Source organism: Pelobium manganitolerans, assembly GCF_003609575.1.
GTDB classification, from domain to species: domain Bacteria; phylum Bacteroidota; class Bacteroidia; order Sphingobacteriales; family Sphingobacteriaceae; genus Pseudopedobacter; species Pseudopedobacter manganitolerans.
On sequence record NZ_MBTA01000001.1, the window covers coordinates 346,030 to 403,700 of the forward strand.

The window sequence follows — 57,671 nt, forward strand, 5'->3', positions numbered from 1 at the left end:
CAGATCGGTAAGTAAACACTTTCCATTGCAAAATTTCGATGCCACCACCTACGCACACGTTTATAGCTACTATTTTAACGATAGTGAGTAAACGGTATTCGAAGCTGTTTTGTTGCTTAATTTTTCCGTAAAACAACAATACGGTAAGCACAAAGAAAAATCCTAGGTGCACCATTTTGTCAAAACCTTCAAAAAAATGCGAACTTCCGGGCACATCGCTCATCGGGATATCGCACAAAATAAGCACCAGTAAAGCCCACAATATAGCGGGCCACTGAAACTTTAAGGTTCTCAACATAGTAGATTATGCGCCTATTAAAGCTTGGTAGTCATCGGCAGATAAAAGGCCTTCTACACCGCCGCTCAATTGCACTTTCACCATCCAACCGTCGCCGTAAGGATCTTGGTTAACCAACTCTGGACTTGCATCCAGCTGTGGGTTAATTTCTAAAATGGTGCCGGTTAAAGGCATAAATAAATCAGAAACCGTTTTTACAGCTTCCACGGTTCCAAAAACCTCGCCTTCTTTCACTTCTTGGCCCACGGTGTTAATATCCACATAAACAATGTCGCCCAACTCTCTTTGTGCAAAAGATGTGATGCCTACAATTGCATGGTCGCCTTCAATTTTTACCCACTCGTGGTCTTTGGTGTATTTTAATTCAGCCGGAAAATTCATTTTGTAATTTTTTGCTAAAATAAGGCTAAATATTTAGAGCCCGTTTAAAATTTATCTAATAATTTGTTTATGCTTCTTTTCGGCTACAACTTTGTTGTGTTTTTTTGAGGTAGAAGCCCCGCTATCTCTGCAAAAACACGTCTTGTTTCGCTCAAAAATAAGTGATAAACATTTTTACAATATAAATTTAAACAGGCTCTAAGAGCATAAAAATGATTTGCCAAACAAAAGCGCATAAAAAACGCTCCACGTTCCGGAGCGTCTTTCACTGCATTAACACATTACTAAAAAATTTTTCAATTGCAGCGGATTGTGGCTGGCGCCATTTCAAAAACTTTTAGATAAGACGCCGTTTAGCCTGCTTGTGTTACAGCATATTTGCTTTTTTTAATTTTATAGGCGGTAATTTTTATGCAAAACCAAAAAGCTTGCGCGTTCCTCTTTCTTAAACGGAACGTTCCAATTGCCTTGGTAGCTTACTTTTGTAGGTAAAAGCTCTTCATTAAAATAGCTCATTTCAATGTTCATTTGCACATCAAAATCAAAAGCTAAGTTGTTCAATTTCATGTCTATATAACGGCCTAAAATCTGGAAATTCCGCTGGTCAAATATGGTTGTCAACTCTTTAATCATAATGCCATCCTCTGTCCAAGAGCCTAAATCGGGTTTTACGGTTACTTTAAAGCGATAAACCGGAATCGAGTCTAAATACATCCCTTTCGCGAAAGCGTAATCGTAATATTGGCGCATGTTTGGTGTAAAAATTTCTGTTTTGCCAGAAATTAGCGGTATCCCTTTCACTGGCCGCCCCGGAGAAAAAATTAAGGTTTTCAACTTTTCTTTGTAACCATCATTTTTACTTTCGGGCTTTGCGCCGGTATTGGTGTTAGGTGAATAGCCCGACTGATAAGCGCCCATGAATAAATGATCAAACAGGTCCAGGGTTTTAAGCTGATAATCGCCGTTTTTTTTGCGCAGGTTACCGCTGCTGCGCTCTTCTAAAATTTTAAGATGTTGCCCAGCGGGCGAGTGTTGCAGCTTACGCTTGATGCTTCCTGTAATCTTGTTTTTTTTGTTATAGGTGTAAATCTGATTTTCTGCGGTAAAGTGATACTTTTTCATCAGGCGGAAAGCCTCGTAAAAACTGGTATCTGTTACAATCTGATGGATAAAATCTTCTACATCCAAACCGGCTTTACCTACCTTTACCACGGCATCTTGCTCTAGTTTAAAGGTAAGTACCGTATCCGGATTAAACCTTGGGATTTGCTGGGCGTAAGGTTTTTGCACAGCGCCCAACATCGCGAAAGCGAATACCACAAAAGCCACGGCGCAGAAAACTGTTTTTTTCATCTGCCACGAAGGTAAGTATTTAGCTTAAATCAACGCTATCGCTTCGGTGCTGGGTTTCTACTTGGCGGATAGCCACCGCGTGTTTGGAAGGTTGGATGTAGTCGCCGCGTATTTTTGCGTGTGCCCAGGTAAACTCGGCACCAAAAAACAATATGGCGGCCGAATAATAGACCCAAACCGCGATGACCACAACAGTACCGGCAGCGCCGTAAATATCGCCCACGGCGGCGTATTGGATGTACAGGCCAATTAAATATTTGCCCAGCATAAACAGCAAAGCGGTAAAAAATGCACCTGATCTTATCTGGCGCCAGCTAATCTCTACATCCGGCAGTACTTTGTAAATGATGCCGAAAAGCACCATCAATACAATAAAGGTGATCCCCAGGTTAATCACATCGATGAAAATCAAAGTAAAATCGGGCAGGTATTTAGACAGCATATCGCTAAAAACCAACACCAAGCTGTTGATAAGCAGAGAGACGATGAGGATAAAGCCAAGGCTGGCAATCATGGACAAGGATAACACGCGGTTAATGAGCAGTTTAACCCACCCTTTTTTGGGTACGGCTTTTACGCGCCAAATGGTATTAATGGAATCTTGTATCTCAACAAAAATACCCGATGCTCCTATAACCAAAGTGACAATACCGGTAACAATAGCCACGGTTCCTTTACCAGAAAGCTCGAGTTTTTGCAACGTATTTTGGATGAAAATTGCTGCATCATTGCCAACAAAATCGTTTATTTGCGAAAATACCTTTCCCTGCAAAGCCTCTTGTCCATAAAAAAGCCCACCTACGGATAGCAGCACAATCAACATCGGCGCAAGCGAAAAAATAGTATAATAAGCTAAGGAAGCGCTTAGTTTTAAACCCTTATCGTCCATAAAGGCGCTAAAAGTTTCTTTTAAAATTTTTGGATAATCTCTGAAGGTAAGTTTCTTGTTCTGCATAGTTCCTGATTTTCGAAATGCCGTTGTGAGGCTCTTGTCGGGTATAAAACCTGCATTTAATGTGCCATTATTGGGAGCGTTTACTTTAATATTTAAAACGGCGGACGGCAGAAACAAAAAAGTCCCGCGGTGTATTATCCGCAGGACTTTTAGTGATAGTTTGTATTGTTGCTTCTTAAGAACAGCCCATAGACGTTCCGCAGTTAAGGCATTTATAGCAAGTGCCAGAGCGGATGGTGGTATGCCCACAACTGCTACAAGCCGGCGCATCTGACTGTGCCCCCATAGATAAATCTACCGATTGGCCTTTTATAGTTGCCTGTACGCTAAGCGCCTCTTTTACCGGTTTAGGTGCATAAACATTTGTGGCATCGGTATTTACATCTGTATCTTGCATGCTGGGGTTTTCGGTAACTACATTTTGCTCTGTAATTACATGAACCAAATCTGTGCGGTTCAAATAATCGTAACCTAACATCCGGAAAATATAATCGATGATGGAGGTTGCCGATTTGATATTGGCATGGCCAGATACCATTCCGGCAGGTTCAAAACGGGTGAAAGTGAATTTCTCCACATACTCTTCAAGCGGCACGCCGTACTGTAAACCAACAGAAACCGCAATGGCAAAACAGTTCATCAGAGAGCGGAAGGTTGCGCCTTCCTTGTGCATGTCCACAAAAATTTCGCCTAAAGTTCCGTCGGCATATTCGCCTGTGCGCACAAAAACGGTTTGTCCATCGATACTCGCTTTTTGGGTAAAGCCTCTGCGTTTTGCAGGCATTACTTTTTTCTGCACCACGCGGGATAACTGGCGCATAAAGTGTGTATCGTCCGATTTTTGTAATATCGCGGTAGCGGCTTCTAACACCTGTTCTGGCGTTAAGTCGCTCAATTTAAGTTCTGCGGCCTTGCCTAAAACCTCGTCAACCGTATCTAATTTATCTTCTTTTTGGTCAGATTTGGTAGATAAAGGCTGAGACAGTTTACAACCATCGCGGTAAAGCGCGTTTGCTTTTAAGCCCAGCTTCCAAGATAGCTCGTAGCTTTCTTTAATTTCTTCCACCTTAGCCTCGTTTGGCAGGTTAATGGTTTTAGAAATTGCACCCGATAAAAACGGCTGTGCTGCCGCCATCATTTTGATGTGGCCGTGCGCGTGGATGTAACGTACGCCTTTTGCACCGTTTTTATTTGCGCAGTCAAATATCGGGTAGTGCTCTTCTTTAAGGTACGGAGCGCCCTCAATGGTCATGGTGCCGCAAACATATTCGTTAGCTTCGGCAATTTGCGTACGGCTAAAGCCTAAAGCACGTAACACGTTAAAATCTGGCGCATTGTATTGCTCGGCTTTAAAGCCTAAGCGTTTTAAACAATCTTCGCCCAAAGTCCACACGTTAAAAGCGAAGCCAATTTCAAAAGCAGAAACAATGGCTTTGTCCAGTTTTTCCAGATCCGCTTCCGTAAAACCCTTTGCCCTTAAGCTGTCTGGGTTAATGTGAGGAGCGTTTTTAATAGAAGCCGCACCTTTTGCATAGTTTACAATAGCCTCAATTTCTTCTTCGTTGTATTTCAAGTTTCTTAAGGCCGCGGGTACAGCTTGGTTAATAATTTTGAAATAACCGCCACCAGATAACTTTTTGAATTTCACCAAAGCAAAATCAGGTTCAATACCGGTTGTGTCGCAATCCATCACTAAACCGATAGTGCCTGTTGGGGCGATAACGGTGGTTTGCGCATTGCGATAACCGTGTTTTTCGCCCATTTCCACTGCTTTATCCCACGCGTTACATGCGGCAGAAAGCAAATAATCCGGACACACTTTTTGGTCAATTCCCGGAGGCAAAATCTCTATACCTTCATAATTATCTGTTGCGTTGTAGGCCGCGTAACGGTGGTTGCGCATTACCCGTAACATACTGTCTTTGTTATCTTGGTAACGGCTAAAGGTACCCAACTCGCGCGCCATCTCTGCTGACGTTGCATAAGCGGTACCCGTCATAATCGCGGTAATGGCGCCACCTATTGCGCGTGCTTTTTCGCTATCATAAGGGATGCCGGCCACCATTAACATGGAGCCTAGGTTGGCATAGCCTAAACCTAAAGTACGGTAGTCATAAGAAAGTTGTGCTACTTCTTTTGACGGGAACTGCGCCATTAACACAGAAATCTCCAACACGGTTGTCCATAAACGGCAGGTATGTTCAAAACCTTTAACATCAAAAATTAAAGTTTCTAAATCAAAGAAGTGGCGCAGGTTAATGGATGCTAGGTTGCAAGCGGTATTGTCCAAAAACATATACTCGCTACATGGGTTAGAGGCGTTAATTCTGCCGCCAGCCGGGCAGGTGTGCCACTCGTTAATGGTGGTGTCAAACTGTACGCCAGGGTCAGCGCAAGCCCAAGCTGCAAAAGCGATATCGTCCCAAAGTTTATTGGCGCTGATGGTTTTCATCCGGCGGCCATCGCTACGGGCGGTTAAATCCCAGCCGCTACCGTCTTCTAATGCTTTGAAAAACGTGTTTGGAATGCGTACAGAGTTATTAGAGTTTTGGCCCGATACCGTGCGGTAAGCTTCACCTTCGTAGTCAGAAGCGTAACCCGCAGCAATTAAAGCAGCTACTTTCTTCTCTTCCTCCACTTTCCAGTTTACAAAACTTTCTATTTCGGGGTGGTCCAGATCCAGGCAAACCATTTTAGCTGCACGGCGGGTAGTACCGCCAGATTTGATTGCGCCAGCGGCGCGGTCGCCAATTTTTAGAAAGGACATTAAGCCCGAGGAGTAACCGCCACCACTCAATTTTTCGTTTTCGCCACGTATGCGCGAGAAGTTGGTGCCCACGCCCGAGCCATATTTAAAAATACGTGCTTCGCGCACCCATAAATCCATAATACCGCCTTCATTTACCAAATCATCTTCTACAGACAAAATGAAACAAGCGTGCGGTTGTGGCCTTTCGTATGCGGAGGTTGATTTCTCGAGTTTTTCTGTTGTTGGATCAACATAATAGTGCCCCTGCGGACCGCCGGTAATTCCGTAAGAAGAGTGTAGGCCGGTATTAAACCATTGAGGCGAGTTAGGCGCGGCCAATTGGCCAATAATTGTGTACACCAGCTCATCGTAAAAAACTTGGGCGTCTTTTGCGCTGGCGAAATAGCCGTAACGCTCGCCCCACAGCTTCCAGCAATTTGCCAAACGGTGGGCAACTTGTTTAATGCTTTTTTCCGATCCGGTGCTTCCGTCGGCCTGCGGTACACCCGCTTTTCTAAAGTATTTTTGTGCTAAAATGTCTGTAGCCACTTGGGACCAGCTGTGCGGCACTTCTACATCGTTCATCTCAAAAACCGCATCGCCCGATGGGTTCCTGATTACCGACGATCGTTTATCATAATCAAAAAGGTCGTAAACGCTTTTGCCGTCTTTGCTAAAATAGCGTTCAAATTTTAGGCCTTTAGCCGTTTTGGTTGTAGAAGCTTTTGCCATAGCTATGTCTATTTTATGTTGATGGATGATTAATTCCGAAAATTAAAAGGGTTTTTCATCAAATTTATCATCCTTAATAAAATTTAAGAAGTGCAGTTTTCCACAGCTGATTTATAAACGTTGACTCAGCAAAGGGAAACGCAACTATCAAGCTGTTAAGCAGGGTTTTAAGGTGTGGATAAGTAAAAATTTATAGCTGTTTCTGCAAATTTTCATTACAAGCCGGCTTTTTTAATTTAAAACAGAATGGAGCGCCCCAAAAGGCTAAAGGCAGAAATTATATCCGATTTTAGGAAATTAAATTCCGTTTCGGAGGGTGGAACCGCGGATAATCAGTTTTGGACGGATGGACACGATTTTGTTGGTCTCGCTACTTGCTGTCTTAGAAAGCTTCTGGAAATAGAGGTTGGCCACGTTTTTTCCAATTTCTTTACTAAACTGATCAATGGTGGTTATAGATGGCTGCGTAATTTCTGTGAAAGCCTCGTTAGAAAAACCGATGATGCCCAGCTCTTGTGGCACTTTTAATCCCCGGGCTTGCGCAACATCTAATACGCCCAAAGCCGCAAAGTCAGATGTAGAGGCAAAAATAGCGTCTGGCGGTTGCGGTAAAGCCAATAGTTTTTCTGTAGCGGCGGCGCCCAGTTCGCGGGTCCAGGCGTTTTCAACAATAAGCTCGGGTAATAAAGAAAGGCCATGTTTGGCTAGGGCGCTTAAATAGCCTTTTTTCCGTTGCCTAAAGATATTGAGGTTTTGCGGACCTTCTAGTAAAGCAATGCGCCTGTAGCCTTGCGTCAACAGGTGCTCAACAGCTTCAAAAGAGGCTTCTTCATTGCCACAAAGCACTTTAAAAGTGTCTAACTCATCGTCTACACGGTCAAACTGGATTAATTTTATCTGATGTTCTCCAACTGATTTTAGATGTTCATTGTCTTCAAAATCGGCGCTTATGGATAAAAATATAGCGCTAACATGCTGGTTAATTAAAGTATCCACGCATTTTATTTCGCGCTGGTACGATTCATTGGATTGGCAAATGATCAGGTTATAGCCTTTTTGATAAGTAACCTCTTCAATACCGGCAATTACATTAGAAAAAAAGTTTTGATTAATACGCGGAACCACCACGCCAATGGTGCGGTTTTCACCTTTGCGCAGGTTAGATGCTATACTGTTTTGGCGATAGTTGAGCTCTTTAGCTGTTTTTAAAATCAGCTCCTTGGTTTTTTCGCTCACATTGCTGCTGCCATTTAAGGCTCTGGAAACCGATGAGGCATTGAGGTTTAGCTTTTTAGCAATGTCGTAAATCGTGGTTCTTTTCTGGTTTTCCATACCGGATGCAATATGTAAAAAAGAATTTTAAGCAATCGATTGCAAGTTCTGAAAAAATAATTACATTTGATTTTTTATTGCCCGATATAGTATAAATCTTAAATTTTATATATGCTTTTATTAGGGATTGATGTTGGGACATCGTCTATCAAAGTTTCTGTGGTTGATGCGCAAAACGGCCAAAACGTAGCCAGCGCAAGCTATCCTGATAAAGAAACAGAAATTATTGCCAAAAAAGCCGGTTGGGCCGAGCAGTCGCCAGACCTATGGTGGCACAACGTGCAACAGGCTATTTTAAAGTGCAATGCCAGCGGTAAATATAAGCCCAAAGACATTGCCGCAATTGGTATTGCTTATCAAATGCACGGTTTGGTGTTGGTAAACCAGCAGGCGCAAAGCGTAAGAAATAGCATCATTTGGTGCGATAGCCGCGCGGTTGATATTGGCAACAAGGCTTTTGAAGATTTAGGAAAAGAGTTTTGTTTGGCGCACTACCTCAACTCTCCAGGAAACTTCACCGCCTCTAAATTAGCTTGGGTAAAACAAAACGAGCCCGAAGTGTTTGAAACGGTGCAACAGATGATGTTGCCCGGAGATTTTATAGCTTTGAAGTTAACCGGCGAAGCCACTACTTCGGTTTCCGCATTATCTGAAGGGGTTTTGTGGGATTTTGAAGAAGGGACAGTTTCTTACGAATTGCTAAAATATTACGGCATCCCAGAAAGTTTCATCCCTAAGATAAAGCCTGTTTTTGCTACACACGGTTTGTTGGATAAAGAAGTTGCGCAAAAACTTGGCCTGCAAGAAGGCGTTGCGGTGAGTTATAAAGCCGGTGACCAGCCCAACAATGCACTATCTTTAAACGTTACCGAACCGGGCGAAGTAGCATCTACTGCAGGTACGTCGGGCGTAATTTACGGCGTTACCGATCAGCTGCTGTACGATCCGCAATCTCGTGTAAACACTTTTGCGCATGTTAGTCACTCGGCGCAAGCGAAAAGATTAGGCGTTTTATTGTGCATTAATGGGACCGGAAGTTTAAACCGCTGGACAAAAAGTATTGCCGGCGACGCGCTTTCCTATACAGAAATTAACCAATTGGCCGCGGGCGTGGCCGAAGGAAGTGAAGGCTTAAGCATTTTACCTTTTGGCAACGGTGCCGAGCGGATGCTGAATAATAAATTGATAGGCGCGCAATTCAGCAATATCGATTTTAACATCCACACGCAAGCGCATCTTTTCCGCGCGGCGCAAGAAGGCATCGCTTTCGCTTTCCGCTACGGCTTTGATATCCTTAAAGAAAATGGGATGCAGGCATCGGTGATTAAAGCGGGCAAGGCCAACCTTTTTTTAAGTGATGTTTTTGCACAAAGTTTTGTCAACATCACCGGCGTACCGGTGGAGCTTTACAATAACGACGGTAGCCACGGCGCGGCTATAGGCGCGGGAATTGGCGCAGGCATTTTTGCTTCTGCCGCCGATGCTTTTGCAAGCACCAAGCCTTTACAGCTGATTGAACCTCAAAAAAACAACTTGGAAGAGGCTTACGAAAGCTGGAAAAACTTATTGAAAAAACAACTTTCTTAAACATACAGCATACAACAATTTAAAAAATACATTATGGCAGAATTCTTTAAAGGAATAGAGAAAATCAAATTTGAAGGCTTGGAGAGCGATAATCCCTTGGCTTTTAGATGGTACGATGAAAACCGCGTGGTTGCCGGCAAAACCATGAAAGAGCATTTCCGCTTTGCGGGAGCTTATTGGCACTCTTTCAACGGTAATGGCGCCGATCCGTTTGGCGGGCCTACGCATATTTTTCCTTGGGATGCAAAAAGCGACGTGATTGAGCGCGCGAAAGACAAAATGGACGCGGCATTTGAGTTTTTAACCAAAATGAATTTGCCTTTTTACTGTTTCCACGATGTGGACGTGGTAGATTATGGCGATAACGTGGCCGAAAATGAGCGTCGTTTGCAAACTTTGGTAGAATATGCCAAGCAAAAGCAAGCAGAAACAGGCATTAAACTGTTATGGGGAACGGCAAACTTGTTTTCGCACAAGCGTTACATGAACGGTGCATCCACCAATCCGGATTTCCACGTTTTGGCACACGGAGCGGCGCAGGTTAAAGCAGCTTTAGATGCAACCATCGCTTTGGGCGGAGAAAATTATGTGTTTTGGGGCGGCAGAGAGGGCTACATGTCTTTGTTGAATACCGATATGAAGCGCGAGCAAGAGCATTTTGCGAAGTTTTTACATGCTGCCAAAGATTATGCACGTAAAAATGGTTTTAAAGGGAGTTTCTTTATCGAGCCTAAGCCTTGCGAGCCATCTAAACATCAGTATGATTATGATGCGGCAACTGTGTTAGGTTTCTTGCAGAAATTTGATTTGTTGGATGATTTTCAGCTGAATTTAGAGGTTAACCACGCTACCTTGGCGGGGCATACTTTCCAACACGAATTACAGGTAGCCGTAGATGCCGGAAAATTGGGTTCTATTGACGCTAACCGCGGCGATTACCAAAACGGCTGGGATACAGACCAATTCCCTAACGACATTAACGAACTTACCGAAGCCATGCTAATTATTTTAGAGGGTGGCGGTTTGCAAGGCGGTGGCGTTAACTTTGATGCAAAAATCAGAAGAAACTCTACAGATCAAGCAGATTTATTTTACGCGCATGTTGGCGGTATGGATTTATTTGCCCGTGCTTTAATTACGGCAGACAACATCTTGCAAAAATCTGACTACAAAAAAATCAGAGCGGAGCGCTATGCTTCTTTTGATAGCGGAAAAGGTAAAGAATTTGAAAACGGAAAATTGAGTTTAGAAGACTTAAGAAACTATGCTGCAGAAAATGGTGAACCTAAAACCATTAGTGGCAGACAAGAGTTCTTAGAGAACTTGGTGAATAGGTATATTTAATCTCTAGATATCTTTAATGTGAAGCCCTTGGATTGTAAAAATTCAAGGGTTTTTTTATCTAGGGCTTTAACCTTGATCAAACTTGCGAAGTTTTTAAAACTTCGCAAGTTTTTTTAGACTATCGCTTTTATAAATAAAACTGGAGCTATCTGCCGGAAGTGATGAAAAGGCCTGCTTTCGAGAGGGTCTGCTTCCTAAATGTTCTACAACCAACCTTTTCTCAATTCAAGTTGCCAAAAAAATAGGTGTGCGTTGGGGTTATACAATGGCTTAGCAGAACGTCTTGCTCATGGGTGTTAAATATCTTTTCAATCGGTTCAAAAAGAGAAACGCCTATTTTTAAAACGTCGGGCCGGCAACGTTCCAAAAAACGGTCGTAAAAGCCGCCACCGTAACCAACCCGGTGACCTAGTAAATCAAAGGTGAGTAAAGGGATAATTACCGCGTCAATTTGCTGAGGTTCTAGCAGTTCACCATATAAAGGTTCCGGAATTTGATGTTTGTTTTTTGCCAGCACCGTAGTTTCCGGATCAAATAAAACAGCATCCATTTGGCGTGTTTTGTAGTGGCAGCGTGGTACTGCCAGCTTCATATGGGCCTGCTCTGTTTTAAAGTAGTTGATAAACTCAAAAGTGTCTACCTCTTTTCGCTCAACTATTGGTAAAAAAAGGTGCAGCACTTTTACCCGCGACCAATTGAACTGTTGCAGTTTCGTCAATAGCTCATCGTTCAATCGCCAAAAATCACTTTTTGAGAGTTGCTGGCGTTGCAAAAGGACTTTTTCCCGGAGTTGTTGTTTTTCCAAATTGAAATAAGTAGGACGTAAAGATATAAAAGTTTGAAAAACAGCCTAAAATAAAAACGGCCTCGACTGGGAAGAAGAGACCGTTTTATCAACCTAAACCTATATGAAAAAAACTATTGTTTTCTGTTTTTAAAAACCCGAAGCGCGTAGCTTCCCGGTTTGTTCTACAAAAGTATACTTAATTTTTAATAGCAGAGAAGAAACGGCCGCTTGTAACCACATTGTTATATATGGCAATGTGTGCGGAAACGCTATTTGTAGTTAGCAATATGAAGCCTGTTTGGGCAAAATTCGTATTCGTGGCTTTGGTTAGAACACACCAGCACTAAACGGTCTTTTGTGAAGGTGTTTACTAAATCCAAATACCAATCAACCCCTTGCTGGTCAAGGTTTGAGGTTGGTTCGTCCAAAAGCAACATCGCCGTATCCGAACAAAAAGCCAGCGCCAGTTTTACGCGCTGTTTCATGCCCGATGAAAAGTATTTTAATTGTTTATTGGCGTTGCTTTGCATATTTAACAAGGCCAATAAATCAGGATTTGAGATGTTGTTTAAGCGTTTTTTAAATCGAAAGTGAAAATCTAGCACTTCGGAAAGCGTAAAATCTTCAATCAACTCTAAATAAGGCGCCGCTATGGCAAGGTGTGCAAAAATAGCTTCCACCGCTATTTCTTTTTGAAGATGCGTATAAGCAATTTTGCCTTCAGATTGGCCCAGGGCGCCGGAGATAATTTGTAACAAAGTAGATTTTCCCGAACCGTTTATCCCTAAAATTGCGTAAGGTTCGCCAGCTTTAAATGTATAATCGATATTCCGGAAAATCCACTCGCGGTTAAAGCGCCGGCCGATATTGGACAAAGTGATTTCCATTTGGTTTGCGGATGACGCTGCTATTTTTATGTTATGATGTGCCGAAGCTTTTCATTACCCCGCGGTTAGAGTTTCGGATGAAATTGATGATTTCGTCCCGCTCTTCCGTAGGCTTAAAATCGGCCTCGATAATGTCCAATGCTTTAGTCACATTGTTATTTTTAACAAAAAGCACACGGTATATTTCTTGTATCTCGTTAATTTTCTCGGAAGAAAAACCTCTTCTGCGCAAGCCCACCGAGTTGATGCCCGTATAAGACAGAGGCTCGCGAGCTACCTTTACGTAAGGAGGAATGTCTTTACGTACCAAAGAACCGCCTGTTACAAAAGCGTGCGAACCCACCTTACAAAACTGATGGATGGCTACCATTCCGGCCAAAACCACATTGTCGCCAATGGTGATGTGCCCGGCCAAAGTGGTGTTGTTAGAGAAAATGCAGTTATCGCCAACTTCGCAATCGTGCGCAACGTGGCAATAAGCCATTAACAAACAGTTGTTGCCTACACGGGTTTCCCACTTATCGTTGGTGCCGCGGTTAATGGTTACGTATTCTCTGATGGTGGTATTGTCGCCAATTACTGCGGTGGTTTGCTCGCCGGCATATTTTAAATCTTGCGGAATAGCGGAAATAACGGCTCCAGGGAAAATGCGGCAGTTTTTACCAATGCGCGCACCGTCCATAATGGTTACGTTAGAACCAATCCATGTGCCTTCGCCAATTTCCACGTCTTTGTGGATAACGGCAAAAGGATCTATCACTACGCTATTGGCAATTTTTGCTTGCGGGTGAATGTAGGCTAAGGGTTGTATCATTTAATTTTCGCTTTCTTTATGTCTGGTAATCTGCGCCATCATTTCGGCTTCTACAACTATTTTTTCTCCAACCATGCCTACGCCCTTCATTTGCGCAATACCGCGGCGGATAGGTTCCATCAAATCACAACGGAAAACGATGGTATCGCCAGGTAACACCTGTGCCCTAAACCTTACGTTGTCAATTTTAAGGAAATAAGTTAAATAATTTTGCGGATCCGGAACGGTGCTTAAAACTAAAATACCGCCTGTTTGTGCCATAGCCTCAATTTGTATTACTCCAGGCAATACCGGCGCACCCGGGAAATGCCCTTTGAAAAACTCCTCGTTCATGGTCACGTTTTTTACGCCCACCACATAAGTTTTTGTTAGTTCCAGAATTTTGTCGATGAATAAAAAGGGCTGCCTGTGCGGCAAAATATTCATGATATCCACAATATCATATAAAGGTTTGGCGCCGGCATCGTATAAATGCTGTACCTTCTTTTTGCGGTCTTTTTTTATGGCCGCTTTAATTTTTTTAGCAAAGGCAACGTTTGCGGCATGGCCAGGCCTAGCGGCCATTACATGGCCTTTGATGGGCGTACCAATGAGCGCCAAATCGCCAATAATGTCAAGCAATTTGTGGCGCGCAGGCTCGTTTTGGTAACGCAGCTCAATATTGTTTAAGATACCTTCGCGCGCTACTTTGATATCATTACGATTGAAAGCTTTTGCCAGCTCTGCCAGTTCGGCATCGCTGATTTCATGGTCTACAATAACGATGGCGTTATTAATGTCGCCGCCTTTAATTAGGTTGTGCTTTAAGAGCATCTCCAGCTCGTGCAAAAACACAAAAGTGCGGCATGAGGCAATCTCGTCTTTAAAATCGCTGATTGAGGTAATGGTAGAATGCTGGCTGCCTAAAACCGGCGAGTTATAATCCACCATGCAGGTAAAGCGGTAATCGTCTAAAGGCATTACTACCATTTCTACCTTACGGTCGTCCTCAGAGTAATGGATATTATGCGGAATGTGATAATACTCTCTTTCGGCATCTTGTTCTTTAAACCCAGCTTTCTCTAAGGCATTCACAAACTCTATTGCACTGCCGTCTAAAATAGGTACTTCTACACCGTCTAACTCAATCATCACATTGTCCACTTCGCATCCTACCAAAGCCGCCAAAACATGTTCTGTTGTGCTTACGCTGGCTCCGTTTGCCGTTAAAGTGGTACTTCTAGAAGTATCAGAAACGTTATCTACATCTGCATCAATTACAGGCTGGCCGGGCAAATCCACGCGTTTAAATTTATAGCCGTGGTGCTCTGGCGCAGGTTTAAAAGTTAAAGTTACGTTTGCGCCGGTGTGTAAGCCTACGCCCGAAACACTAATTTCTGATTTAATTGTTCTTTGCCTAAGATTCATGTGCTGGAATAATTTAAGCGTTGTTAGCCCTTAGTTCATCTAAAGCCTTTTGCAACTCCTGAATTTTGCGTTCAATATCGGGTAATCTTTGTATCACTACCTGCGAGCGCATGTAGTTTTGATAATTGGTTGCTGGTGCGCCCCCAAATTTTTTGCCTTCTTCTTCAATGGATTTGTTAATACCCGATTTTGCTTGCACCTGTGTGCCTTTAGCCACCACAATATGCCCTACAATACCTACCTGACCACCAATTATACAGCTTTCGCCGATTTTAGAGCTGCCAGAAACGCCGGTTTGCGATGCGATAACCGTGTTTTTACCGATTTCGGCGTTGTGTGCAATCTGGATCAAATTATCCAGTTTTACTCCTTTGCGGATAATGGTTGAGCCCATGGTAGCCCGGTCTATACAGGTGTTTGCGCCAACTTCAACATCATCTTCAATAATCACATTGCCTATTTGGCTTATCTTGTGATAAGAGCCGTCTGCTTGTGGCGCAAAACCGAAACCGTCGCTCCCGATAACGGCACTGCCATGTATAATTACACGGTCGCCAATTACGCAGTCATGGTAAATTTTGCTGCCCGAGTACAAGGTGGTTTCAGCACCTATCTGCACGGCATCGCCTATATAACATTGCGGGTATATTTTGGTGTTATCGCCAATTACGGCATTGGCACCAATGTAGGCGAAAGCGCCTATGTACACATTTTTGCCAATTTTAGCGCTGGGGTCAATAAAGCTGGGCTGCTCTATACCGCTTTTGTGCAGTTTTAAGCTGTTGTATTTTTCCAGTAAAACAGAAAAGCTGCTGTAAGCGTTATCTACGCGGATTAAGGTTGGTTTAACAGGTTTTTCTAATACCAAATCATTGTTCACAATTACCACAGAAGCATCGGTAGTGTAGAGGAACGGTTCGTACTTTGGGTTTGCAAGAAAAGACAGCGCCCCCTCCGTTGCTTCCTCTATTTTTGCCAACTGAAAAACCTTTACATCTGCATTGCCTTCTAAGGTTCCGTTCAGTAATAAGCAAATCTCATTTGCGGTAAATTGCATGCTCCAAAATTAACTGTTAATATTAAACGAACAAATTGTTATTTAAATAAGCATTTATTCTATAAAAATTTAGTATAGCAAAGGATGTTTTTGGTAACCGTGGTAGATAAAGCCTCTAAATTTGCATTGTCTGATGCCACAGCAATATCCTGCAAAGAACCGTCTTTCATTAAAATATTGATGCTTCCGTTGCCTGTTTTATAGGCCATATTGTTAATGCTGCTGGTAAACACAAAATATTTTAGCTCGCTTTCGCGGATGTTTAAATTTTGCAAAGCCTCTAATTTCAAGCGGTTAAATTTCTCCTCATCTACTGCGCCACTGCTAATCTCTACCTTGTATAAATTGCGTTCGATGAGGTTTTTGCATAAGGTTTTTAAAATAAAATCAGGATGTTTTTGCCATACTTTTACAGAGGCCATTACATCATGGTCATCTAGCTGAGAAAACAGTTGCAAGGGTTTTTTATTGCGGCGGAAGCTTGCTTCGGATACATCCTGATATAAAAAATGGCTTAAAGCCGGCGTAGCAAACAGCTCCACACCTTTTAAGGCTAATTCTTTAGCGCGCTCCAATATTTTTACCAATAGCTGTTCTGCCGCTATAACAGTTTTGTGTAAATACACCTGCCAATACATTAAACGGCGGGCAATCAAAAACTTCTCTATCGAGTAAATGCCTTTTTCTTCTACCGCGATGTTGCCGTTTTTGATATTAAGCAATTTGATAATCCGGTCCGAGCTTACCATGCCCTCTGTTACCCCGCTAAAAAAACTATCGCGGTTAAGGTAATCCAAACGGTCTAAATCCAGCTGGCCTGATATCAATTGATGTAAAAAAGCTTTTTGGTATTGGTTGTTGAATATGGCAAGTGCCAAATCCAGTTTTCCGTTAAATTCCTCGTTTAAATTGTCCATCAGCAATTTGCTGATACGCTCGTGCGATACGCCGGTGACCAAGGTATGCTCTAAAGCGTGCGAAAAAGGACCGTGCCCAATATCGTGAAGTAAAATAGCAATGCAACTGGCTTCGGCCTCGGCCTCGGTAATTGGGTGGCCTTTGCTTTGCAAATGCTCTATGGCCAACTGCATTAAATGCATCGCGCCAAGCGCATGATGAAAACGGGTATGCAAAGCGCCGGGATAAACCAAGTGCGTCATCCCCAACTGTTTAATATACCGCAGACGCTGAAAATAAGGATGCTCTATTAAATCAAAAATTAACGGGCTTTTAATGCTGATGAAACCATAAACAGGATCGTTAACTATTTTATTCTTATTCAAGCCGATAGGTCTAAGGCACAAAAATTGTTAGTTTTATCGCCGGGTTAAAAAACGTTACAAATATCCAAATAATCATTTAAATAGATTTAAAATATATGCAATTAGCAAATATACTGTGGGCGGATGATGAGATTGATTTGCTGAAACCACACATCCTTTTTTTAAACGAAAAAGGTTACCATATAGAAACTGCCACTAACGGGCGCGATGCGCTGGATGTTTTTAAAAGCCAAGATTTTGATATTGTTTTTTTAGACGAAAATATGCCGGGGCTTACAGGTTTAGAGACCTTAACGGGGATTAAAACCGCTAATCCCGAGGTTCCGGTGGTGATGATTACCAAAAGCGAAGAAGAGTATTTGATGGAAGACGCCATCGGGTTTAAGATAGATGATTACCTGATAAAACCGGTAAACCCTAAACAAATACTGCTCACCATAAAAAAACTTACCGATAATAAACGTCTGGTGAGCGAAAAAACATCTATGGCTTACCAGCAAGATTTTAGGCAGCTGGGCATGGTGCTTAATGATAATTTAAGCTACCAAGAATGGGTTGAGGTTTACCGTAAATTGATATTTTGGGAGCTGGAGTTAGAGAAACTGGATGATGCCGGGATGCACGAAATATTGACTTTGCAAAAAGCTGAGGCCAATGCGCAGTTCTCTAAATTTGTGGAGAAGAATTACCTGGATTGGATAAAAAACCAGGACAAAGCGCCGATGTTTTCTCATCAATTGCTAAAAAAGAAGGTTTTCCCCAGCTTGAGCGAGCAAACGCCTACCTTTTTTATTTTGATAGATAACCTGCGTTACGATCAGTGGAAAATCATCAATCCAATCATTAGCGAGTATTTTAGGTTAGAGGAAGAAGATATTTATTTCAGCATTTTGCCTACCGCCACGCAGTACGCGCGTAACGCCATTTTTGCAGGTCTGATGCCCTCTGAGATGGAAAAACGTTTTCCGCAGTTATGGCAGAATGATGAGGACGAAGGCGGTAAAAACCTGCATGAAGACAAATTTTTAGAAGATAACGTGAAAAGGTCTTTGCGTAAAGACATCAGATTCTCGTACCATAAAATCTTAAATCAAGATCAAGGAAAAGAATTAAATGATAACCTCCACAGCCTGCTGAAAAATGATTTTAACGCCATAGTTTACAACTTTGTGGATATGCTGTCGCACGCCCGTACAGATATGCAGATGATTAAAGAACTGGCCAATGATGATGCGGCATATCGTTCTATTACTTTGTCGTGGTTTGAGCATTCGCCACTGTTGGATTTAATAAAGCGTTTGGCGCAAAAGAAAGTGCGTTTAATGATTACTACGGACCATGGCACCATCCGCGTTAAAAAACCAAGCAAGGTTATCGGCGACCGTAATACCAACTCTAACCTGCGCTATAAGCAAGGCAAAAACTTAGATTACAACCCTAAAGAAGTTTTTTTGGTGAAAAACCCGGCAGAAGCCATGTTGCCACGCCTCCACGTAAGCTCTAGCTATATTTTTGCAAAAGAAGACAGCTACTTTGTTTACCAAAATAACTATAACCAGTTTGTAAATTATTTCAACGAAACTTTCCAACACGGCGGTATTTCTATGGAAGAAATGATTATTCCATTTGTTACCTATAAAAACAAGTTTTAGATTTAAACAATGGAATTAAATGTGGAAGGGCTAGATGATTTGCCGCGCGTTGCCGACGATATATTACAAATAGCAGAAGACCAAAAGATATTTATGTTTTACGGGCAGATGGGTGCCGGTAAAACCACCTTAATTAATACATTATGCGAAAAGCTGGGCACTAGGGATAAAACCTCGAGCCCAACTTTTTCTATCGTAAACGAATACACTTTAGAAGATGGCAGTATTTTCCATTTTGATTTTTACCGTTTAAAAAACCAAACCGAAGCCATGGATTTTGGTTACGAGGATTATTTTTATTCGGGAAATTACTGTTTTATAGAGTGGCCCGAGAAAATCCCGGATTTATGGCCAGATAATTTTGTGAAAATAAGTATTGAAGTGCTAGGTGAAAATAAAAGGCGCATTAGTGTTGAAAAGGTGATGTAATTCCATAAGCAAGATTTAGGGTGTAAATAAAAATTAGGATGAAAAAAACGATGATGGGATGTTTTTCTGAAGTGGCGCAACAGGCAATGATGCAGCCGCAAGAGGCGCTTGAGCAAGTTAAGCCCAAGAAAAACAAGCTGTATATCGGTATCCCTAAAGAAACATCGTACCAAGAAAACCGCATTGCTTTAACCCCACTTTCAGTTGCTTTGCTGGTGAACAGCGGCCATCAGGTGGTAATAGAGAGTAATGCTGGCGCCGCCGCTAATTTTGACGATATTAAATACAGCGAGCAAGGCGCTAAAATTGTGTACGATGTAAAAGAAGTTTACGAAGCCGACATCATCATCAAAATTGCCCCACCAACTTTAGAGGAAATAGAACTGATGAAACACAACCAGATTCTGTTTTCTGCCCTACAAACCGCCACCTTAAAAAAAGAACATCTTAGCGCTTTAATGAACAAAAAAATTACGGCGCTAGCTTTTGAATATTTACGGGATGAAGGCAATGTGCTGAGCGTGGTAAGGGCCATGAGCGAGATTGTGGGCGCTACTTCTGTTTTAATTGCGGCAGAATATGTAAGCAATGTTTTTGGCGGCAAGGGATTAATGTTGGGCGGCGTAACGGGCGTTCCACCTACAGAAATTGTGATTTTAGGAGCCGGCACCGTGGGCGAATATGCCGCGCGTACCGCCATTGCTTTAGGTGCCGAGGTAAAGGTGTTCGACTCCTCATTGTTCCGTTTGCGCCGCTTGCAAAACAACATCGGTTCCAGGGTTTTCACCTCCGTTATCCAGCCTTTGGTGCTAGAAAAAGCCATTACCACTTGCGATGTGGTGATCGGCGCCATACGTGCGCAGCACGGCCGCAGCCCCTGCGTGGTTAGCGAAGAAACGGTGGCTAAAATGAAACCTAACTCGGTGATTATCGACGTAAGTATCGACCAAGGTGGTTGCTTTGAAACCTCGGAAGTTACCAACCATAAAAACCCGGTTTTCCGCAAGTATGATGTCATCCATTATTGCGTGCCTAATATCGCATCGCGCGTAAGCAGAACGGCAACTTATGCCTTAACCAATATCTTTACCCCTATTTTAATTGATATTGGCGATATGGGCGGTATTATGGAACTTATTTGGGCAAAAGCCGGCGTAAGAAATGCGGTTTATATTTACCAAGGCGCCATGACCAACAAAGACTTGGCGCAACGTTACGGTTTTGCGCATAAAGATTTGAATTTATTGGTGGTTAGTAAGCATTAAAGTAAAGATGCTAGTCATTAGCATGTTTCTAAATCATCCCAAATAAAATAGTTAAAGGATTATGCCATAAAAAAATCCCGGCTGTTAAAACCGGGATTTCTTAAAATCAATCACAAAAATCTTATTATCTGCTTGGCCTGCCGCTTCCACCGCGTGATGAGGACGACGAGGATCGAGAAGAAGATGAAGAGCCGCTAGGCGTGCCCGCGCTACGGCTTGGGCTAGGACCGCTTTGTACACGAGGGCTGCTGCTGCGTTCCGTTCTTTGCGGTCTGCTGCTCGTTCCCTCATTTCTGCTTGGCGCAGGTGAATTGCTACGGCTACTTTCTGTTCTTGTAGGATAATCGTTCCTTGGGGTAGCGGTACGCTCTGGTCTGCTGTTGGTATTGCTACGATCAATTTCTGGCCTGTTGCGTTCCTCGCTGTTGCGACTTTCGCTTACAGAACTGTTGGCTCTGCTATCTGGGCGACTGGCGCTGGTGTTAGACCGCGGACTTTCATCCCTGCGCAAATCTGTGCCGGTTGCTCGGCTAGGTCGCGCCGTATTATTACTTGCTATGGCTCGTGGTGCGTCATTACCGCCTCTGTCTACAGACGGACGGTATACATTAACCTCACCGCGAGAAACGCGAGTTGTTCCCGGCCTGCTGTTATCTGCAATTCTGTAAACCGGCACTTCGCTACGGGTGGCACGTCTCACATCATCTCTGCCTGGCCCACTGTAATATCTTACGCGCCTGTCATTGGTGTACACGTTGTTGATAATGGTTGTATTATGTATGATGTACACATTACGACGCGGCTGCCAGTATTTATGGTACGACGGATAGTAAATACACCTTTGCGGGATAAACACCCAATAATTATCAGGAACGTAGTAAGGCCGGCCAATGTTAATGCTTACGCTGATGCGCGGGCCTAAAGGTGCCCATCCGTAGTAGCCTCCGCCGGTTCTCCAAGTTACCCAAGCTGGACCCCACTCGGTATCCGGAACCCAAATCCAGCCGTCATAAGAATCGTAAAACCACCGTCCGTAATGGAAAGGAGCCCATCCCCACTCATAATCAGATACCCATGTATTTCCGTACTCGGTCATCACCCAACGGCCATTGCTGTAATAAGGCCTAAAATCGGATCCAACGTTGGGGCGCCACACATAACCATATTCTGGGTTGTTAATCCAGTCGCCATAATACGCAAGCTCATCGTAAAATACTTGCAGGCTAATACCCGGGCGCGCCTCGGCTTTTTGAAGCCCCAAGCTGATAAGGATGAACAAAATCCCAACAGCCGCCGCTATTTTTCTAATGCTGTTTTTCATCTCTTTGTTTTTTTTAAATTCGGTTTATTAATATTTAAACGTTGCTTCTTAACTGTTTGATATTCGGGCATAAAAAAGTGACAATTAAAACACCTTGACCAACTTTTAGAAGAACGCAAATCCGCCACAGCGGATTTATAATAAAGACGAGCGTAACGAGCAAAAGGTGACAGGGAAAATGAAAAAATTCTGGTAATATGAAAAAAGCCGTTGCTTTGTGTTCTCTGCGGGTTTAGTTGCTGATAAAGGGTTTTATAAATTTCCGGTCTTTACTGTCTGTCCTTTAAATCATTTTCCACGTTTTAAATTCAAATAGCTTACTTTGCAAAATGACAAAAGGCACGCTCTATTTAATTCCCGTTGTAATGGCCGAAGGCGCCGAACAGCAATCGTTAACGCCATTTCTTTCACAAACCATTAACGAGATTAAGGAATACATTGTTGAGAACGAAAAAACCGCCCGCCGTTGTTTAAAAAATGCCGGTTTGCAAACCAAACAAAGCGAATTACTTATTCACGATTATGGAAAGCACCAGCGCGGCGGAAGTCTAAAACCCTATTTCCAAGGGTTGGAGAATGGCCAAAATGTTGGCCTAATGAGCGAAGCCGGTTGCCCAGGTATTGCAGACCCTGGCGCAGACATTGTGGCCGAAGCGCACCGGCGGGGAATTAGGGTTGTTCCTTTAGTAGGGCCAAGCTCCTTAATTTTAGCTTTGATGGGTTCCGGATTTAACGGCCAAAGTTTCGCCTTCCAAGGGTATTTACCCATTGATAAACAAGGCCGTATAAAGCGGATAAAAGACTTGGAAGCTTTTGCCGAGCACTTTAGGCAAACACAGCTTTTTATAGAAACACCTTTCAGAAATAATCCTTTACTAAACGACATTTTAAGCGTTTGTAAAAACGACACCAAGTTGTGCATTGCGGCAAACCTTACTTCGGCTGATGAATTTTTGCAGACCAAAACCATCGCCGAGTGGAAAAAAACGGTACCCGATTTGCACAAACAACCCTGCATATTTTTGATCTACCGCAGTAAATGAGGATACCCAGCCCGTCTGATGTTTTAATTGTTGGCGCCAACCCCTTCAGTTTGGCTTTTGCCACTATTTTAGGAAATGGGGGCTTAAACGTTTTGGTGGTGGACGAGAGCTTGGAACTTAAAACCTCAGCACAGGAGCTAAGCCTCAGCACAGATATTTTAGCTCTTTTAAAAAACCAAGGCTATAAATTTTCGGCAGCTATAACAGCAAACGAAGTGCTAACCCAAAGTTTAAGTTTGTTGGCCCAAAACCTATGCTGTGTAGTATGGAACACTTCTTTTTACGGCGGCGGAGCCGGCAAATACACCTTAATGAACGATGGAAAGGCACAGCCTCACCAAAGTTCGTACGCTTTTAAAGAAGCAGATTTAAGCATCAGCGAAAGCGATGAAGCCAGCTTCCGCAATATCTTAGCCTTGGCTTGGCGACTTATTGGTGTGGTAAACCATAAATTGCGCCCCAATATTGTGCATTCTTTTGAAAAAGAGCGCCAACAAATTGTGGATTTTTTTACTCCTATTGAGAAAAAGAGCTTTTTTAAGCGATTATTTACGCCCCCAAAGCAAGCATTAACTTTGTCCGAAAGCGCCATTAACCTGCATCTGAGCCAACAAGAAGATATTAAGGCCGGAGAATTATTGCCTAATTATCCTTATTATAATGAACAGGAAAAACGGGAAGCTACCTTAAGCGAATGTTGCCATTATGAACAGTTTTCCATTTTGATATTTGGAACCTTGAACCCTCATTTTTTGTTCAACGTGGCCAAGTGGTTGCAGTTCAACTTTAGCATTAAGCTGTTTTACTTTCCTTTTACCGAAAAAAACGAGAGCCTGTTTAAAAACTTAAACATCGCGCAAAGTGAAAAACGGACAATTGTTGTACGCCCAGACGGTTTTATTTCTTTGGTAAATGATACGGTAGATTGTGATATCATCGACAATTATTTACGCAACGTATTGCTGATGCTGCCGTTAGCTGAGAACGAATAGTTTTCGGGCGAATTTTCCTCAATTTCCCCAAGTTTCCCCGTAAAGATTGCCCGCCGTTAAACTCGTTTGCCCACGGTATAAAAAACAGTTGAACATAAAAAACAAGTGCTAAATAAAGTTGGAGGGTATTTTTGAGGCCATCTCCGTTTTTTTAACCTATTTTTCTTTTGGATGGTATGTTTCTAGCATAAGTACACGCGCACGGGTTGCTATTTAAAACAGAACAACCCAAACAAAAAGAAAAAGAACATGAAACGTTACCTATTAGTTGCATTGCTTTTAAGTGCTTTTATCGCCTGTAAAAAGGAAGATGAAAATAATATCGTTGAGCCTAGTCCCGCCGAAAGCATTGCTCCAAACGGCTTCAACTTTTCTACTGTTAAAACAGTGAAAATCCACTTATCGCTTTTAAGCAATATAAACGAACCTTTGGCCAATGTACCGGTTACTTTGCACAACCCGCGCACGGGCAGCCAATTGTTAAAAGCTTTAACAGACGTAAAAGGAAATATAGATGTTAGCCTCAACATCGCAAGTTATATTGACCAGGTTGTGGTGAAAGTGGGTTATGTAGGTTTACCCGAGGAGGTTTTGGCTTATTTTGATAATAACCAACTTAGCTTAACTATTGGCGGCACCAATGGCTTGGCGGGTAATTTCATAGTTTCTGCAAGCAATAAATCTGCGGTTAGCGGAAAATCTACACAAGCAGTGCGTACTTTAAGCTCGCAGTTCAGTTATTTGGGGGCTTATGATGATAACGGTAAACCAAAATATCTAACTGCACAAAGAGGTAATGTTACTGCCGATCTGTTGAACTTTATCAACGTTTCTTTGCCAAGTACAATAGATGTACGCACTTTACACCCAGAGTATTTGTTAGACAATGCCAAGCAAACCTTAGATTTGGTGAAAGACGGGGCGGTATATTTAAGCTTCATCTCTGAAAGTGCCGATTTTACAAACAGCATCGCGTTTTATACTTACCCAACAGATCATCCGCCAACCAGTGCATCAGAGATAGCTGAAATTAAGTTTGCCTTCCCTAATGCTTCGTTAGCAGGGTTAGGCGGCGCGCTTGTATCGGGCGATCGTGTAAAATTGGGCGATTTTAAAGCCGGCACCTCCGTAGCCTTTATGCTGATAGCCAACGGATGGGATACCAATACTAAAGTGGTAAAAACTGATGCCGTGAAATACTACAGCACTAAAGCTTTTAACCCCGAGAGCGATGACGCCCTTAAAGCGCATACTGTTTTATTGCATTATGCCAAAGATGATTTATTTGTTTTAGGTATTGAGGATTTAAACAGAGAGCGTGTTGACGATAAGTGCGATCATGATTTTAACGATGCCTTGTTGTATGCAGAAACCTTCCCTAAAGATGCGATAAGAAAAGGAGATTATGGTAGCCTTGATAGGCCCGAAGATGCTGATGGCGACGGTGTGACGGATCTTTTTGACGAGTATCCGAACGATCCTAAAAAAGCTTATAACAACTACTTTCCGTCAAAAGATAGCTGGGGCACCTTAGCCTTTGAAGATAACTGGCCGCTAAAAGGCGATTATGATATGAACGATTTGGGCATCAACTACCGCTACAGCTACGTAAGCAATGCCAGCAACCAAGTGGTAGAGATGACAGCAGATTACAAAGTAACCACCGCTTTGGCTTATTTCCACAATGGTTTTGGTGTGGAGTTGCCTTTTGCTCCTTCTGTGGTGGCATCAACCAGCGGCCAAGTCAAATCAAAAAACTATATCCAAACCAATGCTAACGGAACAGAAGCGGGACAAAGCAAAGCCGTGATTATCCCCTTTGATGATCAGAAAGCTTTAGCAAACAACAACATCAGCGTAAAACTAGTATTTACTTCGCCACAGGCTGCCAGCATTTTAAGCAATGCGCCATACAATCCGTTTTTAATTAGCGATGGCAGAAGATCGCATGAAATACATTTGCCAGGAAAAACACCAACTGCATTGGCTGATCAGGCTGTTTTTGGTTCGGCAGACGATAAATCGAACCTCGGTATAGGTAAATATTATATCGGCACTAACAATTGGCCTTGGGCGCTGCAATTTACAGAGCCTTTTAACTATCCGGCAGAGGGGAAAGCTGTAAATGATGCCTACGCGAAATTTGGCGCTTGGGCAGCATCTGGCGGTACCCAATTTACCGACTGGTACAAGTAAACAAAATCGGACATGTTTAACTAGCCCTTTGCGATGAAGAAGCAAAGGGCTTTTTTATGCACTGCTGACAAGCTGACACGCTACCATCAGTAAAAAGAGCCAAGAACTCAAGATTTAATTGAAAAATTGGCACTTTTTGGCTTTGGCATATTCTGTGTTGCAAAGCAATTCGGAAAAACAAAATCTTTAAATCATAAAATTATGGCATTGAACATTAAACCTATCGCAGACAGAGTAGTGGTAGAGGCTGCTCCTGCAGAAGAGAAAACGGCTTCGGGTATTTACATTCCGGATACGGCAAAAGAAAAACCGCAGAGCGGAACCGTTGTAGCTGTAGGAAACGGTAAAAAAGATGAACCAATGACTGTTAAAGTTGGCGACCAAGTTATTTACGGCAAATATTCTGGCACCGAAATCACCTATGAAGGCAAAGAATATTTGATTATGAAAGAATCTGATATTTACGCGGTGTTGTAGAAGTGAGATACGAGACAATAGATTGGAGACACTTATATGGTGGCTAAAATCTTATGTTAGTAACTAGTAACGCACTTAAATTAAAGAATATAAAAGAGATTGTTTTATGGGTTTTTCAGATTCTCATATCTCACATCTCTAGTCTAAAATCTCAAAAAAAATGGCAAAACAAGTAAAATATAATGTAGAAGCGCGCGATGCTTTAAAACGCGGTGTAGATACTTTGGCTAACGCGGTTAAAGTAACTTTAGGTCCAAAAGGCCGTAACGTAATTATCGACAAAAAATTCGGTTCTCCGGCAATTACCAAAGACGGTGTTACCGTAGCTAAAGAAATCGAATTAAAAGACACCTTAGAAAACATGGGTGCGCAAATGGTGAAAGAAGTAGCTTCAAAAACTGCTGACATCGCCGGTGACGGTACTACCACCGCAACCGTATTGGCGCAAGCTATTGTAAGCGCGGGCATTAAAAACGTGGCCGCGGGTGCTAATCCAATGGATTTAAAACGCGGTATTGATAAAGCTGTTTCTACTGTTGTAGAAAACCTAAAATCACAATCGCAAGCGGTTGGCGAAGACAACAATAAAATTAAACAAGTAGCTTCTATCTCTGCAAATAACGATGACGTTATTGGTTCTTTAATTGCAGAAGCGATGGCAAAAGTTGGAAAAGACGGCGTTATTACCGTTGAAGAGGCAAAAGGTACCGAAACTGAAGTTAAAACTGTTGAAGGTATGCAGTTTGACAGAGGTTACCTTTCTCCGTACTTCGTAACCAACGCAGATAAAATGGAAGTGGAATTAGAAAACCCTTACATTTTAATTTACGACAAAAAAATCAGCAACATGAAAGAGTTGTTGCCGGTATTGGAGAAACAAGTGCAAACCGGTAAGCCTTTGTTGATTATTGCCGAGGATTTAGATGGCGAAGCTTTAGCTACTTTGGTAGTTAACAAAATCCGTGGCTCGCTGAAAGTGGCCGCTGTTAAAGCTCCAGGCTTTGGCGACAGAAGGAAAGCAATGTTAGAAGATATTGCTATTTTAACTGGCGGTACCGTAATTTCTGAAGAAAGAGGCTACAAATTAGAGAACGCTGATCTTTCTTACCTAGGCCAGGCAGAGAAAATCACCGTAGATAAAGACAACACCACCATTATTAACGGTGTAGGTTCTTCTGATGATATCAAAGCCCGTGTAAACCAAATCAAAGCGCAGATTGAGACCACTACATCTGACTATGATAAAGAAAAATTGCAAGAGCGTTTAGCAAAACTTTCTGGCGGTGTGGCTGTACTTTACGTAGGTGCTGCTACCGAGGTAGAGATGAAAGAGAAAAAAGACCGCGTTGACGATGCTTTACACGCAACCAGAGCGGCTGTTGAAGAAGGTATTGTTGCAGGTGGCGGTGTAGCTTTCATTAGAGCGGTTGCTTCTTTAGAAGATTTAAAAGGCGCTAATGAAGATGAAACTACCGGTATCAACATCATCAAAAGAGCAATTGAAGAGCCTTTACGTCAAATCTGCGCAAACGCAGGTATCGAAGGTTCTATTGTTGTACACAACGTAAAACAGGGCAAAGCAGATTACGGTTACAATGCCCGTACAGATGCTTACGAGAACTTAATTGGCGCGGGTGTTATTGACCCTACTAAAGTTTCTCGTGTTGCTTTAGAAAACGCGGCTTCTATCGCTTCTATGTTGTTAACTACCGAGTGTGTGTTGGCAGACGAGGTTGAAGAAGGCGGAAATGCAGCTCCGGCGATGCCTCCAATGGGCGGCGGCATGGGCGGCATGATGTAATATTTTATTAAGGTCTGAGGCTTAAGGTATAAGTTTTAAAGCTCAAGGCCTCATACAAAATGAAACCCTGTTCTTTTATAGAGCGGGGTTTTGTTTTTTGTGTAATCGATTGTTCTAGACGGCAATTGACGATCACTATAAGAAGGCTTCTGACGTTTCTAAATCAGCGGTAAGTGCTACTGCCACACCGCAGTTTTAATTAAGGATACTACGTTTACAATTTGTAGCCATAGCGATTAAAAAACATCCGCATCTTAAACCTCTAAATTAAACGCAGGCAGAATTAACATTATCTTAACATTGGGGTTGTACTTTTGAGCCAAATATTAAGATTCATAATGAATAATATCTTTTCTTATTTCGTTCCGAAAGACAAAAAATTCTTCCCTCTTTTCGAGAGCGCAAGCGCAAATTTGGTAGCCATGTCTGTGTTAATTAAAAAATTGGTTAACACCGATGATTTAAAAGTTAGAGAGCCTATCCACAGGGAAATTGAGGAGCTAGAACACCGTGGCGATGAGATTACGCACCAGATTTATTTAGAGCTGAGCAAAACCTTTATCACCCCATTTGACAGAGAGGATATCCATACTTTGGCAACCGCTTTAGATGACGTTGCAGATTATATCCACGGAAGCTCTAACCGCATATTGCTGTACAATGTACATGAGTCAACAGACGCCATCAGAAAATTGGCCGATTTAGTTGGCCAAGGCTGTGTGGATGTAGATAAAGCCATTAAAGAGCTTAAAAACCTGAAAAATGTGCGCATCATTGCAGACTCTTGCGTGCGCATCAACAGCATCGAAAACCAAGCAGATTACGTATTTGACAAAGCCATTGGCGATTTGTTCGACTATGAAGATGATGCCAAAGTAATTTTGAAATATAAAGAAGTATTGAACGGGTTAGAAACTGCAACAGACCGTTGCGAGGATGTTGCCAACGTGTTAGAGACCATTTTGGTTAAAAACGCCTAGTTCTAACTTTCAAAACAAAAAAATGGTTACTTCACTATTAGTTATTGTTATCCTGCTTGCAATAGCGTTCGACTTTATCAACGGTTTTCACGATGCGGCCAATTCTATCGCCACAATTGTATCAACCAAAGTTTTAACGCCTTTTCAGGCGGTGCTTTGGGCGGCAGTGTTTAATTTTGCAGCCTATTTTTACTTTACAGACCATAAAGTTGCCGATACCGTGGCTAAAACCGTATTCTCCCAATACATCACTTTAGAAGTGGTGCTCTCGGGCTTGGTGGCGGCCATCACCTGGAATCTTTTCACTTGGTATTACGGTATTCCGTCAAGCTCATCGCACACTTTAATTGGCGGTTTTGCAGGTGCAGGTATGGCTAAAGCGCTTTCTTTAGGCGAATCCGCTTTTAACGCGGTAAACTTTGCGCCAATCCTAAAAATAGTTTCTTTCATCGTTCTTGCACCCATTATAGGGATGATTATCGCTGTAATCATCAACCTAATTATCATCAACATATCACGCAATGCCAAACCGGCTACCGCCGAAAAATGGTTTAAAAGATTACAGCTTGTATCTTCTGCAGCCTTAAGTTTTACCCACGGCGGTAACGATGCGCAAAAAGTAATGGGGATTATTTTTGCCGCCTTATTGGCCAACAAAGTGGTTTCGCCAGATGCACCCATGCCTGAGTGGATTCCCTTAACCTGTTATGCGGCTATTGCCTTAGGCACCATGAGCGGCGGCTGGAAAATTGTAAAAACCATGGGTACCAAAATTACCAAGGTAAACGCACTTGAAGGCGTAAGTGCCGAAACTGCCGGTGCCGTAACTTTGGGTATTACCGAGCATTTTGGGATCCCGGTTTCAACTACGCATACCATTACGGGCTCTATTATAGGTGTGGGCTTAACCAAACGTGTTTCTGCAGTACGCTGGGGCGTTACCTATAGCCTTATCTGGGCCTGGGTTTTAACCATCCCGGTTTCTGCTACACTAGCTGCAATAACGTTTTTTATTACACACTATGTGTTTTAGTTAGTCATAATTTTAGTTATAAACCCAACAGGTTCGCTTGTTGGGTTTTTTATTTACGCGATAGCGGTGTATGGACACCTACCCCAGCTCCTTAGCTATCCTTTTAAGCTGTCTTTCGTGGTGTTTGCTGTGCACATAAATAAAACGGAGCCATTGCCGGGCATCTAAATAACCTAAACGGGGGTGTTTTGCTTTGTAATGAGGGTTAAATTTCGCAAAACCTTTGTCAATTTCTTCTATTTTGCGTACCAGCTTTTGCAATCCGTTAGCGGTTTCTTCTAGGCTGATTTTCTTTACGCTGGCTTCCAGCACCTCCGGAACTTTATATTTAACCGGTGGAAAGCGACCAAAAAACAAAATCAGTCGGACGCGCCAGTCCGCTTTTCGGCGTTTTAGCGTTGCAGTTTTATGTAAGCAACGCGCTATGGCAACTATAGAAAGTGAGTTAGCGCTCAAAATGTGCGAATAAACTTCGGCCAAAGACCAACCGCCGCTGGCAGGCGTCCGCACAAAGTTTTCCTCATTTACCGTTTTTAAAAAGGCGCTGTAAAATTTAAGGCTGTTCAGAATTTTCTTTTGATCGGTCATGGCTGGCTTGATTTAAAAAAATCGGGCGACAGCCTACAACAAACCGGCTTTGCCTTTTTCTATCCGCTTGAGGTTATATTTATAAAGATATTCTACTTTTTGCCTAGCCCAAGGGTTTTTACGCAAGAAATTTAAGCTCGATTTTACGCTGGGGTTTTCAGAAAAACAGCGGATAGGGATTTTCTGCGCCATTTTCTCCCAGCCCACATAAGCAGCCAAATCCGTCACCATCGCTTCTAAAGTGATGCCGTGTAAGGGGTTGTTTGCCTGCTTTGGCAGTTCTTTGTCGGCCATTATATTACGTTCTTACCTAGCTTTTCTAACATATCTGCCGGCACATTCTGTAAATCCAATACTAAAAAGCCATCTAAACAGTCAGAAAACTTTGGGTCTATATTAAAACAGATAATTTTTGCGTTTAGCGCGATGTACTGCCTCAATAAAACCGGCACTTTGATGTGCGAAGTCTCAATTTCGCCAATTAGGCTGTCCAAGTTTTTTAAGGAGTTGCTAGAGGCTGTCAGCAAATCGGCGTCAATCTTAGAAAAATCCACTTTAAACTGCTTGCGCGGTTTTACCATGTGCGCCATCTCGCGGTCAAAATGGTTGCGGTAAATAAAGTTTACAATTAATGATTTAGAAAACTTGCTGAACGCGTTGCTGATAGATACCGGACCAATCAAATAGCGATACTGCGGGTTATCTAAAATGTATTTTAAAATGCCTTTCCAAAGTAAAAACAGAGGTAAAGGGCGTTGTTGGTACTCTTTCCTGATCCAGCTGCGCCCCAGCTCTAAGCTATTGCGCAAAACCGGGAAAAACTGCGATTTAATTTTGAACAGCTCATAAGTATAAAATCCTTTTTTGCCATAGCTGTAAAAAATTTCATCGCCCTTGCCAATACGATAGGCGCCTACCACCATTTTGGTTTCTATATCCCAAATAAAAAGATGGTTGTAATAAATATCGTAGCTATCTAAATCAATAGCTTTGTTAGTGCCCTCGCCCACCTCGCGGAAGGTAACTTCGCGCAAGCGGCCAATTTCTTTAATGATATTTGGGATGAAAGCCGTTGGCGCAATGTACACCTCGTAATTCTTCTCCGTCCAAACTTTATGGCTGTCTTTAATCTTCTCCACCTCGGCAAGCATTAAATCCTGACTAACCGGAGCAATAATTTCCTCGGCCTTAGCTTTAATTTTGAACAGGTTGCGCGGGTTAAAAATCTTCCGCTCGTTTTCCAGTCCGGCACCTAAAGCATAAGTTTTGGCGCGCAAAAACGCCAGTAGCTCGGTGCTGCTATTGTTAGACGGGATATCATTGTAAGCGATGGGCTTGCCAATGCGTACGCGGATGGTGTGCCCTTTTTTGTTGAACAGCTCTGAAGGCAGTTTTGCGGTGCGTAAGGTAGGGTGTATCAGCGAAAGCAAATTAAACAGCAGACCGTTATTGCCGTGGAAGTAGATGGGCACTACCGGTACTTTTGCCTTACTGATGAGCTTGCCCACCACCGGATGCCATATTTTATCGGTAATCTGTTGCTGGTTTATTTTATAGGTAGATACCTCGCCCGCAGGGAAAATCCCGATAGGCGTACCGCTATTCAAAAGAGAAAGCGTAGTTTTTATACCGCTGATGCTGGATGAATGCTCAATGTTTTCAAAAGGGTTTACGGCCACAAAAAAATCGCTGAGGTTGGGGATTTTTTTTAAGATAAAGTTGGCCATTACCTTGGCATCTGGTCGCACGCTACAGAGTACTTTTATTAAAATTAACCCCTCAATGCCACCGTAGGGATGGTTGGCAATAGCGGTAAAAGCGCCCTCTAGCGGGATGTTTTTTAAATCGTTTTCACTTACTTCAACCTTTACGCCCACCAAGCGCAAAATCTCATCTACAAACTCAACCCCTTCAAACTTAGCAGCCTTAGCAAAAGTCTCGTTAATGTTGTTGATTTTCATGATCGCCATCAGCAAAGAAGCTAAACCCGGCATGCGGAGCTTGTCTATTTTGGTGGCTTTGGCAAATTCTTCGGTACTGATAATTTCCATATTAACGGGGCAAATAATCCCTGATGCTAATAAGCAAAGCTAGTTAATTTTTTCGGTGCTTTATGGTGTGGTTGATGTTCTGGAAAGTGTTTGTGCTAAACGTAAATACAATTTTCATCGCAGACGGCTTTCCGTCGCTTATCGGCGCGGCATGCTTTTTTTCGTTCATCGCCACTAGGGCTAGTCCTTTTTTCGGTAGTTTTTATTATTTCTTTTGCCCTCAAGAATGCTACGCATTTTTGCTTGAACCAAAGGACCAAAGTTCAAGGCTGACCTCATTTTGTTTGTTGCGCCTGCGGGAAACCTTTGAGCGCAAACCGAAGCCGTGCGAACGGAAGTGCTTTGACAAAGTTTCTGCAACACTCGTCGGTTTGCTCAGGGCAGTGCAAGCTTTAATGTTTCTGCAAAAGATTTCCCGGGCTTCACTGCCAAAACTCGGAAGGCCGTCCGATCGCTCTGGACACTAAGCGACGTGTAGTCGATAAAATCGCAGGGTTCTCTTCGAGAAACCCTGCTCGAACAGAATGAGGCGGGGTGATTGCAGTTTTAAGGGGAATTCCAATTTCCTAGACCGCAGAGGGCTTTCCGCCGGCAACGAAGCCGAGGTATAGTCAATAAAATCGCAGGGTTCTCTTCGAGAAACCCTGCTCGGACAAAAGAACAAACTATCTAATCCGCAACCCTCCGGCTCGCTAATAAATTCATAAATAAACGGTAAGCACCCGGAACCCCCGCAGGCAACTCTCTAAAAAAGACCAAGCCCGTATAAACAAATTTACCTTTTCCATAATTCGCAACCAATAACGAGCCATCTTTAGCGCTCTCGCCGGTATCGTGCATCACCAAAGGTTTCTCATATTCCGGCGAATTTGTATCGGCAAAATAAATGCCCCGCTCTTGTATCCAGCCTTCAAAATCAGCGGCTGTAATTTTGTTGGGGTAGTTTAAAGCTTCGCTATTTGGCTTTGCAAAGCTTACTTTTGCATCTTCTTCGGTCACCCTGTCGCGCGTGATGGTAAAAGGGTAAGGACCCAGGTTGTCCATTTGCAAAGGCCTATTCACATTGTATTGCACCAAATAAACCCCGCCATTAGCTACATAATCCAGCAGTTTGGCTTGTATAAACTTCATCCGCGTATTTACGTTGTACGCACGCACACCGGCAATAATCGCGTCGAAGCCACTCAAATCGCCATTCAAAATATCGGCTTCGCTCAACAATTGCACGTTTATACCTAAAGCACGTAAGGTTTCCGGAATTAAATCGCCTGCACCTACAATATAGCCCACGTTTTTCACGCTGCTTTTGAGGTTTAGCTTTACCAATTTAGCTTCGGCTGGCGGAAAATAGCTGATGCTGGGGATGTGTGGGTAGTCGATGGTTTTAATTTCTTGATGATAGCTTTCGTTGCCAATTTTGATCTCTGCTTTTAACTGGCCGTTTTTTGCTTTCGCAGATGGGGAAACCGAAAAACTTACAAACTGTTCTTCATCTTTACTTTTAAACTGGAAATCAATTTTTTCTGGTTTTACGGTCCAGCCTTCCGGCACACGAAGCGTCACTGCACCGCTCATCCCTTTTTCAAATGATTTTAGCTTAACGCGGATGTTTTTGGCCCCGGCACCCGTAAAAATCAAGGTTTTGTCTTCTAAATTGGCAGTTACGGGGGGCGTAACGCTTAAAGGCTGATAAATCTCCCCGCGCACCGGGTCGGTAAATTTGTACACTATCGGGCGCTGTAAATCGATATTTATGCCGTTAATGTGTACACGCAGGTTGATGTTGTTGTTGGTTTTTCCTTCCGGATAAAGTAGTAGGCTCTGTTGGGGCAAAGCGTAACGGCCAATGCTTTGGGTTGGCAATAGCCAATAAGGTTGCGATAGGTCTCGGGCCTTAAACTGGCCGTCCACGCTAGATAGCTGGTTTTTTTCTAGCGTAAAGCTTTTCTGCCAATCTACAGTTTCGATTTTTAATCCCGGAACTTGCGCAACCGCATCCACACGCACTGCGAAATCGGTATTTACCGCAATAAAAGGCGATGGCGCACAAGCCTCTATCCACAATCCGGCGCAAGCCAATATCAAATTTTTTACTTCCACCAATTTCTCGTTCACCAAAGCGCTTTTAGGCAGGGCCGATAATGTTTGGTAAAGCGCTGTTAATTTGGGGATGCTTTTCTCCGGATATTGCGGATTAAAATTTTGGACTAGCTGTGCCACCTGCTCGTCCACACCTTTAGCGCCTTTAACCTCGCTCCAGTTGATGCTGATGCCTTCCATCAAACCATGCTGTGGCAAAACACCTCGCCAAGCACTAAAATATTCGACGCTGTTGCCTCGCTGTTTGGCGCTGCCAAAACCCTGACTTTTATGCATGGACCTGCTGTCGGCTGCAATTTCGCCATAGCTCTTTCCCAAAAGCGGATTGTAGACGCCTATATCTATTTTTAGCTGTTCGTCGGACGTATTGTCGTTACCGCCAAAATTGTAGTTGTTCCACAAAATTCTTTGAGCTTGCCAAACCTTTAGTGCTTTCAGTTGCTCTGGAAAACGCTTAGGATCTGCTGCCGCCTCAAAAGCTTCTTGCGCCAAAATAGAAGACGCCGAGTGGTGGCCGTGGCCGGCGCGCGCATCTGGCGGAAAGCGTGTGATAATTACGTTGGGCCTAAACTCGCGGATGATATACACCACATCTGCCAAAATGGAGTCCTTGTTCCAGATTTTTAAGCTTTCTTCCGGCGTTTTAGAGAAGCCAAAATCTACCGCCCGGGTAAAAAACTGTTGGGCTCCATCGTTTCGGCGAGCAGCCAATAACTCTTGCGTGCGTATCAAGCCCAAATCGGCTCCCTGCTCGTTGCCAATTAAGTTTTGGCCACCGTCTCCGCGGGTTAAAGAAAGATAAGCGGTTTTATATAGTTTTTCTTTGGCTAAGTAGGCCAAAAGTTTGGTGTTTTCGTCGTCCGGATGTGCGGCAATGTACAGCACACTGCCCGTTACGCCCAGTTTTTTAATGTGGTTTAAAATCTCCGAAGCATTGAGCTGTGGCGATGTTTGCGCGTAAGCAAAGGTGTTTATAAAAAGAAAGTAGATGAAAATAAGTTTTAGTTTCATTGAGATTGCTTTCGGTAAAAATTATGGAAGGTAAAAATAGGAATTAAAATTTTGTAAGGCCTATTGATGATGTGCCGCCAGCGGGGGGACATCGGGCGGAAAAATCCCGTCGTTTTAATCTTATTAGCTTTCGGACGGATCTTCTGGCGGTATCGATTGCTTGGATACAGGATCAGCAAAATTTACGACGGATGTAGCCCGCAGCCATATTCATGCTATAAAACTTGCGAAGTTTTAAAACTTCGCAAGTTTGATCAAGGTTAAAGCTTTAAGCTGTCTTGACAATTAAAACGATACACGCCCTAGGTCTGAAGTTTAATCAGACAAGAAAAACCAAAGCGCATTTTTAGGCACGATAACATGTCCCGTTGGCGGGGGCAGGGGTTAATACATTCGCAAATAAGTGGTATTAATAGGGGGTTTCTAGGGACTTAGTAGGGAGATCCTAAGGAGTTTCTTCGTTTTTTCCCTAAGAAATCCGGAACAGATTTTAAGGATTTTCTGCAGTTAATTTAGATGATTTTATGAGCTGTTTTGGCCGGTTATCGAAGTCAGGTTTGGCGTCCTAAAATTGAGCGTAGATATATCGAAGAATAGGCGGAAGTAGCCCCCTGCGAAACGCCCAAAACGCAAAAAATAAGACGGTGCCAAAAACGTGTGCGACAACACAAACCGCTTATGCTCAAATTTGATTTCTGCAAGAAGACTTCCAATAATTTACTATGTTAGCATAATAAATTTGTTTGAAATTCCATTTTTGTAACAATATTAATTATATTTTGAATTTATGTTAATATTAGCAGGATAAACTGTAACAAAAATTTGATAAATGAGACTGTTTTTTAATAAATTTTTAATTGTTTGGTAGTCAGACACTTATGTTTAATTGTTAAAATTTGTTAAATATTTATTTGTTTTTGCGCTAAAGCTCATGGTATCTTTAAGTTAATTAACACTATTACTAATAAATTTTTTGATTGTATGAAAAAACTTGTACAGAGTTTCTTCATCTTGCTGTTGATAGCCACAAGTGTGCTTGCGCAAGATCGGAGAATTACCGGAAAGGTAACTGCTGCGGAAGATGGCTTGCCATTGCCCGGTGTTTCGGTTAAAGTAACCGGCGAAAAACAAGGAACTCAAACAGATGCGAATGGTAATTTTACTCTTAATTTACCAGCAGGTGCTAAATCCTTAGAAATTTCTTACATCGGTTTTGTAAGCCAAGTAGTTTCCATTGGAACAAAAACGAATGTAAATGTTGCTTTAGTAAATGATACTAAAGCTTTGTCTGAAGTTGTGGTTGTAGGTTACTCGACAACCACCCAACAAGCGTTTACCGGTTCTGCAAAGGTTGTTTCTAGCGAAAACTTGGAACGCAAAGCAGTTTCTAACGTTTCACAAGCATTAGCGGGTGAAGTTTCGGGCGTAAACGTGATTAATACCAGTGGACAACCCGGCACTACGGCTACTATTCGCGTGCGTGGTTTTGGTTCTGTAAACGGTAACCGGGCGCCACTTTATGTGGTTGACGGTGCCCCAATTGCAACCAACACCATTAATACGGTAAATCCTTTAAGTGCAATTAACCCGGATGACATTGATAATGTAACGGTATTAAAAGATGCGGCGGCTACGGCTATTTATGGAGCACGTGGTGCAAATGGTGTTGTCGTAATCACCACTAAAAGCGGAAAAGGCAAACCTTCTTTTATCGAGGTTAACGGCCAAACCGGCACTAACATGTCTTTGCTGCCAAGGTATGATGTAATCGAATCTCCTGAGCAATACATTGGGTTAGTTTGGGAAGGGTTGTACAACCAAGCAGTAATTACCGGCAAAACTGATCCAACAGCAACCGCTAACTCCAGAATCTTTAATCCAAACTATTCGGTGAGTTCTAAATATAATATGTGGAACGTCGCTAACGGTGCAGCATTGATCGATCCGGTTACTAGAACAGTAAAGCCGGGCGTGACACGTAAATACAACCCTGAGGATTGGGAGGATTATGGCTTCCAAAACTCGTCAAGAAATGAGGCGAACATTAAGTTCGGAGGTTCAAGTGATGCCACAAACTATTACAGTTCTTTTGGCTATTTAAAAGATAAAGGTTATTCTGTGGGGTCTGACTACGAAAGATTGTCCGGACGTTTAAACCTGAATCAAAAGATTAAGCCTTGGTTAACGGGTTCGGTAAATTTAGCTTATGCACGCTCTGAAGCCAATAGAGGTGGCCAATCTGAAGACTCTGGAAGTATTTTTTGGTTTGTAGATAACATCCCTTCCATTTATCCTGTATTTTTACGTGATGCCACAGGCTCAATCGTTACCGACCCAATTTTTGGAGGTAACCAATATGATTATGGGCAAGGCAGAGGATTCGGAGCTTTAACCAATGCTATTGCTGATGCCACCTATGATATTCAAAGAGATAACCGTAACGATCTAAACGGTGTAGGTTCTTTGAAAATAGATATCGTTAAAGGTCTTTCTTTCGAGACGCGCTTGGGAATCCAATATTTTAGCAACATCTATAATTTGCGAAATAATAAGTATTACGGTTCTGCTGCCGGACAAAACGGTAGTTTATTCCAGAGACGAACAGACTTTACATCGTCAAACTTCTTAAACCTATTAAGATACACTAAATCTTTTGGTGAGCACAGTATTGAAGCCTTGGCAGCGCACGAATCTACCGACTTCAAGTACAATATTTCTGCTTTCTCTTCTTATAATTTAGTAGATCCAGATTTGCTAGACTTTAATAACGCGGTAGTTTCTAATCCGAACTCAGGTTACACCAATGCTTACAAACTAGATAGTTATTTTTCTCAAGTAAACTATAACTACAAATCGACTTATTATTTGTCAGGAAGTATCCGAAGAGATGGTAGTTCAAGGTTTGTAAAAAACAAATGGGGTACTTTCGGTTCGGTAGGTGCGGCTTGGATTTTATCGAACGAGAGCTTTATGCAACAGAGCAACGATTTATTCCCTTATTTGAAGTTAAAAGCTAGCTACGGTTTAATAGGCGACCAAGAAGGTGTAGGTTACTATCCAGGTTATGATTTATACGCAATTAACAATCTTGAAGATAACCCGGCGTTTTCTTTTGATACCAAAGGAAATCCGGATTTGACTTGGGAAACCGCAAAAATCTTCCAGACTGGAGTTGAATTTGATTTTAAAAAATATATCAGCGGTTCGATTGATTACTTCATCAAAAATACTGACGATTTAATCTTCGATAGAAGAGTAGGGCCGTCTATCGGTTACGCCATTATCAAAGTAAACGATGGTAAACTACGTAATCAAGGTCTGGAATTTGACTTGACCGGACATATTCTTAAAAAAGCCGACTATAGATTAGATTTAGGGGTTAACGGTGCGTTCTACAAAAACAAGTTAACTCAAATGCCTATTGATCCGGTTACCGGCAAACAAAAACCAATTGATATCCAAACCGCATATGGTTACAGCGTTGGCCACTCTATCTACGATTTTTACATGAGGAACTTTGAAGGTGTCGACCCAGCAGATGGTACAAGCATGTGGACACGTTATTATAACGACGCTAATAACAACGGCGTTTTAGATGCAGGAGAGGGTATTGCAAGCTTGACCCAGTATTTAGCAGACAACCCAACGGTAAGCGAATCCAGTTTAAAAACTACAACAACTAAAACGTACTCTAACGCTACCCAGTATTACATTGGTAAATCTGCAATTCCAACTGTGCGCGGTGCATTTAACTTGACAGCAGGCTACAAAGCTTTTGATTTAAGCGTTCAAATGTTGTACGGCTTAGGAGGCTATTCTTATGATTATGCCTATGCCACTTTAATGAACAATGATGCTGTAGGCTCAAATAACTGGAGTACTGATATTCTAAATAGATGGCAAAAAGCTGGTGATGTGACCGACGTACCACGCATTTCAAATGAAGAGGATGCTAACGTTAATGCTAGATCTTCTAGATTTTTAACGAAAGCCAACTATTTAGTTTTAAACAATGTGCGTCTGTCATACGGACTTCCGAAAACTTATTTAAGCAAAATTGGTCTTACAGATTGTAGCGTTTGGGTTTCGGGAGATAATTTATGGATCAGTTCTGCCAGAGACGGCTTTAATCCAATGATTTCTGAGTCCGGTGCGTCGGATATTTACACTTATTCACCTTTGTCAACTATTACTTTAGGTTTGAAAGTACGACTGTAAATTTTAAAGTTATGAAACATAAAATATTATTATTCGCAGCCTTTACGTTGCTTTTTGCAACAAGTTGCGAGAAAGACTTCTTAGATGAAGAACCAAGCGAATACTTATCTCCAGAACAGATAGCTAAAGCTAGCGAGAAAGATCCGTCACTATTAAAAGGTTCAATTGCAGGACTGTATGCTCTGATGTATCAGGCAGAGACTGGAGGTACTACAGATCATGATGATTTTGGTCAAAAAGGATATGACATTTATAGTGACATGATCAGCTCTGATATGGTACTGGGAAACACCATATATGGCTGGTATTCTACATTGGCCAAATATCAGTCAACAACAGACTATACCAGAATAGACGCTTATAAGCCATGGAGATATTACTATAAGATTATACTTGGCGCTAACACAGTTATTCAGGCGTTAGGCGGAAATGATGAAGAGCCTACATTGGCGGATAACAAATATATTATGGGGCAAGCCAAAGCAATGAGGGCTTACGCGTATTTTTACCTTGCTCAATTTTATTCAAAAGGATATGGTGACGGCAACGCCAAAATTCTTCCAATCTATATAGATACAGATTCGCCAAACCAGCCGTTAAGCACAACTAAAGAGGTTTATGATTTGATAATTGAAGACCTTACCCAAGCAGTGACTTACCTAGATGGATTTAGTAGGGATTCAAAATCTCAAATCAATAAATACGTTGCTGAGGGGTTACTAGCCTATGCTTATGCAGCAAGGGGAAGCAATGAAGATTTAGCTAAAGTTATTACTTTGACTGAAGACGTTATTACTAATAGCGGGTTGCGACTTAATAACGCAAATGAGCTAGTAGCAAAATTGGACGCTAACGGAAAATTGTTAAATCCTGAATCAGGATTCAACAATATTAACAACGCAAGCTGGATGTGGGGTACCGACCTTACTTTAGCAAGCAATCTTGATTTAGTTTCTTGGTATGGTCAGGTAGATATATTTTCTTACAGCTACGCATGGGCTGGCGATCCTAAAATCATCGATAAAGGACTTTATGATAAAATTCGTTCTGATGATATTAGAAAAAACCAGTTTGATCCAGAGGTGGGCGGTATAGAAAGCCTTCCTATTTACGCCGATGAGGGCTACGAGGAAGGAGATTTAGATTTTACGCCAGTTAACAAGTTTTTTGCTCCAGAGCGTATCATTGGTGGCCAAAGACAAATTACAACGGATTATCTTTACATGCGCTTGGAAGAGATGTATTTGTTAAATGCCGAAGCTAAGGCAAGATTGAATCAAGATGGACCGGCACGCGACGAACTAAAGCTACTTTTGGCATCTCGAGTTGCTGATATCAGCTACTTGGATGGTTTAAGCGGACAGGCGCTGAAAGATGAAGTTTATTTACAAACCCGCATAGAATTATGGGGAGAAGGAAAAACTTATCTAGCCATGAAACGTAATAAAATGACTGTGACCCGTGGACCTAATCACATATATTTCCCAGATGAGTCATTCCCTTACAATGATGATAAATTAGATTTTCCTATTCCTCAAGCTGAGATTATAAACAATCCGGCTATTACTGGAAATTAAAATCACCTAATTCATCACCCCCACGCCAAACAGCGTGGGGGTTTTTTATTTTCTGAAAAAAAAGCAATCCTTACCAAACCCCTCATCCCTACACCAAAAACCCTATCTTTGCGTTTTCAAAAAGAGCCTTAATAATTTTTGATGATGCAATTGAAATCAGCACTTTATACTTTTCTGTTTTTTCTTTTATCCGCCAACTTTTCCTTCGCACAAGAAATGTCCCCAAAGCGGGAGTTCCGAGGCGTATGGGTAGCCACCGTGGTTAATATTGATTGGCCCAGCAAGCCGGGCCTCTCTACGCAAGAACAAAAAGACGAGTTGATTGCTATTTTAAACAAACATCAGGAAGAGGGCATTAATGCAGTCATGTTCCAAATTAGGCCGGCCACAGATGCTTTCTACGCCATCAGTAACGAGCCCTGGTCGCGTTATTTAACCGGCAAACAGGGTCAGGCGCCATATCCTTTTTATGATCCTTTGCAGTTTGCCATTGAAGAATGCCACAAACGCGGCATGGAGCTGCACGCTTGGTTTAACCCCTACCGTGCAACTTTTGATGCCCGCGAAGAAACCATTGCCGCCAACCATATTACCCGCACCAAACCCGAGTGGTTTTTAAAGTACGACGGTAAAAAGCTATTTAATCCCGGTTTACCCGAAGTGCGCGAATACATTAACCAAGTCATCTTAAACGTGGTGGACCATTACGATATAGACGGGGTGCATTTCGACGATTATTTTTATCCTTACGCAGTTAAAGGTCAGTATTTAGATGATTATGCCACCTTTAAACAACACAGCCGTGGCTTTGCCGATATTAAAGATTGGCGCCGCGATAATGTGGATTTGCTAATTAAAGCCATTAATGATAGTGTGCATGCCCACAAAAGTTATGTGAAATTTGGCGTTAGCCCATTCGGTATCTGGAAAAACCGTTCGCAAGATATATTAGGTTCTAACACTGCCGGTGGCGATTCTTTTTACGGTATTTACGCCGATTCGCGCAAGTGGGTGCAAGAAGGTTGGGTAGATTATATCAATCCGCAGATTTACTGGGCCTTTGAAACCCGCGCCGCGCCTTATGCCAATTTGGTGGACTGGTGGAGCGAGAACACCTATGGCAGGCATCTTTACATCGGCCACGGGGCTTATAAAATTAACTCGGCAGATTACAACTGGCGCAACGCCAAACAGCTGGGCCGGCAAATTACCTACAACCGCGCAAACCCAAGGGTGCAAGGCAGCGTATTTTTCAGTTCAAAATCTTTAACGCGCAATCCGCTTGGCATTTCTGATACATTAAGTCGCCACTATTACAAATATCCGGCTTTGCCGCCACTAATGCTTTGGTTGGATTCTGTAGCGCCCAACCCGCCAAAAAATTTGTTGGGTATAGAGAGTGAAAGCGGGGTTTTGTTAAGTTGGAAATTGCCGTCCCCAGACCACCAGAACGAGAAAGCTTACGGCTTTGTGGTTTACCGATTTGAGGAAGGCGAAGAACTAGATTTGGGAAAGGTTAGCGCCATCAAAAACATTTATTACGGCGATATCACTTCTTGGGAAGATACTAAAGTAGAAAAAGGGAAGGTTTATACTTATGTGGTAACCGCGCTGGATCGCGTAAAGAATGAGAGTGAGCCGGGTTTACCTTTTAAAATTAAGATTAAGAAAGGCCATAGTCCGCTTTAAAGCTTTTTGCGCTTTAAAAATTCTTTGTATTTCTGTTTGATGTAGGCCATATCGTCATAACGGGTCCAATATTTTACGTCTTCTGCCTTTGGCCGGTGATAGTACATAAACTCGGCTAGGTCTTCGTCTTTAATGGGGATGCTTTGCTTAATAACGGTTTTGTTAAAATGGCGGTCCACCATGGTTTCGGCATTTTCGCGTGCTGCATAATTGCTGAAACGTTTGGCGTTGTTGGCATCGGTGCTCAACAGCTCGTGCAGGGCAGTTAACGGACTAAAAATGTAAACCAGCAAGGGCGGGTCGCCATTGTAAAAGACACCTTTGGCCCTATATTCATCCAGCACCTCTCTTTGCTCTTGTTGTTTAGTTTGGCCTTTTACCTTCACTTCGTCTAGCGCGATGCTGGCTTCCAGGTAAATCAAAAGGTTTTGCTTGGCGCTGATGACCTGCTGAAAATCCGCAAACCCGATTTTACTAAAGTACAAGGTATCGCCGATGGAGGCCTCTATCTGGAAATTGCCCCACTCGTCGGTTTTGGTATGGTGCGTTTTGTTCTGGATAAAAACATTTTCCAGCCTTTTATTGCTTCCTCTCTCGAAAACCAAACCCTTAAGCATGGTGCTTTGCGCAAAAAGCATTTGGGTGCTTAAGCTAATTAAAATGCTTAAAAAGGTTTTTTTGCAGGTCATTTGTTTAAAGATGCGGATTTATTTTTTGCCGAGGCTGGTTTTTGGGTTTTTTAACAATAGCCGGTGGTAAACGGTGCTAGCTAAGGTCGCAGGGTTCTCTTCGAGAAACCCTGCTCGGACAGAATCATCGTACCATTTCACTACATTCTAAGAGATATGGTGAAGCACAGGTTGCAAACCGGCGCTAGGTGAGGTCGCAGGGTTACCCTGCTAGGACAAAACCCTGCTCGGACAACAGAAACCCTGCTCGGACAACAAGTGAAAGACTTCCGAAGTTTCAAAAACTTCGGAAGTCTAAGCCCCTCAAACATTGAGCGAAATCATCGTACATTTCACTAATTCTACGAGATATGGTGAAGCACCGGTCGCAAACTCGCTCTAGGTGAGGTCGCAGGGTTCTCTTCGAGAAATCCTGCTCGGACAAAAAATAAAAAAGCTGCCTCTTTGTTTGAGACAGCCTTTTGTTATCATTTAGCGAAGCACAATTGCTATTCAAAATAATTCATGGTTTGATAACCACCATCTTTTAAGTACTGATCTTTTTTGGTTTGGTGAAGGTCCGATAGGATCATATCTTTTACCAAAGCAGGCAGATCGTAGTTTAACTTCCAGCCCAATTTTTCTTTGGACTTGGTTGGGTCGCCCAGTAGTAAATCAACTTCTGTTGGCCTAAAGTATTTAGGATCTACTTTTACCACGGTTTGGCCAAGCTTCAACGCCTCTACGTTTAAGCCTAGCTCTTGCGCTTTTTCGCGGTCTACATCTATAATTACACCTTTTTCATTGTCATCTTTTCCAGAGAACTCTACCGTAATTCCCAGTTCTTCAAAGGCCATACGAACAAACTCGCGTACGGTAGTGGTAACTCCGGTGGCAATTACAAAATCTTCCGGTTTTTCTTGTTGCAAAATTAGCCACATTGCTTCCACATAGTCTTTAGCATGGCCCCAGTCGCGTTGTGAAGAAAGGTTTCCTAAGTACAGGCAGCTTTGTAGGCCCATAGCAATTTTGGCGGCCGCGCGGGTAATTTTACGCGTCACAAAAGTTTCCCCTCTTATTGGGCTCTCGTGGTTAAATAAAATACCGTTGCAAGCAAACATATCATAAGCCTCACGGTAATTTACAGTAATCCAGTAAGCATACATTTTTGCTACGGCATAAGGCGAGCGCGGGTAAAAAGGCGTAGTTTCTGATTGCGGAACAGCCTGCACCAAACCATAAAGTTCGGAGGTAGAAGCTTGGTAAATGCGCGATTTTTGGGTTAAGCCCAATAAACGCACCGCCTCTAAAATACGCAAAGTACCAATACCGTCTGCATTGGCCGTATATTCTGGTGTATCAAAACTCACCTTAACGTGGCTCATGGCGGCCAGGTTGTAAATTTCATCAGGCTGAATTTCTTGTATTAAGCGGATGAGGTTGGTAGAGTCGGTTAAGTCTCCGTAATGCAATTTCAGCTTAACGCCTTGCTCATGCGGATCTTGATAAAGATGATCGATACGGTCTGTGTTAAACAAGGACGTACGGCGTTTTAAGCCGTGTACCTCGTAACCTTTTTTCAGAAGAAATTCTGCAAGATAGGCGCCGTCTTGCCCGGTAATACCTGTAATTAATGCAACTTTAGCCATGTGTTTTTTTTAATTTTTAATTTGGGAAGTTGGGAACGATGGAATAGAGACGATACCCTCTTACAAAATCCTCCCGTCCGCAATATCGATCAAATATTTGCCATAACCGCTTTTTACCAAAGGCTCGCCTAGTTTACGCAGTTGTGCGGCATCAATAAAGCCCATACGGTAAGCAATTTCTTCTATACAGCCTATTTTTAAGCCTTGGCGCTCCTCTATCACCTGTACAAAAGTGCCGGCTTGCATTAAGGAGTCAAAGGTGCCGGTATCCAACCAAGCGGTTCCCCTGCTTAGCAAACCTACTTTTAACAATCCTTTATTTAAATAATGTTTGTTTACATCGGTAATTTCCAGCTCGCCACGTGGCGACGGTTTGATGTTTTTAGCCACTTCAACTACGCTGTTATCGTAAAAATACAATCCCGGAACGGCATAGTTTGATTTAGGTTGCGCAGGTTTTTCTTCAATTGAAATTGCCTTTTTGTCTGCATCAAATTCTACTACGCCATAACGCTCAGGGTCATGTACGGGGTAGGCAAATACTACACCGCCCTGTGGCCGGTTGTTGGCTTGCATGAGCTTGGCCATGCCGTCGCCGTAAAAAATATTATCGCCTAAAACTAAAGCTACCGCATCATTACCAATAAATTCTTCACCAATAATGAAAGCTTGGGCTAAACCGTCTGGAGAAGGTTGCACAGCATAAGAGAATTTACAGCCCATATTTTCACCATCGCCCAGTAGCTTCTGGAAACCTGGCAAATCCTGTGGGGTAGAGATGATCAGCACTTCGTTAATGCCGGCCAGCATCAGCGTGGATAGCGGATAGTAAATCATCGGTTTATCGTAAACCGGCATCATCTGCTTACTTACGGCCAGCGTTAATGGATGCAATCTGGAGCCTGTTCCGCCCGCTAAAATTATTCCTTTCAAACTTGTAGGGGTTTATTAAAATGTTGTTCTTATAAGTTGCACAAAACTAAAAAATTAAGTCTTATTTAAAACACTTAGAGCCTGTTTAAATTTATATTGTAAAACTGTTTATCGCTTATTTTTGAGCGAAACGAGGCGTGTTTTTGCAGAGATAGCGGGGCTTCTACCTCAAAAAAACACAACAAAGTTGTAGCCGAAAAGAAGCATAAACAAATTATTAGATAAATTTTAAACGGGCTCTTACATTTTCTTCCAGCTCATCGTACCAATCTTGCCCGTATTTACGGATAAGTGGCTCCTTTAAAAACTGATACACGCGCACTTGGTGCTGGTTGCCAAAGCTACAGGCCGGCGCACAAATGCTCCAACGGTCGTAGTGCAGCATGTCAAACTCAGGGTATTGCGTTAAGCGGATGGGATATAAGTGGCAAGAGATAGGTTTTTTCCAATCTATTACACCTTCTTCATAAGCTTTTTCAATGGCGCATTTAGTAATGCCGTTTTCCCAAGTTACATACGCACATTCCTTATTTACATCCACACAAGTGGTGGTATAATCGCCGTCAAAATCTTTCACATAAGTGCCTTGCTGTTCAATGGCCTCAATGCCTTTTGGGGTCATGTAAGGTTTTACTTTTGGATAAATATCTTCTAAAATAGCCAGTTCATCCTCATTCAATGGCGCACCCGAATCGCCCTCGATACAACAAGCACCTTTGCATTTTTCGAGATTACAGATGAAATTTTCTTTAATTAGCTCTTCGGAGACTAAATGCCCCCCGATTTCTAACATTACTTTCTCACGCATTTTTACGTCTTTTGTTGTTAAGTCAGCTGTCCGCCGTCAGAGTTTAGCGGCAGAATACAGGACTTGTTGCTAACCTGTTGTTATTGTCCACAACGACATCAATCCATTATAATCTGCTCGGTTTTATTTTCAATAACCCAATTTTCTCCAGTTACTTTTGTCTTAGTCGCCGGTTGCCAATATGACCGCAGATTCGGACAACGGGCTGCCAGCCTTTTAAACCACGTTCCCTTCTTCGTCCACTTGTCCTTGCTTTGTTGCAGGATTTCCGTACCACAGCTCAAAATCGCCGACGTTTTTAGTGAGCACTGACCCGGCGCCTACTAAAGCGTAATTGCCAATGGTAGTTCCGCAAACAATAGTGGCATTTGCACCTATACTGACACCCTTTTTCAGCAAAGTTTGTTGATAGTTCCCCTTGCGGTTGATGAATGCGCGGGGTGTTAAAACATTGGTAAAAACTACCGATGGGCCTATAAACACATCCTGTTCTACCACCACGCCTTCGTAAACCGAAACATTATTCTGGATTTTAACGCCATCGCCAATGTTAACGTTTTTGCCGATGAAAACGTTTTGCCCAATGTTGCAATTTTTGCCGATACGCGCACCGGCAGAGATATGACAGAAATGCCAGATTGCCGTGCCTTCGCCTATTTCAACGTTTTCATCAATAACAGATGAGCTATGAACGAAGTACTTGGGCTGTTGCATCAAAAAAAGTTTTTTATTTGCGTGCAAATATAGCGGATATCTTGCAGGCTTAGCAATGGGTGCACAGGCAGGGAAAGCACTTCTGCGCAAAGCGTCTCGGAAATCGGGAAATTACCCGTAAAAGCCTGATAAGCTTTTTGTGTGGCGATAGTTTGCGGATAATAAACCATGCTGGATATCCCTTTTTCTTGCAAATGGGTTTTTAGAGCATCGCGATGCCCGTTTTTCACTTTAATGGTAAACTGATGCCAAGTATGTTGCGCGTTTGGATGTACAGCGGGCAAAACCAATCCGGGCGTTTTTTGCAACAGATTAAGATATTGCTGGGCAATATATTCTTTGGCTTGCAGATAGGCTTGCAGTTTAGGCAACTTCACCTGCAATACGGCCGCTTGTAAACTATCTAACCTGGAGTTAACGCCCAACAAATCGTGCTGATATTTTTTTGGCTGACCGTGGTTAGCGATCATTCGCGCTTTGTTAGCCAGCCCATCATTGTTGGTGAACAGCGCGCCGCCATCGCCAAAACAGGCCAAGTTTTTTGTGGGGAAAAAAGAGGTACAGCCGAAACTGCCCAAACTGCCTAAAAAGCGGCTTTCGCCTTTGAACAGATATTTAGCGCCTAAAGCTTGCGCACAATCTTCTACAACTTTTAACCCGTGTTCCTCGGCTAAGGCAAAAAGTTCATCTAAATATCCGGCTTGGCCGTATAAATGCACCGGAACAATGGCTTTGGTGCTTTTATTAATGGCTTGCGCAACTTTAGCAACATCAAGCTGGAAATATTGCGGTTCTACATCTACAAAAACCGGCTTTGCGCCTAAAAGGCAAATCACTTCGGCTACAGCCACATAAGAAAAGGCGGGCACAATTACCTCGTCGCCAGCTTTAATATCCAGGGCCATCAAAGCAATTTGCAGGGCATCGGTGCCGTTGCCACAAGAAATTACATGCTTAACATTCAAGAAATTGGCTAACTCTTGTTCAAACAGTCTAACGGGTTCGCCTTGTATATAAACGCCACTTTTTAACACTGCGCTAAGTGCAGGTAAAATATCCTTTTCTAATGCCAAATACTCGTCTGGCAAATTCATCATCTCCAACTTCATCAATAAAATAAATTAAAAAATGTTGTTTTTAAAGGAGATGGATGGTATTAGCTTGTTAGTTTAGTTTATAAGGTGCAATTAAAGAAAATTCGGGGATGGATACATCAAAAATTTCATCATCCACCAATCTTTTCATCTGGTAAGCGCCCTGCATGGTGCCCATATCTGTCCTCAGGTTGCAACCCGATACATATTCATGAAATTCGCCCGGCTCAATAACTGGTTGTAAGCCCACCACGCCTTCGCCTTCTACTTCTCTTTTGGTTCCGTTAGAGTCGAAAATTTGCCAGTGCCTTCTTAACAGCTGCACCGCGTAATTGCCCAAATTCTCGATCTGGATTTTATAGGCAAACATAAAATGTTCGTTCGCCGGATTGGAATATTCTGGCTGGTAGATGGTTTCCACCGAAACTTTTACGCCTTCAGTAATTTGAGCTACCATGTTTTTAATGTTTTGGTTAATAAGGGACGATGACTTAAAGCGCAAATATTAAACCAATACCCCGCTAAACTGATATTCTATTTCTTGCAACACTTCTTCAATGGCGTTCATGTGCTCTAAAGAAACCAATTTAGTCCGATATTCTTTAAAGTTAGGAATTCCTTTAAAATAATTGGCATAATGGCGGCGCATTTCAAAAATACCGGTTTTTGGGCCTTTCCACTCTACCGATTTTTGCAGGTGTATTTTGCAGGTTTCTACTCTTTCTTTCAGCGTTGGCGGATCCAACTGCTCGCCGGTTTTAAAAAAGTGTTTAATCTCTCTAAAAATCCAAGGATAGCCGATAGATGCCCGGCCAACCATAATACCGTCTACCTCGTACTCTAAACGCCAGTCGGCGGCTTTTTGTGGCGAATCCACATCGCCATTGCCAAAAATTGGGATGTTGATGCGCGGATTACGTTTGATTTCGCGGATTAAAGCCCAATCTGCCTTGCCTTTGTACATTTGTGCGCGGGTACGGCCGTGTATGGTTAAGGCCTGTATGCCTACATCTTGCAAACGCTCGGCAACTTCGTACACGTTTTTGGTGTTATCATCCCAGCCTAAGCGGGTTTTCACCGTTACCGGCAAGTTGGTGGCTTTAACCACGGCCGCCGTCATCTGCACCATTTTATCAATGTCTTGCAGTAAGCTGGCACCGGCACCTCGGCACGCCACATTTTTAACGGGGCAACCGTAATTAATGTCAATTAAATCGGGTTTGGCTGCGGCCGATATTTCCGTAGCCTGGCGCATATGCTCCACATCAGAACCAAAAATCTGAATACCGATAGGTCTTTCGTATTCAAAAACATCCAGCTTTTGCCTGCTTTTAGCAGCGTCTCTAATCAATCCCTCAGATGATATAAACTCGGTGTACATCATATCAACCCCGTTTTGTTTGCACACATAACGGAAAGGCGGATCGCTTACGTCCTCCATCGGCGCAAGCAACAAAGGGAATTCGCCCAGGTCGATATTTCCTATTTTAACAGACATTCAAAATCTAATCAGTAATTTAAGCGCAAATTTACCAAAAAGTATTATTATGCCCGCCATGCAAAAGTCAAGCGCTTACCACCCTGTAATGCAACTGCTATTTTTGGTGCTCTGCTGTATAGTGGGCGCGGTTATTTTTAGCATTATTTGGCTGTTGTGCTATTTTGCCATGGGACAGTCGGTAGATTTTGCCAGCCTCGCCAATGCTAATACCATGGACATCGGTTTTTTGCGGGCACTGCAAATAAGCAGTTCTTTGGGGATGTTTGTGGCGGCGCCCATCGCCTTTGCTTATATCAATGAGGTTAAGCCTGCCCAATACCTTTACCTAAATAAAGTTGCGCCGGCAACTTTGTTTGTGTTGGTTTTTGTATTGATGCTGTGCGCCACGCCTTTGCTAGAATGGTTGGCCTTAGTCAACCAAAAAATGCAATTGCCACATGCTTTAAAAGATTTAGAAATTTGGATGCGCGCCAAAGAAACAGAAGCCGCCATGCTTACCAAAAAGCTGTTGGTGATGCACAACTACAGCGATTTAGCGATTAACCTGCTGATGATTGCCATAATACCTGCCGTAGGTGAAGAGCTGTTTTTTAGAGGCGGACTGCAAAATATTTTTGGCCAGTGGTTTAAAAACCCGCACATAGCCATTTGGTTAACGGCAATTGTGTTTAGCGCCATACATGTGCAATTCTTTGGGTTTTTTCCGCGGATGTTTTTGGGCGCACTGTTTGGCTATCTGTTGGTGTATAGCGGCAGTATTTACTTGCCTATGCTGGGGCATTTTATCAATAACGGCAGTGCGGTAATTATGGCTTTTGTGATACAGCGCCAAGGCGGTAAATTAGATAACCTGGAAGAGATTAACGCTTTTAACAGCTACGCCTACTTAATTAGTGCAATATTAACCTTAGTTTTGCTTTTTTACTTTATAAAATCCGCTAAGCAGCTTGATGAACAGCAATTGGGTTAAAATTTATACTTCGCACGACTTTTACAAGGCCGAAATAGTAAAGCAGGTTTTGATAGACCACGAAGTGGATGCTGTGCTAATGAACAAGCAAGACAGCGCCTATAAATTTGGTGAAGTGCAGGTGCACGTTCCAGAAAGTGCTTTCCAGCACGCTTTAGAAATTATTTTAGAAAACGATTTATAGCATGAAAACCAGAGCCATAACCGGATTTATATTTGTGTTAGTGATGCTGGCATCTCTGTTAAGCGGGGCATACATTTTTGTTGTTTTTTACGGATTACTGAGCCTTTTGTGCTTAACCGAGTTCTTTAGCTTGGTAAAAAGTAGCGGCATAAACCCCGATAAGCGTTTAGGTTTATTGTTGGGCTTTATTTTGTTGTGTTCTTTTGTAACCCGTTTATTTGTTGATTACGACAGCAAGTGGCTATTGCTGAACATCCTGTTATTTTTGGCAATTTTCATCCGCGAGCTGTATAAGAAGTCGAAACTTCCTTTTAGCAATATTGCCTACACCTTTTTTGGCTTGCTGTACACGGTTATTCCTTTTGTGTGTTTTATTAGCGTTGCATTTATTTCTGGGGCCTATAATTTTCATATGGCTTTGGGTTTTTTTCTGATGCTTTGGACAAATGATACCGGCGCTTACTTGTTTGGGGTAAAGTTTGGCAAACACCGATTGTTTGAGCGGCATTCGCCGAAAAAATCGTGGGAAGGTTTTTTCGGTGGTATTTTCACCGCGGTACTTACCGGCTACTTGCTGTCTGTTTTTTATACAGATTATGCTTATTACCACTGGATGGCCATGGCTCTTATTATTTCTTGTTTAGGCACCCTGGGCGATTTAACCGAATCTATGTTTAAGCGCAGTATTGATATTAAAGACTCCGGAAAAATTTTGCCGGGACACGGTGGCGTTCTCGATCGCTTTGACGGCTTGTTGTTATCCGCCCCAGCGATATTCGTTTACCTATATTTAATCACTAATTAGTAGTTTCGCATAAATTTAACAACATGACTTTTCATAAAGAAGGATATACCTCGTTAGCCATCTGCGTTTTATTTATAGCAGTTACAAACGCTTTAATTCATTATTATTTGCCCGATGTAACTTGGTTTGTATGGCTTTGGTATGCCGTTTCTTTGTTTTTGTTTATTACGATAGTACAGTTTTTCCGCAGCCCATCGCGCAAGCTTACCATAGATGAAAGGCAAGTAGTTTGCCCGGCAGATGGTAAAGTGGTGGTGATTGAAGAAACCGAGGAAGGCGAGTACTTTAAAGATAAGCGTGTGCAGCTTTCGGTATTTATGTCGCCGGTGAATGTGCATGTAAACCGTAACCCCATAAGCGGATTGGTAAAATATTTTAAATATCATCCGGGCAAATATTTGGTAGCTTGGGATCCAAAATCATCTACAGAAAATGAACGTACCACCACCGTTGTGGCACATAAAAGTGGGCTTGAGGTTTTATACCGCCAAATTGCCGGTGCTTTGGCACGCCGCATTGTTTGGTATGTAAAAGAAGGCGACCGGGTAGAGCAGGCCCAGCAGTTCGGTTTTATTAAATTTGGCTCCAGGGTTGATGTTTTTTTACCATTAGGATCGCAAATTAACGTAAACCTGAACGAGGTGGTAAAGGGTGGTGTTACAGTTTTGGCCACTTTGCCTAACGTGTCGGTAGAAAAAACTGAGGCTTAATTAATCCAACTGTGCAAAGGTGTCGCCCTGTTTTAGGTCGCCGGTTTCGTAACCTTTCATAAACCAGTACATTCTTTGTTTAGAAGTGCCGTGCGTAAAAGCATCGGGGACTATGTGGCCTTGTGTTTTTTGTTGGATGGCATCGTCGCCAACGGCATTTGCAGCGCTCATGGCTTCCTCAATATCTCCGGCTTCTAAATATTGTTTGTTGTAATGTGCAAAAACGCCCGCGTAAAAATCCGCTTGTAGTTCCAAAGCCACCGAAAGGCGGTTGGCTTCCCTTTCGCTTAAATTTTGTTGCATGCGGCTCACTTTTGCAGATGTGCCTAAAAGGTTTTGCACGTGGTGCCCCACCTCATGTGCAATTACATAGGCGGTGGCAAAATCTCCGCCTTGGGCGCCAAAACGGGTTTTTAGCTCGTTCATAAAACCAAGGTCGATATAAACTTTTTCGTCTGCCGGGCAATAAAAAGGACCTACAGCTGATGATGCGCCACCACAAGCGGTTTGCACGCCATTGGTAAATAAAACCATTTGGGGTTCTTTGTAGCGGTTTCCGTTTTCTTCAAACAACTTGCCCCATACGTCTTCGGTATCTGCCAACACAACGGATACAAATTCTCCCTGCTGTTTTTCTGCTTCACTTAGCTCGCGCTGCTCGCCACTGCCGGCATTTTGGTTTTGCAACTGACTTAATAATTGGCCGCTATCGCCGCCTAAAAATAACTGTACCAACAGTACAATTACGCCTACAATACCGCCGCCGGCAATTATTTTTCCGCCACCGGATAATCCTCTGCGGTCGTCAACGTTGCTGCTTCCGCGTCTTCCAAGCCATTTCATATGATACTTTTTTTGCTCAGGTGTGCAGATTGTATGCCAATACTTTGCAGTTGGTGTTACAATAAAACGTCGCGCAAGAACATCATCGCAACCGTGAAATAGATAATTAAGCCGGTAACATCTACCAAGGTAGCCACAAAAGGTGCGGACGATGAAGCTGGGTCCGCGCCCAGTTTTTTGAGAACAATAGGCAACATAGAGCCAGCCAGCGAGCCCCAAAGCACCACGCCTACCAAAGCTACGCCTACGGTGCAACCAATTAACACCCAATGTGGGCCGTACATAGGTGTAAAACTTGTCCAAACGGCAATGCGTAAAAACCCTATGAGTCCTAGCGTGAGCCCCAAAAGCAAACCCGAAATAATTTCTCTGCGCATCACACGCCACCAATCTGTCAGTTTAATTTCGCCCAAGGCTAAAGCCTGGATAATTAGGGTAGAAGCTTGCGATCCGCTGTTTCCGCCACTTGAGATAATTAGGGGCACAAATAAGGCCAGCACCACCGCTTTTTCTATCTCGCCTTCAAAATGGCTCATCGCGGTAGCGGTAAACATCTCACCAAAAAATAAAATCACCAGCCAGCCCACGCGTTTTTTTACCAGTTTTAGCAAAGGCATATCCAGATAAGGCTGGTCCAAAGCCTCGGTACCGCCCACCTTTTGCATGTCTTCGGTATATTCTTCGTGGGCAATCCACAAAATGTCATCAACGGTAACAATCCCTAAAAGTATGTTTTGGTCATCCACCACAGGCAGGGCCACGCGGTTGTTCATTTTAAAAACGTTGATGGCTTCTTCTTGCGGGTCGTTTACATGGAGCGCAATTAAACGGCTATCGGTAAGATCGCCAATTTTAGCTTCAGGGTCTGATAGTAAAATTTCGCGGATACGGATGTCATCTAACAAAACGCCATCTTTATCTACCACATATACAACATCAATGGTTTCGGAGTTTTTGCCGTAACGGCGAATGTGGTTTAGGGCGCGCTCGACTGTCCAATCGGTTTTTACCGCAATAAAATCTGGCGTCATTAAACGGCCCACGCTTTCTTCCTCGTAGCCTAACAAAACCAAGGCTTCTTTGCGGTCTGCATCGGGCAGTAGTATCAGCAGTTTTTTCACTGCTTCGCCCTTTAGCTCGCTAAACAGCGCGGTACGGTCGTCCGGCGGAAGCTGCCTGATAATCTCCGTTAGCTTATTGCTTTGCAGTTTGGCAATAATTTTTTCTTGCGTGGGGAAGTCTAAAATCCGGAAAACGTTAACCGCCCGTTTGATAGATAGGGTTTCGATAAATTTTACGGCATGTTGCGGAAGCTCGTCAATCAGCTCTTCTACTTCCGAGATGTTCAGCTCGTTGATGTATCGTTTTAAAGCTCTGTCGTTTTCGGCATCTAACAGCAGGATTACTTCATCCAGAACCAATTTTTCCATAAAACGCGTGTTTATTGGTGCTTGTTAAAGGGGCTGTAAATTTGCGTTTTTATTATGAGAATGCCATAGTTTATTGCGCCAGCGTCCGGTATTTTTGCCTTTAATAACAAATTTCTCGCCAATAGACTTAAAGCTAACATTAAAAAAGCAGGCACATCAAATTAAATTATCCTTAACTTTGAACCGAAAACCAATTTAGTTCACGGTAAAATGTCTAATATAAAATCTGTTATTGTTGCAACCGGCAGCTATATCCCGCCAAGGGTAATTGAAAACCAACATTTTTTAAACCATAGTTTTTTTGAGAAAGATGGTACGCCCCAAGCGCGAAAGAACGAGGAAGCAATTGAGAAGTTTAAGGCGATTACCGAGATTGAGGAGCGCCGTTACGCGGAGGATGATTTAAACGCATCGGATTTGGCTTTTTTAGCCGCGAAAGATGCTTTAGAAAGCTCGGGCATTGATGCCGAGGAGCTGGATTATATTGTGGTGGCACATAATTTTGGCGATGTTGCTAAGGGTAGCAACCGGGTGGATATGATCCCCACCTTGGCCAGTCGCGTAAAACATAAATTGGGCATTATAAACCCCGATTGCGTGGCTTACGATTTGCCTTTCGGTTGCCCGGGATGGTTGCAAGGGATGATTCAGGCAGATTATTTTATTAAATCTGGTGATGCTAAAAAAGTGTTGGTGATTGGCGCAGAAACGCTTTCGCGCATTGTTGACCCGCATGATAAAGACACCATGATTTATGCTGACGGTGCGGGCGCAACTATTTTGGCCGCCGTGGCGGATACTGATTCGGGCGTGCTGAGCCACAAGGCGCAGAGCCATACGGTAGATCAGGCTTATTTTTTAAGGATGGAGCCATCGTGTAACCCAGCGCACCAGTCGGATGCGCGTTACTTAAAAATGGATGGCCGTAAAGTGTACGAATATGCTTTGACGCATGTGCCTAAAGTGATGAAAGCTGCGCTGGAAAAAGCCGGTGTTGAAGCCAGGGAAGTGAAAAAAGTATTGGTACACCAAGCCAATGGCAAAATGGACGAAGCAATTTTAAAGCGATTTTTTAAACTGTACAATGCGGAGGCGCCAGCCGGCATTATGCCCATGACCATTGCAAAACTGGGCAATTCTTCTGTGGCTACCGTACCTACTTTGCTGGATTTAATATTAAAAGGAGAAATGGAAGGACATACCGTAAAAGCGGGAGACGTTTTGCTGTTTGCCTCTGTAGGTGCAGGGATGAATATTAATGCGATGGTGTATCGAATGCCTCACCCTAAATCCCTCTCCGGAGGAGAGGGACTTGCCTAGTTTGGGGGAGAGCGTAAGTGTAAAGTAGTAAGTATAAAGTATCAAGATGCTGATTGAAATATAAAGCGGGCGAAGACCCGTTTTTTATGGTGTTAAACTAAGTTGGCAGGCAGGTTGGGGCAAAAGCTAATGTTTTAACCCGAGTTTGATTAATGATTTCAGAAATCATCAATAGTAACGGGCTTCAGCCCGTTTTACAGGACAATTTATGATGGCTTTAGCCAAACATGGATCAGAAAGTTTTGGCAAAACCATATTCTTGATCATCTTAGTCATCGGGCTAAAGCCCGATGTAACTGAATCAGCTTTCGAAGCTTTATAATCGGTGATTTGATAATCGAACTCATGTTATTAAAATTTTTAAAAGCGATTAGCAGAGGCAATAGCAAATAAAAAATCTTAAAATTATCATTTGAATGTTAAGCTGTATGGTAGCGGGCATTTTGCTTTTAGGCTGGCTTAATCCTTGTGGAAAATGAGGCACAGAAAAAATCAGTTTCCTTAAAAATATAACGATGTTAAATTTCGAATTTAAAAACCCAACAAAAATCATATTCGGTAAAGACCAAATTGGCAAACTGGCAGATGAAATTCCGGCCAATGCCAAAATATTGTTGTTATACGGTGGCGGTAGCATCAAAAAAAACGGGGTT

General features: G+C 42.7%; 49 protein-coding genes (2 of these 49 only partly in view). 21 read left to right on the forward strand and 28 right to left on the reverse strand.

The window, feature by feature from the left end:
- The 6 genes from BCY91_RS01540 to BCY91_RS01565 form a co-directional block, all read right to left on the reverse strand.
- Positions 1-298: the 5' portion of a VanZ family protein gene (locus tag BCY91_RS01540; RefSeq protein ID WP_182995276.1), read on the reverse strand. The gene continues 113 nt to the left of window position 1, outside the view; only the first 298 of its 411 coding nucleotides appear in the window; the start codon lies at positions 296-298; its stop codon lies off the left edge, out of view.
- Positions 299-304: 6 nt separating this feature from the next.
- Positions 305-679 (reverse strand): glycine cleavage system protein GcvH, encoded by a 375-nt coding sequence (gcvH, locus tag BCY91_RS01545; protein ID WP_120180245.1) that lies wholly within the window; start codon positions 677-679, stop codon positions 305-307.
- Between the two features lie 393 nt (positions 680-1,072).
- Positions 1,073-2,032 carry a hypothetical protein gene (locus BCY91_RS01550; RefSeq protein WP_317124670.1) on the reverse strand — a complete coding sequence of 320 codons (960 nt, stop codon included), beginning with the start codon at positions 2,030-2,032 and terminating at the stop codon, positions 1,073-1,075.
- A gap of 19 nt (positions 2,033-2,051) precedes the next feature.
- The gene (locus BCY91_RS01555; RefSeq protein WP_120180246.1) at positions 2,052-2,987 is read right to left on the reverse strand and encodes a YihY/virulence factor BrkB family protein; all 936 of its coding nucleotides are present in this window, start codon (positions 2,985-2,987) and stop codon (positions 2,052-2,054) included.
- A 175-nt stretch (positions 2,988-3,162) separates the two neighbouring features.
- Complete coding sequence (locus BCY91_RS01560; protein ID WP_120180247.1) at positions 3,163-6,468, reverse strand: vitamin B12-dependent ribonucleotide reductase; 3,306 nt, start codon at positions 6,466-6,468, stop codon at positions 3,163-3,165.
- Positions 6,469-6,765: 297 nt separating this feature from the next.
- Entirely contained in the window at positions 6,766-7,800 is a 1,035-nt protein-coding gene (locus BCY91_RS01565; RefSeq protein WP_120180248.1) for a LacI family DNA-binding transcriptional regulator, read from the reverse strand.
- 111 nt (positions 7,801-7,911) lie between these two features.
- On the opposite strand from BCY91_RS01565, the gene BCY91_RS01570 reads away from it, so the two are divergent.
- Both BCY91_RS01570 and xylA read left to right on the forward strand, forming a co-directional pair.
- Entirely contained in the window at positions 7,912-9,387 is a 1,476-nt protein-coding gene (locus BCY91_RS01570) for a xylulokinase (RefSeq protein WP_120180249.1), read from the forward strand.
- A 33-nt stretch (positions 9,388-9,420) separates the two neighbouring features.
- Positions 9,421-10,731 (forward strand): xylose isomerase, encoded by a 1,311-nt coding sequence (gene xylA / locus BCY91_RS01575; protein ID WP_120180250.1) that lies wholly within the window; start codon positions 9,421-9,423, stop codon positions 10,729-10,731.
- A 220-nt stretch (positions 10,732-10,951) separates the two neighbouring features.
- Here xylA and BCY91_RS01580 read toward each other — a convergent pair whose 3' ends face one another.
- From BCY91_RS01580 to BCY91_RS01605, 6 genes are all read right to left on the reverse strand, one after another.
- Positions 10,952-11,536 (reverse strand): 5-formyltetrahydrofolate cyclo-ligase, encoded by a 585-nt coding sequence (locus BCY91_RS01580; RefSeq protein ID WP_120180251.1) that lies wholly within the window; start codon positions 11,534-11,536, stop codon positions 10,952-10,954.
- 251 nt (positions 11,537-11,787) lie between these two features.
- A complete protein-coding gene (locus BCY91_RS01585; protein ID WP_120180252.1) occupies positions 11,788-12,405 on the reverse strand; it encodes an ABC transporter ATP-binding protein in 618 nt (205 codons plus the stop codon).
- Between the two features lie 31 nt (positions 12,406-12,436).
- Positions 12,437-13,219 carry an acyl-ACP--UDP-N-acetylglucosamine O-acyltransferase gene (lpxA, locus tag BCY91_RS01590; protein WP_120180253.1) on the reverse strand — a complete coding sequence of 261 codons (783 nt, stop codon included), beginning with the start codon at positions 13,217-13,219 and terminating at the stop codon, positions 12,437-12,439.
- The gene (locus BCY91_RS01595; RefSeq protein ID WP_120180254.1) at positions 13,220-14,626 is read right to left on the reverse strand and encodes a bifunctional UDP-3-O-[3-hydroxymyristoyl] N-acetylglucosamine deacetylase/3-hydroxyacyl-ACP dehydratase; all 1,407 of its coding nucleotides are present in this window, start codon (positions 14,624-14,626) and stop codon (positions 13,220-13,222) included.
- A 13-nt stretch (positions 14,627-14,639) separates the two neighbouring features.
- Entirely contained in the window at positions 14,640-15,683 is a 1,044-nt protein-coding gene (gene lpxD, locus BCY91_RS01600) for a UDP-3-O-(3-hydroxymyristoyl)glucosamine N-acyltransferase (RefSeq protein WP_120180255.1), read from the reverse strand.
- Positions 15,684-15,742: 59 nt separating this feature from the next.
- Complete coding sequence (locus BCY91_RS01605; RefSeq protein ID WP_120180256.1) at positions 15,743-16,966, reverse strand: HD domain-containing protein; 1,224 nt, start codon at positions 16,964-16,966, stop codon at positions 15,743-15,745.
- A gap of 95 nt (positions 16,967-17,061) precedes the next feature.
- On the opposite strand from BCY91_RS01605, the gene porX reads away from it, so the two are divergent.
- The 3 genes from porX to BCY91_RS01620 are packed head-to-tail and all read left to right on the forward strand — an operon-like array spanning position 17,062 to position 20,312.
- Positions 17,062-18,618, forward strand: a complete 1,557-nt coding sequence (gene porX, locus BCY91_RS01610; protein ID WP_120180257.1) for a T9SS response regulator signal transducer PorX — start codon at positions 17,062-17,064, stop codon at positions 18,616-18,618.
- Between the two features lie 9 nt (positions 18,619-18,627).
- A complete protein-coding gene (gene tsaE / locus BCY91_RS01615) occupies positions 18,628-19,047 on the forward strand; it encodes a tRNA (adenosine(37)-N6)-threonylcarbamoyltransferase complex ATPase subunit type 1 TsaE (RefSeq protein WP_120180258.1) in 420 nt (139 codons plus the stop codon).
- 38 nt (positions 19,048-19,085) lie between these two features.
- Complete coding sequence (locus tag BCY91_RS01620) at positions 19,086-20,312, forward strand: alanine dehydrogenase (RefSeq protein WP_245988972.1); 1,227 nt, start codon at positions 19,086-19,088, stop codon at positions 20,310-20,312.
- A 124-nt stretch (positions 20,313-20,436) separates the two neighbouring features.
- Here BCY91_RS01620 and BCY91_RS01625 read toward each other — a convergent pair whose 3' ends face one another.
- Positions 20,437-21,633 carry a DUF6600 domain-containing protein gene (locus BCY91_RS01625; protein WP_120180259.1) on the reverse strand — a complete coding sequence of 399 codons (1,197 nt, stop codon included), beginning with the start codon at positions 21,631-21,633 and terminating at the stop codon, positions 20,437-20,439.
- Positions 21,634-21,962: 329 nt separating this feature from the next.
- On the opposite strand from BCY91_RS01625, the gene BCY91_RS01630 reads away from it, so the two are divergent.
- The 7 genes from BCY91_RS01630 (at position 21,963) to BCY91_RS01660 (ending at position 30,155) form a co-directional block, all read left to right on the forward strand.
- The gene (locus BCY91_RS01630; RefSeq protein ID WP_120180260.1) at positions 21,963-22,676 is read left to right on the forward strand and encodes an SAM-dependent methyltransferase; all 714 of its coding nucleotides are present in this window, start codon (positions 21,963-21,965) and stop codon (positions 22,674-22,676) included.
- Entirely contained in the window at positions 22,673-23,668 is a 996-nt protein-coding gene (locus tag BCY91_RS01635; protein ID WP_120180261.1) for a hypothetical protein, read from the forward strand. Before BCY91_RS01630 ends, BCY91_RS01635 begins: the two co-directional genes overlap by 4 nt.
- 249 nt (positions 23,669-23,917) lie before the next feature.
- Positions 23,918-25,864 carry an LruC domain-containing protein gene (locus tag BCY91_RS01640; protein WP_120180262.1) on the forward strand — a complete coding sequence of 649 codons (1,947 nt, stop codon included), beginning with the start codon at positions 23,918-23,920 and terminating at the stop codon, positions 25,862-25,864.
- Between the two features lie 201 nt (positions 25,865-26,065).
- Positions 26,066-26,341, forward strand: a complete 276-nt coding sequence (locus BCY91_RS01645) for a co-chaperone GroES (RefSeq protein ID WP_120180393.1) — start codon at positions 26,066-26,068, stop codon at positions 26,339-26,341.
- 160 nt (positions 26,342-26,501) lie between these two features.
- Positions 26,502-28,142 carry a chaperonin GroEL gene (gene groL / locus BCY91_RS01650; RefSeq protein WP_120180263.1) on the forward strand — a complete coding sequence of 547 codons (1,641 nt, stop codon included), beginning with the start codon at positions 26,502-26,504 and terminating at the stop codon, positions 28,140-28,142.
- 338 nt (positions 28,143-28,480) lie between these two features.
- On the forward strand, positions 28,481-29,122 hold the full coding sequence (locus BCY91_RS01655) for a DUF47 domain-containing protein (protein WP_120180264.1): 642 nt from the start codon (positions 28,481-28,483) through the stop codon (positions 29,120-29,122).
- A 22-nt stretch (positions 29,123-29,144) separates the two neighbouring features.
- Positions 29,145-30,155 carry an inorganic phosphate transporter gene (locus tag BCY91_RS01660; protein ID WP_120180265.1) on the forward strand — a complete coding sequence of 337 codons (1,011 nt, stop codon included), beginning with the start codon at positions 29,145-29,147 and terminating at the stop codon, positions 30,153-30,155.
- A gap of 78 nt (positions 30,156-30,233) precedes the next feature.
- On the opposite strand, the gene BCY91_RS01665 is transcribed toward BCY91_RS01660, so the two are convergent.
- The 5 genes from BCY91_RS01665 to BCY91_RS01680 form a co-directional block, all read right to left on the reverse strand.
- Complete coding sequence (locus tag BCY91_RS01665) at positions 30,234-30,743, reverse strand: DinB family protein (protein WP_120180266.1); 510 nt, start codon at positions 30,741-30,743, stop codon at positions 30,234-30,236.
- Between the two features lie 33 nt (positions 30,744-30,776).
- Positions 30,777-31,037, reverse strand: coding sequence for a VF530 family protein (locus BCY91_RS01670; RefSeq protein ID WP_120180267.1), 261 nt, complete (start codon positions 31,035-31,037; stop codon positions 30,777-30,779).
- Entirely contained in the window at positions 31,037-32,794 is a 1,758-nt protein-coding gene (locus BCY91_RS01675) for a lysophospholipid acyltransferase family protein (RefSeq protein WP_120180268.1), read from the reverse strand. The genes BCY91_RS01670 and BCY91_RS01675 overlap by 1 nt, the downstream gene beginning before the upstream one ends.
- A gap of 43 nt (positions 32,795-32,837) precedes the next feature.
- Positions 32,838-32,963: a hypothetical protein gene (locus BCY91_RS17935; protein WP_262696745.1), complete on the reverse strand. Its 126-nt coding sequence runs from the start codon at positions 32,961-32,963 to the stop codon at positions 32,838-32,840.
- 500 nt (positions 32,964-33,463) lie between these two features.
- A complete protein-coding gene (locus BCY91_RS01680) occupies positions 33,464-35,905 on the reverse strand; it encodes a PIG-L family deacetylase (protein WP_120180269.1) in 2,442 nt (813 codons plus the stop codon).
- A 981-nt stretch (positions 35,906-36,886) separates the two neighbouring features.
- On the opposite strand from BCY91_RS01680, the gene BCY91_RS01685 reads away from it, so the two are divergent.
- The 3 genes from BCY91_RS01685 (at position 36,887) to BCY91_RS01695 (ending at position 43,389) form a co-directional block, all read left to right on the forward strand.
- Positions 36,887-40,123: a SusC/RagA family TonB-linked outer membrane protein gene (locus tag BCY91_RS01685; RefSeq protein ID WP_120180270.1), complete on the forward strand. Its 3,237-nt coding sequence runs from the start codon at positions 36,887-36,889 to the stop codon at positions 40,121-40,123.
- Between the two features lie 11 nt (positions 40,124-40,134).
- Entirely contained in the window at positions 40,135-41,700 is a 1,566-nt protein-coding gene (locus BCY91_RS01690) for a RagB/SusD family nutrient uptake outer membrane protein (RefSeq protein ID WP_120180271.1), read from the forward strand.
- A gap of 216 nt (positions 41,701-41,916) precedes the next feature.
- A complete protein-coding gene (locus BCY91_RS01695; protein ID WP_245988973.1) occupies positions 41,917-43,389 on the forward strand; it encodes a glycoside hydrolase family 10 protein in 1,473 nt (490 codons plus the stop codon).
- Here the strand turns inward: BCY91_RS01695 and BCY91_RS01700 are convergent.
- From BCY91_RS01700 to dusB, 8 genes are all read right to left on the reverse strand, one after another.
- Positions 43,386-44,078, reverse strand: coding sequence for a carboxypeptidase-like regulatory domain-containing protein (locus BCY91_RS01700; protein ID WP_120180272.1), 693 nt, complete (start codon positions 44,076-44,078; stop codon positions 43,386-43,388). The genes BCY91_RS01695 and BCY91_RS01700 overlap by 4 nt on opposite strands.
- 488 nt (positions 44,079-44,566) lie before the next feature.
- Positions 44,567-45,706: a GDP-mannose 4,6-dehydratase gene (gene gmd / locus BCY91_RS01705; RefSeq protein ID WP_120180273.1), complete on the reverse strand. Its 1,140-nt coding sequence runs from the start codon at positions 45,704-45,706 to the stop codon at positions 44,567-44,569.
- 60 nt (positions 45,707-45,766) lie between these two features.
- Positions 45,767-46,639: a glucose-1-phosphate thymidylyltransferase RfbA gene (gene rfbA, locus BCY91_RS01710; protein ID WP_120180274.1), complete on the reverse strand. Its 873-nt coding sequence runs from the start codon at positions 46,637-46,639 to the stop codon at positions 45,767-45,769.
- 217 nt (positions 46,640-46,856) lie between these two features.
- On the reverse strand, positions 46,857-47,447 hold the full coding sequence (locus BCY91_RS01715; RefSeq protein ID WP_394341541.1) for a DUF3109 family protein: 591 nt from the start codon (positions 47,445-47,447) through the stop codon (positions 46,857-46,859).
- 216 nt (positions 47,448-47,663) lie between these two features.
- The gene (locus tag BCY91_RS01720; protein ID WP_120180275.1) at positions 47,664-48,161 is read right to left on the reverse strand and encodes an N-acetyltransferase; all 498 of its coding nucleotides are present in this window, start codon (positions 48,159-48,161) and stop codon (positions 47,664-47,666) included.
- Positions 48,161-49,270, reverse strand: coding sequence for a DegT/DnrJ/EryC1/StrS family aminotransferase (locus tag BCY91_RS01725; protein WP_120180276.1), 1,110 nt, complete (start codon positions 49,268-49,270; stop codon positions 48,161-48,163). The genes BCY91_RS01720 and BCY91_RS01725 overlap by 1 nt, the downstream gene beginning before the upstream one ends.
- 55 nt (positions 49,271-49,325) lie before the next feature.
- A complete protein-coding gene (apaG, locus tag BCY91_RS01730) occupies positions 49,326-49,712 on the reverse strand; it encodes a Co2+/Mg2+ efflux protein ApaG (protein WP_120180277.1) in 387 nt (128 codons plus the stop codon).
- Between the two features lie 48 nt (positions 49,713-49,760).
- Positions 49,761-50,753, reverse strand: coding sequence for a tRNA dihydrouridine synthase DusB (gene dusB / locus BCY91_RS01735; protein WP_120180278.1), 993 nt, complete (start codon positions 50,751-50,753; stop codon positions 49,761-49,763).
- Positions 50,754-50,811: 58 nt separating this feature from the next.
- Here dusB and BCY91_RS01740 point away from each other — a divergent pair, with 58 nt between their 5' ends.
- The 4 genes from BCY91_RS01740 to BCY91_RS01755 are packed head-to-tail and all read left to right on the forward strand — an operon-like array spanning position 50,812 to position 53,425.
- Positions 50,812-51,726 carry a CPBP family intramembrane glutamic endopeptidase gene (locus BCY91_RS01740; protein ID WP_182995277.1) on the forward strand — a complete coding sequence of 305 codons (915 nt, stop codon included), beginning with the start codon at positions 50,812-50,814 and terminating at the stop codon, positions 51,724-51,726.
- Positions 51,707-51,910, forward strand: coding sequence for a putative signal transducing protein (locus tag BCY91_RS01745; protein WP_120180280.1), 204 nt, complete (start codon positions 51,707-51,709; stop codon positions 51,908-51,910). Before BCY91_RS01740 ends, BCY91_RS01745 begins: the two co-directional genes overlap by 20 nt.
- Before the next feature lies 1 nt (position 51,911).
- A complete protein-coding gene (locus BCY91_RS01750) occupies positions 51,912-52,715 on the forward strand; it encodes a phosphatidate cytidylyltransferase (protein WP_120180281.1) in 804 nt (267 codons plus the stop codon).
- Between the two features lie 23 nt (positions 52,716-52,738).
- Positions 52,739-53,425: a phosphatidylserine decarboxylase family protein gene (locus tag BCY91_RS01755; protein ID WP_120180282.1), complete on the forward strand. Its 687-nt coding sequence runs from the start codon at positions 52,739-52,741 to the stop codon at positions 53,423-53,425.
- Here BCY91_RS01755 and ypfJ read toward each other — a convergent pair whose 3' ends face one another.
- Both ypfJ and mgtE read right to left on the reverse strand, forming a co-directional pair.
- Complete coding sequence (ypfJ, locus tag BCY91_RS01760) at positions 53,426-54,268, reverse strand: KPN_02809 family neutral zinc metallopeptidase (RefSeq protein ID WP_120180283.1); 843 nt, start codon at positions 54,266-54,268, stop codon at positions 53,426-53,428.
- Between the two features lie 56 nt (positions 54,269-54,324).
- On the reverse strand, positions 54,325-55,698 hold the full coding sequence (gene mgtE / locus BCY91_RS01765; protein WP_120180284.1) for a magnesium transporter: 1,374 nt from the start codon (positions 55,696-55,698) through the stop codon (positions 54,325-54,327).
- A 210-nt stretch (positions 55,699-55,908) separates the two neighbouring features.
- Here mgtE and BCY91_RS01770 point away from each other — a divergent pair, with 210 nt between their 5' ends.
- Together BCY91_RS01770 and BCY91_RS01775 are read left to right on the forward strand one after the other, a co-directional pair.
- Complete coding sequence (locus BCY91_RS01770; protein WP_120180285.1) at positions 55,909-57,018, forward strand: 3-oxoacyl-ACP synthase III family protein; 1,110 nt, start codon at positions 55,909-55,911, stop codon at positions 57,016-57,018.
- A 515-nt stretch (positions 57,019-57,533) separates the two neighbouring features.
- Positions 57,534-57,671, forward strand: the 5' portion of a protein-coding gene (locus BCY91_RS01775) for an iron-containing alcohol dehydrogenase (protein ID WP_120180286.1). Its footprint extends 1,023 nt past the window's final position; the window shows 138 of its 1,161 coding nt (coding positions 1-138); the start codon lies at positions 57,534-57,536; its stop codon lies beyond the right edge, outside the window.

Coding starts and splice junctions, on each gene's coding strand:
- gcvH (WP_120180245.1), bottom strand. CDS start 679: ATGAATTTTCCGGCTGAATTAAAATACACCAAAGACCACGAGTGGGTA.
- BCY91_RS01550 (WP_317124670.1), bottom strand. CDS start 2,032: ATGAAAAAAACAGTTTTCTGCGCCGTGGCTTTTGTGGTATTCGCTTTC.
- BCY91_RS01555 (WP_120180246.1), bottom strand. CDS start 2,987: ATGCAGAACAAGAAACTTACCTTCAGAGATTATCCAAAAATTTTAAAA.
- BCY91_RS01560 (WP_120180247.1), bottom strand. CDS start 6,468: ATGGCAAAAGCTTCTACAACCAAAACGGCTAAAGGCCTAAAATTTGAA.
- BCY91_RS01565 (WP_120180248.1), bottom strand. CDS start 7,800: ATGGAAAACCAGAAAAGAACCACGATTTACGACATTGCTAAAAAGCTA.
- BCY91_RS01570 (WP_120180249.1), top strand. CDS start 7,912: ATGCTTTTATTAGGGATTGATGTTGGGACATCGTCTATCAAAGTTTCT.
- xylA (WP_120180250.1), top strand. CDS start 9,421: ATGGCAGAATTCTTTAAAGGAATAGAGAAAATCAAATTTGAAGGCTTG.
- BCY91_RS01585 (WP_120180252.1), bottom strand. CDS start 12,405: ATGGAAATCACTTTGTCCAATATCGGCCGGCGCTTTAACCGCGAGTGG.
- lpxA (WP_120180253.1), bottom strand. CDS start 13,219: ATGATACAACCCTTAGCCTACATTCACCCGCAAGCAAAAATTGCCAAT.
- BCY91_RS01595 (WP_120180254.1), bottom strand. CDS start 14,626: ATGAATCTTAGGCAAAGAACAATTAAATCAGAAATTAGTGTTTCGGGC.
- lpxD (WP_120180255.1), bottom strand. CDS start 15,683: ATGCAATTTACCGCAAATGAGATTTGCTTATTACTGAACGGAACCTTA.
- porX (WP_120180257.1), top strand. CDS start 17,062: ATGCAATTAGCAAATATACTGTGGGCGGATGATGAGATTGATTTGCTG.
- tsaE (WP_120180258.1), top strand. CDS start 18,628: ATGGAATTAAATGTGGAAGGGCTAGATGATTTGCCGCGCGTTGCCGAC.
- BCY91_RS01620 (WP_245988972.1), top strand. CDS start 19,086: ATGAAAAAAACGATGATGGGATGTTTTTCTGAAGTGGCGCAACAGGCA.
- BCY91_RS01625 (WP_120180259.1), bottom strand. CDS start 21,633: ATGAAAAACAGCATTAGAAAAATAGCGGCGGCTGTTGGGATTTTGTTC.
- BCY91_RS01630 (WP_120180260.1), top strand. CDS start 21,963: ATGACAAAAGGCACGCTCTATTTAATTCCCGTTGTAATGGCCGAAGGC.
- BCY91_RS01635 (WP_120180261.1), top strand. CDS start 22,673: ATGAGGATACCCAGCCCGTCTGATGTTTTAATTGTTGGCGCCAACCCC.
- BCY91_RS01640 (WP_120180262.1), top strand. CDS start 23,918: ATGAAACGTTACCTATTAGTTGCATTGCTTTTAAGTGCTTTTATCGCC.
- BCY91_RS01645 (WP_120180393.1), top strand. CDS start 26,066: ATGGCATTGAACATTAAACCTATCGCAGACAGAGTAGTGGTAGAGGCT.
- groL (WP_120180263.1), top strand. CDS start 26,502: ATGGCAAAACAAGTAAAATATAATGTAGAAGCGCGCGATGCTTTAAAA.
- BCY91_RS01655 (WP_120180264.1), top strand. CDS start 28,481: ATGAATAATATCTTTTCTTATTTCGTTCCGAAAGACAAAAAATTCTTC.
- BCY91_RS01660 (WP_120180265.1), top strand. CDS start 29,145: ATGGTTACTTCACTATTAGTTATTGTTATCCTGCTTGCAATAGCGTTC.
- BCY91_RS01665 (WP_120180266.1), bottom strand. CDS start 30,743: ATGACCGATCAAAAGAAAATTCTGAACAGCCTTAAATTTTACAGCGCC.
- BCY91_RS01670 (WP_120180267.1), bottom strand. CDS start 31,037: ATGGCCGACAAAGAACTGCCAAAGCAGGCAAACAACCCCTTACACGGC.
- BCY91_RS01675 (WP_120180268.1), bottom strand. CDS start 32,794: ATGGAAATTATCAGTACCGAAGAATTTGCCAAAGCCACCAAAATAGAC.
- BCY91_RS17935 (WP_262696745.1), bottom strand. CDS start 32,963: ATGAACGAAAAAAAGCATGCCGCGCCGATAAGCGACGGAAAGCCGTCT.
- BCY91_RS01680 (WP_120180269.1), bottom strand. CDS start 35,905: ATGAAACTAAAACTTATTTTCATCTACTTTCTTTTTATAAACACCTTT.
- BCY91_RS01685 (WP_120180270.1), top strand. CDS start 36,887: ATGAAAAAACTTGTACAGAGTTTCTTCATCTTGCTGTTGATAGCCACA.
- BCY91_RS01690 (WP_120180271.1), top strand. CDS start 40,135: ATGAAACATAAAATATTATTATTCGCAGCCTTTACGTTGCTTTTTGCA.
- BCY91_RS01695 (WP_245988973.1), top strand. CDS start 41,917: ATGTCCCCAAAGCGGGAGTTCCGAGGCGTATGGGTAGCCACCGTGGTT.
- BCY91_RS01700 (WP_120180272.1), bottom strand. CDS start 44,078: ATGACCTGCAAAAAAACCTTTTTAAGCATTTTAATTAGCTTAAGCACC.
- gmd (WP_120180273.1), bottom strand. CDS start 45,706: ATGGCTAAAGTTGCATTAATTACAGGTATTACCGGGCAAGACGGCGCC.
- BCY91_RS01715 (WP_394341541.1), bottom strand. CDS start 47,447: ATGCGTGAGAAAGTAATGTTAGAAATCGGGGGGCATTTAGTCTCCGAA.
- BCY91_RS01720 (WP_120180275.1), bottom strand. CDS start 48,161: ATGCAACAGCCCAAGTACTTCGTTCATAGCTCATCTGTTATTGATGAA.
- BCY91_RS01725 (WP_120180276.1), bottom strand. CDS start 49,270: ATGAAGTTGGAGATGATGAATTTGCCAGACGAGTATTTGGCATTAGAA.
- apaG (WP_120180277.1), bottom strand. CDS start 49,712: ATGGTAGCTCAAATTACTGAAGGCGTAAAAGTTTCGGTGGAAACCATC.
- dusB (WP_120180278.1), bottom strand. CDS start 50,753: ATGTCTGTTAAAATAGGAAATATCGACCTGGGCGAATTCCCTTTGTTG.
- BCY91_RS01740 (WP_182995277.1), top strand. CDS start 50,812: ATGCAAAAGTCAAGCGCTTACCACCCTGTAATGCAACTGCTATTTTTG.
- BCY91_RS01745 (WP_120180280.1), top strand. CDS start 51,707: ATGAACAGCAATTGGGTTAAAATTTATACTTCGCACGACTTTTACAAG.
- BCY91_RS01750 (WP_120180281.1), top strand. CDS start 51,912: ATGAAAACCAGAGCCATAACCGGATTTATATTTGTGTTAGTGATGCTG.
- BCY91_RS01755 (WP_120180282.1), top strand. CDS start 52,739: ATGACTTTTCATAAAGAAGGATATACCTCGTTAGCCATCTGCGTTTTA.
- ypfJ (WP_120180283.1), bottom strand. CDS start 54,268: ATGAAATGGCTTGGAAGACGCGGAAGCAGCAACGTTGACGACCGCAGA.
- mgtE (WP_120180284.1), bottom strand. CDS start 55,698: ATGGAAAAATTGGTTCTGGATGAAGTAATCCTGCTGTTAGATGCCGAA.
- BCY91_RS01770 (WP_120180285.1), top strand. CDS start 55,909: ATGTCTAATATAAAATCTGTTATTGTTGCAACCGGCAGCTATATCCCG.